58 protein-coding genes, 3 tRNA genes and 3 pseudogenes (2 of these 64 cut by a window edge) are annotated in these 56015 nt (G+C 57.6%); 21 read left to right on the forward strand and 43 right to left on the reverse strand.

Translation table 11 applies throughout. From position 1 onward, the window contains the following. The 16 genes from DW58_RS16415 to DW58_RS16485 form a co-directional block, all read right to left on the reverse strand. Window positions 1–497, reverse strand: partial view of a 4Fe-4S binding protein gene (locus tag DW58_RS16415; RefSeq protein WP_152525598.1) — the 5' portion only. It extends 331 nt beyond the left edge of the window; only the first 497 of its 828 coding nucleotides appear in the window; its start codon is at window positions 495–497; its stop codon lies beyond the left edge, outside the window. Window positions 498–538: 41 nt separating this feature from the next. Further along, complete coding sequence (locus DW58_RS16420) at window positions 539–1372, reverse strand: dimethyl sulfoxide reductase anchor subunit family protein (RefSeq protein WP_024550519.1); 834 nt, start codon at window positions 1370–1372, stop codon at window positions 539–541. Then, complete coding sequence (locus tag DW58_RS16425; protein ID WP_024550518.1) at window positions 1365–1994, reverse strand: DMSO/selenate family reductase complex B subunit; 630 nt, start codon at window positions 1992–1994, stop codon at window positions 1365–1367. The genes DW58_RS16420 and DW58_RS16425 overlap by 8 nt, the downstream gene beginning before the upstream one ends. After that, window positions 1981–4368, reverse strand: a complete 2388-nt coding sequence (locus DW58_RS16430; protein ID WP_024550517.1) for a DMSO/selenate family reductase complex A subunit — start codon at window positions 4366–4368, stop codon at window positions 1981–1983. Before DW58_RS16430 ends, DW58_RS16425 begins: the two co-directional genes overlap by 14 nt. Before the next feature lie 247 nt (window positions 4369–4615). After that, window positions 4616–5335 carry a purine-nucleoside phosphorylase gene (gene deoD / locus DW58_RS16435; RefSeq protein ID WP_024550516.1) on the reverse strand — a complete coding sequence of 240 codons (720 nt, stop codon included), beginning with the start codon at window positions 5333–5335 and terminating at the stop codon, window positions 4616–4618. 70 nt (window positions 5336–5405) lie between these two features. After that, the gene (gene deoB, locus DW58_RS16440) at window positions 5406–6629 is read right to left on the reverse strand and encodes a phosphopentomutase (RefSeq protein ID WP_024550515.1); all 1224 of its coding nucleotides are present in this window, start codon (window positions 6627–6629) and stop codon (window positions 5406–5408) included. A 121-nt stretch (window positions 6630–6750) separates the two neighbouring features. Next, the gene (gene deoA, locus DW58_RS16445) at window positions 6751–8073 is read right to left on the reverse strand and encodes a thymidine phosphorylase (RefSeq protein WP_024550514.1); all 1323 of its coding nucleotides are present in this window, start codon (window positions 8071–8073) and stop codon (window positions 6751–6753) included. A gap of 53 nt (window positions 8074–8126) precedes the next feature. Continuing rightward, window positions 8127–8906: a deoxyribose-phosphate aldolase gene (gene deoC, locus DW58_RS16450; RefSeq protein ID WP_024550513.1), complete on the reverse strand. Its 780-nt coding sequence runs from the start codon at window positions 8904–8906 to the stop codon at window positions 8127–8129. A 418-nt stretch (window positions 8907–9324) separates the two neighbouring features. Continuing rightward, the gene (locus DW58_RS16455; RefSeq protein WP_024550512.1) at window positions 9325–10104 is read right to left on the reverse strand and encodes a TatD family hydrolase; all 780 of its coding nucleotides are present in this window, start codon (window positions 10102–10104) and stop codon (window positions 9325–9327) included. Further along, window positions 10101–11168, reverse strand: coding sequence for a patatin-like phospholipase family protein (locus DW58_RS16460; protein WP_024550511.1), 1068 nt, complete (start codon window positions 11166–11168; stop codon window positions 10101–10103). The genes DW58_RS16455 and DW58_RS16460 overlap by 4 nt, the downstream gene beginning before the upstream one ends. Before the next feature lie 151 nt (window positions 11169–11319). Next, window positions 11320–11481, reverse strand: a complete 162-nt coding sequence (locus DW58_RS20375; protein WP_002437547.1) for a DUF1328 domain-containing protein — start codon at window positions 11479–11481, stop codon at window positions 11320–11322. Between the two features lie 131 nt (window positions 11482–11612). Then, the gene (gene osmY, locus DW58_RS16465; protein ID WP_024550510.1) at window positions 11613–12224 is read right to left on the reverse strand and encodes a molecular chaperone OsmY; all 612 of its coding nucleotides are present in this window, start codon (window positions 12222–12224) and stop codon (window positions 11613–11615) included. 405 nt (window positions 12225–12629) lie between these two features. Continuing rightward, window positions 12630–14219 (reverse strand): peptide chain release factor 3, encoded by a 1590-nt coding sequence (gene prfC, locus DW58_RS16470; RefSeq protein WP_024550509.1) that lies wholly within the window; start codon window positions 14217–14219, stop codon window positions 12630–12632. A gap of 93 nt (window positions 14220–14312) precedes the next feature. Next, complete coding sequence (yjjG, locus tag DW58_RS16475; protein ID WP_024562363.1) at window positions 14313–14990, reverse strand: pyrimidine 5'-nucleotidase; 678 nt, start codon at window positions 14988–14990, stop codon at window positions 14313–14315. A 21-nt stretch (window positions 14991–15011) separates the two neighbouring features. Beyond that, window positions 15012–15455 (reverse strand): ribosomal protein S18-alanine N-acetyltransferase, encoded by a 444-nt coding sequence (rimI, locus tag DW58_RS16480; RefSeq protein WP_024550795.1) that lies wholly within the window; start codon window positions 15453–15455, stop codon window positions 15012–15014. Continuing rightward, window positions 15424–15837, reverse strand: coding sequence for a DNA polymerase III subunit psi (locus DW58_RS16485; RefSeq protein WP_024550796.1), 414 nt, complete (start codon window positions 15835–15837; stop codon window positions 15424–15426). The genes rimI and DW58_RS16485 overlap by 32 nt, the downstream gene beginning before the upstream one ends. A gap of 153 nt (window positions 15838–15990) precedes the next feature. Between DW58_RS16485 and rsmC the strand changes: the two genes are divergently transcribed. The 4 genes from rsmC (at window position 15991) to DW58_RS16505 (ending at window position 17470) form a co-directional block, all read left to right on the forward strand. After that, complete coding sequence (rsmC, locus tag DW58_RS16490; RefSeq protein WP_024550797.1) at window positions 15991–17019, forward strand: 16S rRNA (guanine(1207)-N(2))-methyltransferase RsmC; 1029 nt, start codon at window positions 15991–15993, stop codon at window positions 17017–17019. 130 nt (window positions 17020–17149) lie between these two features. Then, window positions 17150–17236 (forward strand) — tRNA-Leu (locus DW58_RS16495). A 30-nt stretch (window positions 17237–17266) separates the two neighbouring features. Next, window positions 17267–17353: transfer RNA gene (locus DW58_RS16500), tRNA-Leu, on the forward strand. A 30-nt stretch (window positions 17354–17383) separates the two neighbouring features. Next, window positions 17384–17470 (forward strand) — tRNA-Leu (locus DW58_RS16505). 90 nt (window positions 17471–17560) lie between these two features. Here DW58_RS16505 and DW58_RS16510 read toward each other — a convergent pair. Next, entirely contained in the window at window positions 17561–17839 is a 279-nt protein-coding gene (locus DW58_RS16510) for a DUF1435 domain-containing protein (RefSeq protein ID WP_024548177.1), read from the reverse strand. 210 nt (window positions 17840–18049) lie between these two features. Here DW58_RS16510 and DW58_RS16515 point away from each other — a divergent pair, with 210 nt between their 5' ends. Then, a complete protein-coding gene (locus tag DW58_RS16515) occupies window positions 18050–19114 on the forward strand; it encodes a GGDEF domain-containing protein (protein ID WP_024548176.1) in 1065 nt (354 codons plus the stop codon). A 106-nt stretch (window positions 19115–19220) separates the two neighbouring features. Next, a complete protein-coding gene (gene fhuF / locus DW58_RS16520; RefSeq protein ID WP_024548175.1) occupies window positions 19221–20009 on the forward strand; it encodes a siderophore-iron reductase FhuF in 789 nt (262 codons plus the stop codon). A gap of 78 nt (window positions 20010–20087) precedes the next feature. Here fhuF and DW58_RS16525 read toward each other — a convergent pair whose 3' ends face one another. Together DW58_RS16525 and DW58_RS16530 are read right to left on the reverse strand one after the other, a co-directional pair. Further along, window positions 20088–21431 (reverse strand): PTS sugar transporter subunit IIC, encoded by a 1344-nt coding sequence (locus DW58_RS16525; protein ID WP_024548174.1) that lies wholly within the window; start codon window positions 21429–21431, stop codon window positions 20088–20090. Between the two features lie 13 nt (window positions 21432–21444). After that, complete coding sequence (locus DW58_RS16530; RefSeq protein WP_024548173.1) at window positions 21445–21750, reverse strand: PTS sugar transporter subunit IIB; 306 nt, start codon at window positions 21748–21750, stop codon at window positions 21445–21447. 206 nt (window positions 21751–21956) lie between these two features. On the opposite strand from DW58_RS16530, the gene DW58_RS16535 reads away from it, so the two are divergent. After that, a complete protein-coding gene (locus DW58_RS16535) occupies window positions 21957–22415 on the forward strand; it encodes a YbaK/EbsC family protein (protein WP_024548172.1) in 459 nt (152 codons plus the stop codon). Between the two features lie 66 nt (window positions 22416–22481). Here the strand turns inward: DW58_RS16535 and DW58_RS16540 are convergent, their stop codons facing one another. Beyond that, a complete protein-coding gene (locus tag DW58_RS16540; RefSeq protein WP_029696322.1) occupies window positions 22482–23177 on the reverse strand; it encodes a helix-turn-helix transcriptional regulator in 696 nt (231 codons plus the stop codon). Window positions 23178–23712: 535 nt separating this feature from the next. On the opposite strand from DW58_RS16540, the gene DW58_RS16545 reads away from it, so the two are divergent. From DW58_RS16545 to DW58_RS16590, 10 genes are all read left to right on the forward strand, one after another. Further along, complete coding sequence (locus tag DW58_RS16545; RefSeq protein ID WP_024548170.1) at window positions 23713–24486, forward strand: threonine/serine exporter family protein; 774 nt, start codon at window positions 23713–23715, stop codon at window positions 24484–24486. Then, window positions 24477–24950, forward strand: coding sequence for a threonine/serine exporter (locus DW58_RS16550; protein ID WP_024548169.1), 474 nt, complete (start codon window positions 24477–24479; stop codon window positions 24948–24950). Before DW58_RS16545 ends, DW58_RS16550 begins: the two co-directional genes overlap by 10 nt. A 50-nt stretch (window positions 24951–25000) precedes the next feature. After that, the gene (locus DW58_RS16555) at window positions 25001–25456 is read left to right on the forward strand and encodes a MarR family winged helix-turn-helix transcriptional regulator (RefSeq protein WP_024548168.1); all 456 of its coding nucleotides are present in this window, start codon (window positions 25001–25003) and stop codon (window positions 25454–25456) included. Window positions 25457–25540: 84 nt separating this feature from the next. Next, entirely contained in the window at window positions 25541–25969 is a 429-nt protein-coding gene (locus DW58_RS16560) for an organic hydroperoxide resistance protein (protein ID WP_024548167.1), read from the forward strand. Window positions 25970–26116: 147 nt separating this feature from the next. Beyond that, complete coding sequence (dnaT, locus tag DW58_RS16565) at window positions 26117–26656, forward strand: primosomal protein DnaT (protein WP_024548166.1); 540 nt, start codon at window positions 26117–26119, stop codon at window positions 26654–26656. Between the two features lie 2 nt (window positions 26657–26658). Then, window positions 26659–27390, forward strand: a complete 732-nt coding sequence (gene dnaC, locus DW58_RS16570) for a DNA replication protein DnaC (protein ID WP_024548165.1) — start codon at window positions 26659–26661, stop codon at window positions 27388–27390. A gap of 8 nt (window positions 27391–27398) precedes the next feature. Further along, complete coding sequence (locus DW58_RS16575) at window positions 27399–27875, forward strand: YjjA family protein (protein WP_024548164.1); 477 nt, start codon at window positions 27399–27401, stop codon at window positions 27873–27875. Window positions 27876–28485: 610 nt separating this feature from the next. After that, window positions 28486–30777, forward strand: a complete 2292-nt coding sequence (gene opgB, locus DW58_RS16580; RefSeq protein WP_024548163.1) for a phosphatidylglycerol--membrane-oligosaccharide glycerophosphotransferase — start codon at window positions 28486–28488, stop codon at window positions 30775–30777. A gap of 118 nt (window positions 30778–30895) precedes the next feature. Then, on the forward strand, window positions 30896–32212 hold the full coding sequence (locus DW58_RS16585) for a D-serine ammonia-lyase (protein WP_029696321.1): 1317 nt from the start codon (window positions 30896–30898) through the stop codon (window positions 32210–32212). Between the two features lie 95 nt (window positions 32213–32307). After that, window positions 32308–33849, forward strand: coding sequence for an HrpF/NolX family T3SS translocon protein (locus tag DW58_RS16590; protein ID WP_024548850.1), 1542 nt, complete (start codon window positions 32308–32310; stop codon window positions 33847–33849). Between the two features lie 71 nt (window positions 33850–33920). Here DW58_RS16590 and DW58_RS16595 read toward each other — a convergent pair whose 3' ends face one another. The 10 genes from DW58_RS16595 to DW58_RS16635 form a co-directional block, all read right to left on the reverse strand. Beyond that, the gene (locus DW58_RS16595) at window positions 33921–34259 is read right to left on the reverse strand and encodes a hypothetical protein (protein WP_024548851.1); all 339 of its coding nucleotides are present in this window, start codon (window positions 34257–34259) and stop codon (window positions 33921–33923) included. 142 nt (window positions 34260–34401) lie between these two features. After that, window positions 34402–36066, reverse strand: coding sequence for a methyl-accepting chemotaxis protein (tsr, locus tag DW58_RS16600; RefSeq protein ID WP_024548852.1), 1665 nt, complete (start codon window positions 36064–36066; stop codon window positions 34402–34404). A gap of 375 nt (window positions 36067–36441) precedes the next feature. Continuing rightward, on the reverse strand, window positions 36442–37560 hold the full coding sequence (locus tag DW58_RS16605) for a DUF2955 domain-containing protein (RefSeq protein ID WP_024548853.1): 1119 nt from the start codon (window positions 37558–37560) through the stop codon (window positions 36442–36444). Then, a complete protein-coding gene (locus DW58_RS16610; protein WP_024548854.1) occupies window positions 37550–38617 on the reverse strand; it encodes an HlyD family secretion protein in 1068 nt (355 codons plus the stop codon). Before DW58_RS16610 ends, DW58_RS16605 begins: the two co-directional genes overlap by 11 nt. Before the next feature lie 3 nt (window positions 38618–38620). After that, the gene (locus DW58_RS16615) at window positions 38621–39088 is read right to left on the reverse strand and encodes a MarR family winged helix-turn-helix transcriptional regulator (RefSeq protein WP_024548855.1); all 468 of its coding nucleotides are present in this window, start codon (window positions 39086–39088) and stop codon (window positions 38621–38623) included. Window positions 39089–39242: 154 nt separating this feature from the next. Then, the gene (locus DW58_RS16620) at window positions 39243–39650 is read right to left on the reverse strand and encodes a type II toxin-antitoxin system HicB family antitoxin (RefSeq protein WP_024548856.1); all 408 of its coding nucleotides are present in this window, start codon (window positions 39648–39650) and stop codon (window positions 39243–39245) included. A 73-nt stretch (window positions 39651–39723) separates the two neighbouring features. Next, window positions 39724–39918 carry a type II toxin-antitoxin system HicA family toxin gene (locus DW58_RS20380; protein ID WP_409371864.1) on the reverse strand — a complete coding sequence of 65 codons (195 nt, stop codon included), beginning with the start codon at window positions 39916–39918 and terminating at the stop codon, window positions 39724–39726. Window positions 39919–40059: 141 nt separating this feature from the next. Next, window positions 40060–41433, reverse strand: a complete 1374-nt coding sequence (locus DW58_RS16625) for an NAD-dependent succinate-semialdehyde dehydrogenase (protein ID WP_024548857.1) — start codon at window positions 41431–41433, stop codon at window positions 40060–40062. A 250-nt stretch (window positions 41434–41683) separates the two neighbouring features. Continuing rightward, a complete protein-coding gene (locus DW58_RS16630; RefSeq protein WP_235047736.1) occupies window positions 41684–42034 on the reverse strand; it encodes a hypothetical protein in 351 nt (116 codons plus the stop codon). 52 nt (window positions 42035–42086) lie between these two features. Then, window positions 42087–42479, reverse strand: coding sequence for a polymorphic toxin type 44 domain-containing protein (locus tag DW58_RS16635; protein ID WP_024548859.1), 393 nt, complete (start codon window positions 42477–42479; stop codon window positions 42087–42089). A gap of 375 nt (window positions 42480–42854) precedes the next feature. On the opposite strand from DW58_RS16635, the gene DW58_RS16640 reads away from it, so the two are divergent. Continuing rightward, window positions 42855–44138: a DUF445 domain-containing protein gene (locus tag DW58_RS16640; protein ID WP_024548860.1), complete on the forward strand. Its 1284-nt coding sequence runs from the start codon at window positions 42855–42857 to the stop codon at window positions 44136–44138. Window positions 44139–44209: 71 nt separating this feature from the next. On the opposite strand, the gene DW58_RS16645 is transcribed toward DW58_RS16640, so the two are convergent. Next, entirely contained in the window at window positions 44210–44689 is a 480-nt protein-coding gene (locus DW58_RS16645) for a carboxymuconolactone decarboxylase family protein (RefSeq protein ID WP_024548861.1), read from the reverse strand. A gap of 109 nt (window positions 44690–44798) precedes the next feature. On the opposite strand from DW58_RS16645, the gene pdxR reads away from it, so the two are divergent. Together pdxR and DW58_RS21605 are read left to right on the forward strand one after the other, a co-directional pair. Next, window positions 44799–46193 (forward strand): MocR-like pyridoxine biosynthesis transcription factor PdxR, encoded by a 1395-nt coding sequence (gene pdxR / locus DW58_RS16650; protein ID WP_024548862.1) that lies wholly within the window; start codon window positions 44799–44801, stop codon window positions 46191–46193. Then, window positions 46184–46330, forward strand: a pseudogene (locus DW58_RS21605) (hypothetical protein); the annotation flags it as partial. The gene pdxR and the pseudogene DW58_RS21605, both read left to right, overlap by 10 nt. Before the next feature lie 37 nt (window positions 46331–46367). Here DW58_RS21605 and DW58_RS16655 read toward each other — a convergent pair. The 5 genes and pseudogenes from DW58_RS16655 to DW58_RS21610 all read right to left on the reverse strand — a co-directional run. Beyond that, window positions 46368–47789 carry a hypothetical protein gene (locus DW58_RS16655; protein ID WP_024548863.1) on the reverse strand — a complete coding sequence of 474 codons (1422 nt, stop codon included), beginning with the start codon at window positions 47787–47789 and terminating at the stop codon, window positions 46368–46370. A gap of 41 nt (window positions 47790–47830) precedes the next feature. Next, window positions 47831–48325 carry a DUF2569 domain-containing protein gene (locus DW58_RS16660; protein WP_024548864.1) on the reverse strand — a complete coding sequence of 165 codons (495 nt, stop codon included), beginning with the start codon at window positions 48323–48325 and terminating at the stop codon, window positions 47831–47833. A 373-nt stretch (window positions 48326–48698) separates the two neighbouring features. Then, window positions 48699–49193: a DUF943 family protein gene (locus DW58_RS16665; RefSeq protein WP_152525619.1), complete on the reverse strand. Its 495-nt coding sequence runs from the start codon at window positions 49191–49193 to the stop codon at window positions 48699–48701. Beyond that, window positions 49190–49306, reverse strand: a pseudogene (locus DW58_RS21455) (DUF3289 family protein); the annotation flags it as partial. The pseudogene DW58_RS21455 and the gene DW58_RS16665, both read right to left, overlap by 4 nt. A 26-nt stretch (window positions 49307–49332) precedes the next feature. After that, a pseudogene (locus tag DW58_RS21610) lies at window positions 49333–49416 on the reverse strand (DUF3289 family protein); the annotation flags it as partial. 401 nt (window positions 49417–49817) lie between these two features. Between DW58_RS21610 and DW58_RS16675 the strand changes: the two are divergent. Further along, window positions 49818–50492: a YecA/YgfB family protein gene (locus DW58_RS16675; RefSeq protein WP_024548867.1), complete on the forward strand. Its 675-nt coding sequence runs from the start codon at window positions 49818–49820 to the stop codon at window positions 50490–50492. A 37-nt stretch (window positions 50493–50529) separates the two neighbouring features. Here the strand turns inward: DW58_RS16675 and DW58_RS16680 are convergent, their stop codons facing one another. The 7 genes from DW58_RS16680 to DW58_RS16710 form a co-directional block, all read right to left on the reverse strand. Then, a complete protein-coding gene (locus tag DW58_RS16680; protein ID WP_152525620.1) occupies window positions 50530–51258 on the reverse strand; it encodes a hypothetical protein in 729 nt (242 codons plus the stop codon). Window positions 51259–51533: 275 nt separating this feature from the next. Beyond that, on the reverse strand, window positions 51534–51803 hold the full coding sequence (locus tag DW58_RS21615) for a DUF202 domain-containing protein (protein ID WP_024548869.1): 270 nt from the start codon (window positions 51801–51803) through the stop codon (window positions 51534–51536). After that, the gene (locus DW58_RS16690; protein WP_024548870.1) at window positions 51803–52192 is read right to left on the reverse strand and encodes a YidH family protein; all 390 of its coding nucleotides are present in this window, start codon (window positions 52190–52192) and stop codon (window positions 51803–51805) included. The genes DW58_RS21615 and DW58_RS16690 overlap by 1 nt, the downstream gene beginning before the upstream one ends. Continuing rightward, window positions 52176–53057 (reverse strand): MurR/RpiR family transcriptional regulator, encoded by an 882-nt coding sequence (locus DW58_RS16695; protein ID WP_024548871.1) that lies wholly within the window; start codon window positions 53055–53057, stop codon window positions 52176–52178. The genes DW58_RS16690 and DW58_RS16695 overlap by 17 nt, the downstream gene beginning before the upstream one ends. A 43-nt stretch (window positions 53058–53100) precedes the next feature. Further along, complete coding sequence (locus DW58_RS16700; RefSeq protein ID WP_024548872.1) at window positions 53101–53979, reverse strand: aldose epimerase family protein; 879 nt, start codon at window positions 53977–53979, stop codon at window positions 53101–53103. Between the two features lie 2 nt (window positions 53980–53981). After that, entirely contained in the window at window positions 53982–55742 is a 1761-nt protein-coding gene (locus DW58_RS16705) for a sulfatase (RefSeq protein WP_024548873.1), read from the reverse strand. A 14-nt stretch (window positions 55743–55756) separates the two neighbouring features. Further along, window positions 55757–56015: the final stretch of a PTS transporter subunit EIIC gene (locus DW58_RS16710; RefSeq protein WP_024548874.1), read on the reverse strand. It continues 1283 nt past the right edge of the window; only the last 259 of its 1542 coding nucleotides appear in the window; the start codon falls outside the window, past its right edge — the gene reads right to left on this strand; the stop codon is at window positions 55757–55759.

Below are 56015 nucleotides of genomic sequence, written 5' to 3' on the forward strand. Positions count from 1 at the left end.
GCAAAACAGCGCCGTCTGGCGCGTCGGCCAGGGGACACGCTGGCCGTTGTGGTCGCGGCTGACGGGCCCCGCCTCCAGCGCCACCCGGAATGGGTAGCCGTATCCGGGGCGATACGCGTCCAGCACGGCTCCGCGAGGCGGCGTAGCCTGAGGTTAAGCGCCGCCATCGCCAGCGCCCATCCGGGATGGCGATCCATATCCATCTCCACCGCGCGCACCGCATACTCCCGATGCCACATCAGCAGCTCCTCTACCGAGGGCGCCACGACGGACAACGGCGCCACCAGCACGTTGTCACGAAGGTAGCGCGGCGGCGGCGCAAGGTTCTCCAGCGCTGCCACCGGGCAGCTAAACAGGCAGCGCCCGCAGCGAACGCAGCGTTCGCTATCGAGGCTTGCGCCGTCGGGCCGCAACGTAATGGCAGCGGTGGGGCACGCCTGCGCACAGGCATCGCAGGGATGCTGACGCAGGTGCCGACGCAGGCATAACTCCCCCACGCGCGGCGGCGGGGAGCGTGTCAGGGCGTTAACGCGCACCCTTATCCGAGCGAGAAAAAGACGTAGCGGAAAAGGATTTCGCTCAGCACCAGCGCCAGGCTGGCGCAGATCAATACGCCCCGTCCGCCGCGCTGGGCGCTTACCGACATCAGCGCCGCACCGGCCACGGCCAGCAGCCAGCCGACGGCGCGCACGTTCGCCAGGGCATACCAGGCGTCCAGCGAGCGATACGGGAAGGTCGCGGCGTCACGGTGAACCATCTGCGACAGATACTCTATATAGGCAGGCTGAAACAGCAGGCGCACCGCTACGACAGCCACCACCAGCATCGCGCCGGTCGACAGGATCCGGCGCCGCGTCTCCAGGGTCTGACGACGGGCAATGAGCCACGCCTGCGCGGTTGCGCCAAGCAGGATGGTTGAGCCGAAAAAGGTCAGCCAGGTGGTGTAGTGGGTCCAGGTTACCACGCTGGAGTGGGCATAAATCGCGCTCATGCAGTAGACGTCGACTATCCCCACGACCAGCGCCAGCGGCATCAGCGTGCGCCATATCGCCTGCTTAAACAGCGCCAGCAGCGTGGCGAGACCAAGCACCGCCAGATAGGCGGCCGCAAAAACAATCTCGCGGCTTAGCCATGAGCTGGAAACGTGACGCAGTGCATGCAGGGCATTAAGCGGGTAGCCCAGATGCAGCGTGGAGCAGAGCAGTCCCATGCCCGCGCTGGCGCACGCGATGAGCAGCGGCAGCCGCAGCGTACGCGTCGCCGCGGCCCGGTCGCCGAAGGGCTGGCGCGGCAGCGCAAGCGTGATAAACAGCGTCAGGCCTACCGAGAGTTGTACCAGCAAGGTGAAGATCAACAGCGGCAGTTCATGCATGGCGCGTCCCCTCTTGCTGCGCACCCTGATGCGGTTTGACGATCAGATTGGGCCGGGTCAGGGTCGAGTCCGGCAGGCCTTTGACATCGCACAGCGCCCCGAACCGCTCACGTAGCTCGCTAACCGGACCAAAATGTATGGCTCCCAGCGGACAGGTTGTCACGCAGACCGGCTTTTCGCCCTTCGCCTGCAAATCAATGCAGAAATCGCATTTCGACATCTGCCCGGTTTCCGGATTGCGCTGCGGGGCGCCGTAAGGGCAGGACCAGGCGCAGTAGCCGCACCCGACGCATTTGTCGGTGTTAACGCGGACAATACCGTCGCCGGGCCGCTTATGCATCGCGGTGGTCGGGCAGTTTTTAGTGCAGATCGGATCGTCGCAGTGGTTGCAGGAGATCGACAGGGTATAGGCGTAGACGTTATTCAACAGGCCGCCCTGCCCGGTAGGAATAAACCCGCCTCCGTTAACTTCATACACCCGGCGATAACGCTGGCCCGGCTCCAGATCGTTTTTGTCTTTGCAGGCCACCTGGCAGGCTTTGCACCCTGAACAGCGCGAACTGTCGATATAGAAACCCAGCTGCGTCGGGCTCACCGGGGCGTACTCCTTAAACTGACTCATGCTTTGTTACCTCCACCAGCATGGTTTGATGTGAATTCCCTTTCGCCAGGGCCGTGATGCGCGCGGAGCTAAGCACGTTGGCGCAGCCGCCGCGATCGATGCCCTGTTCATCTGGCTGCCACCACGCCCCGGCCTGCATCGCAACGACGCCCGGTATGATGCGCGGAGTCACCTCCACCTCGACCTGACACAGGCCGCGATCGTTATGAATCCGCACCGTATCGCCGGACGTCAGGCCACGCGGTTGTGCATCCAGCGGATTGATCCACAGCTTCTGGGTCTGCACCTCCTGAAGCCAGGGATTGGCATACTGCGTGGAGTTGGCGCGATTTTTCCCTTTCCAGGTAATCAGCTGTAAAGGGTATCTTTCGCTCAGCGGGTCCTGCGGGCCTTCGTGGGCCGGGACATAGTGCGACAGCGCCGGGATCTCCGGGTGGTGCATGTCGTACAGCCGCTTCGAGAAGATCTCAATCTTGCCCGAGGGCGTGGCAAACGGATGATTCTGCGGATCGCGGATATTCGCCTCGAAAGCCACGTACGGCTCGCTTTTGAATAGATGGTGCCGCTGAACGCGCAGCGTGGCGAAATCCGGCATGTTCTCCGCCGGCATCGCCTGCCGGGTTTGCTCCCAGATATGCGCAATCCACTGCTGTTCACTGCGCCCGGCGCTGAACGCCTGCTTCAGGCCAAGCTTGTCCGCCACGTCGCACAGCCAGTCGTAGTCGGAGCGCCGTTCAAACGCCGGCTCCACCAGCTTTTCTGACAGCATCACGTAGTTACCGGTGCCCCAGGTTTCACCGATATTCCAGCGCTCCATAAAGCTGGTTTCAGGCAGCAGCAGATCGGCATATTTCGCGCTGGGGGTCATATACAGGTCGCTGACCACGATAAATTCAATCTTCGTGTCGTCCTCAAGAACCTTTACCGCCTGGTGAAGATCCGGGTTTTGATTGGCAAGGTAGTTGCCCGCCAGCGAGAACAGCAGACGGATACCGGAAGGCAGCGTCTCCCCGCCGGTCAACCCGTTTTCAGGCGTCACCTGCGCCGGATCGTCCGCGGCCTGCACCCAGTTCATCACCGAGATTTTCTCTTTTACCGGGTTATCCGGCATCTCAGGCCCGGTGGTGAATTTGCGGTTGCCGATGCCGCCGTAGCCGGCCGCCCAGCCGCCTTTTACCCCGACGTTGCCGGTGAGGGTGGCGAGCAGCGTTGAGCCACGCGCCGTGCGCTCGCCGCAGTTATGCCGCTGCGGGCCCCAGCCCTGAATCAGCGCGGCGGGCTTCGTGGTGGCATACTCCCGCGCCAGCTGGCGGATGGTCTGCGCCGGAACGTGCGTGATCGCTTCCGCCCACTCCGGCGTCTTCGCGATGCCATCCTTTTTGCCGCTCAGCCAGGCGACCAGCGACTCATTTTCAGGCACGCCGTCGGGCATGCTCTCTTCGTCGAAACCGAGGGTATAGCGGTCGATAAAGGCCTTATCGTGCAGGTTCTCAGTGATGATGACGTACATCATCGCATCCATCAGCGCGTTGTCCGTCGAGGGCAACAGCGGGATCCACTGATCGGCCAGCGATGCGGCGGTATCAGAATAGCGGGGATCCACCACGATAAAGCGCGTGCCGTTGCGCTTCATCTGCTGAAAATAGTGGTTGGTGTGACCAAAGATGGTTTCGTTCGGGTTGTGGCCCCAGAGGATCACCAGCCGGGTATCGGCGAGGGTATCCAGCGAACTGCCGCTGGCGGCGGTGCCGTAGGTATAGGGCGTTGCCGCCGCGGTATTGCCCATGCTGACGGAGTGATAGCTGTCGAGATAGCCGCCGTGGAGATTCAACAGGCGACGCACCATTTTATCCCCTGAGAATGCGCCGCCGGACACCGCGGTGCCAACGTGCACGTAGCGCGACGCCGGACCGTACTGGTGGGTAATCCGCGTAAGGTTATCAGCAATCAGGGTGGTGGCTTCGTCCCAGCTGATACGCACGAATTTGCCTTCGCCGCGTTTTCCGACGCGCTTCATCGGGTACTTCAGCCGATCGGGATGGTAGACAAATTTGCGGTAGCCTCGCCCTCTGACGCACGCACGCATAATCGGCATCGCCGGATCGTGCGCCTCGTCGGGCAGCGTGGCAATACGCGTGACTACGCCATCGCGAACGTGCGCGCGAATGTCGCACTTGCCGCCGCAGTCAAAGGTGCTGCAGGTCGCGACGATCTGCTCGGGCGTGGCCGCCGTGGCGTCCGCTGCGTCAGGGGAGAGCGGCCGGGCGTGGGCCGCTGGCAGCGAGACAAAGGGAAGCGCCGCCAGCGCCGAGCTGGCCTGAAGGAAACGCCGACGGGTTAACGCCAGTGGAACAGGGGTTATTGATTCACTCATACGCACTCTTCTTCCGTGAAAAAGAAGGCAGTGTCCGGTATCGCCTGGCGCTGGCGATTGATTTTTATCAAGCAGAACGGGAGTGGTGAAAAACCAGGAATCGGGCGTAGGACCAAGCTTATTTAGCTGATAAATAGGAGAAAAACGTTACAGAAAGAAGGTGAATAGCAGAGTGGCGCAGGAAGAGGATGGCGCCGCAGAAAACGCCACTCTGCTACCCGTCGGTCGCAGAGTGGCAGCGTAACAATTACGCGTTATCGCCCAGCAGAACGGATTCCAGCGCGATTTTGATCATGTCGTTGAACGTGGTCTGACGTTCCGCGGCAGTGGTCTGCTCGTGGGTACGGATATGATCGGACACGGTGCAGATGGTCAGCGCTTTCGCACCGTACTCTGCGGCCACGCCGTAGATACCCGCCGCTTCCATTTCCACGCCCAGGATGCCGTATTTTTCCATCACGTCGAACATGCTCGGGTCCGGCGTATAGAACAGGTCGGCAGAGAAGATGTTGCCCACGCGAGCATCAACGCCCAGCGCTTTCGCCGCATCAACCGCGTTGCGTACCATGTCGAAATCGGCAATCGCCGCGAAGTCGTGATCTTTGAAGCGCAGACGGTTCACTTTGGAATCGGTGCAGGCACCCATGCCGATAACCACATCGCGCAGCTTCACGTCAGCGCGTACCGCGCCGCAGGAGCCTACGCGGATGATTTTCTTCACGCCAAAGTCGGTGATCAGCTCTTTGGTATAGATGGAGCAGGACGGGATACCCATGCCGTGGCCCATAACCGAAATTTTGCGGCCTTTATAGGTACCGGTATAGCCCAGCATGCCGCGCACGTTGTTCACTTCGCGCACGTCTTCCAGGAAAGTTTCCGCGATGTGTTTCGCGCGCAGCGGGTCGCCCGGCATCAGTACGACGTCAGCGAAATCACCCATTTCTGCATTAATGTGAGGAGTAGCCATTATGTCTTTTATTCCTTAAAGCGAGGTCAGGCCAGCAAAGTTGCCGGCCTGAACGGTAGATATTTTATAATCAGAACAGCGGTTTGCCGTATTCCATCTCACTCAGACCGAAGTACTTCGCCACGGTCTGGCCGATGTCGGCGAAGGTGTCGCGGTGGCCCAGCGAGCCCGGCTTCACTTTCGGGCCGTAGATCAGCACCGGGATATGCTCGCGAGTGTGATCGGTGCCTTTCCAGGTCGGGTCGCAGCCGTGGTCAGCGGTGAAGATAATAATGTCATCTTCGCCCACCAGCTCCAGCAGCTCCGGCATGCGACGGTCGAACAGCTCCAGCCCGCCTGCATAGCCCGCCACGTCGCGACGATGGCCCCAGGAGGAGTCAAAATCAACGAAGTTGGTAAAGACGATGGTCTTGTCACCCGCGGCCTTCATCTCCTGGATGGTCGCGTCAAACAGCGCGTCCAGCCCGGTTGCCTTCACTTTTTTGGTGATGCCGACGTTGGCGTAGATGTCCGCGATTTTTCCCACGGAAACCACCTGGCCGCCCTTTTCATCCACCAGTTTTTTCAGGATGGTCGGTGACGGCGGTTCAACCGCGAGATCGTGACGGTTGCCGGTACGCTCGAAGTGGCCCGCTTTGTCGCCCACGAACGGACGTGCGATAACGCGCCCGATGTTGTAGCCGCCTTCGGTCAACTCTTCGCGTGCGATTTCACACAGTTCGTACAGGCGATCCAGACCAAAGGTCTCTTCGTGGCAGGCAATCTGGAATACCGAGTCCGCAGAGGTATAGAAAATCGGCTTGCCGGTTTTCATGTGCTCTTCGCCCAGCTGATCCAGAATCACGGTACCGGAAGAGTGGCAGTTGCCGAGGTAGCCCGGCAGGTTGGCACGCTTAACCAGTTTATCCAGCAGCTCCTGCGGGAAGCTATTTTCGGTATCGGTGAAGTAGCCCCAGTCAAACAGCACCGGCACACCGGCGATTTCCCAGTGGCCTGACGGGGTGTCTTTCCCGGATGAGAGCTCGTGCGCCCAGGCGTAAGCACCGGTGATTTCCGCGTTAGCGTCCATCCCGGCCGGAATAAAGCCGGTCGCGCCTTCGTGCGCCTTCGCCAGACCCAGCTTCGTCAGGTTCGGCAGGTGTAATGGCCCGCTGCGGCCTTTGTCGGCCTCGCCTTTCGCGCAGGCTTCCGCAATGTGGCCCAGGGTGTCGGAACCGGCATCGCCAAAGCGTTCGGCGTCTTCAGACGCCCCAATTCCGAAAGAGTCCAGCACCATAATAAATGCACGTTTCATAGTTTCTCCGTACGTATTGCGCTGTGAAACTCGTCCCGGTTCACGTTGCGTGAGTGTCGCGTTGCCTGCAACGTGCGCTGGTCAGAGTTACCAAAAAAGAGTGATCAGATCAGTATGCCACTTATTGACTGATTCTGCGATAGACAACCGGCGTCTCCTGCGGCGCATTATCGGTTACCTGCACGGCGGCCTTAATGGCCTTCGCGGCTTCCTGCCAGCTGGCTTCGCTCTTCGCGTGAATCACCGCCAGCGGACGTTCGCCATCGACTTTCTCGCCCAGGCGCGCCATATCGGTAAAGCCAACGCTGTAATCGATGGTATCGGATGCCTGACGACGACCGCCGCCCATCGACACCACCGCCATGCCCAGCGCGCGCGTGTCCATCTCGCTGACAAACCCGCTGTGGTCGGCATAGACCGCTTTGGTGAGCATCGCGGTTGGCAGGTAACGATCGTAATGTTCGATAAAATCGACTGGCCCTTTCTGGGCGGCGACCATGCGTCCGAAAATTTCTGCCGCTTTACCGTTATCCAGCACGGCCTGGAGTTGCGCACGGGCATCTGCCTCGTCGCGCGCCAGCCTGCCGGAAATCAGCATCTCGACGCACAGGGCCATCGTGACCTCAAGCAGACGCGGATTGCGGTAGTCGCCGGTGAGGAAGCGCACGGCTTCCCGGACTTCCACCGCGTTACCGGCGCTGGAAGCCAGCACCTGATTCATGTCGGTCAACAGCGCCGTGGTGCGTACTCCTGCGCCGTTAGCCACGCCGACAATCGCCTGCGCCAGCTCTTCAGACAGCGCAAAGGTCGGCATAAATGCCCCGCTGCCCACTTTGACGTCCATCACCAGCGCATCCAGTCCTTCGGCGAGCTTTTTCGCGAGGATCGAGGCGGTGATAAGCGGAATGGAGTCCACGGTCGCGGTAATGTCGCGGGTTGCGTAGAAGCGCTTATCCGCCGGCGCCAGCGAGCTGGTCTGGCCGATGATAGCCACGCCGACGTCCTTGATGATGTCGCGGAAACGGCTGTCGTCCGGGAAAATATCAAAGCCCGGAATGGCTTCCAGCTTGTCGAGGGTGCCGCCGGTATGACCAAGGCCACGGCCGGAGATCATCGGGATATATCCGCCGCAGGCCGCTACCATTGGGCCAAGCATCAGCGAGGTCACGTCACCCACGCCGCCGGTGGAGTGCTTATCCACGATGGGGCCGTTCAGGTTCAGGCTTTTCCAGTCCAGCACGGTGCCGGAGTCGCGCATCGCCATGGTCAGCGCGACGCGTTCGGGCATGCTCATATCGTGAAAGAAGATGGTCATCGCCAGGGCGGCAATCTGGCCTTCTGAAACGGTGTTGTCGCGAATGCCGTTAATGAAGAAGCGAATTTCCTCTTCACTGAGCGCGTGGCCGTCACGTTTTTTACGAATAATTTCTTGAGCGAGGAACACAATAACCCCCGGATAACATCAGGTAAGGGCGGCGGTTGCCCGCCGCAAAGAGATCAGTAGCTGCTTGCGCTTTTACCGTCGCCGTGACCAAGCGCTTTAAGCAGGCTTGCCAGCAGGCTGGATGCGCCGAAGCGGTAGTGGCGCGCGTCGGCCCAGTCAGGACCAAACAGGTTGTCGGCAATCGCCAGGTACTCGGCCGCATCTTCCGCGGTGCGTACGCCGCCTGCCGGTTTAAAACCTACGGTTTTTTCAACGCCCATATCGCGGATCACTTCCAGCATGATGCGCGCGCTTTCAGGCGTGGCGTTAACCGGCACTTTACCGGTGGAGGTTTTGATGAAGTCCGCGCCGGCTTTAATGGCGATGGCGGACGCTTTGCGGATCAACGCTTCTTCTTTCAGCTCGCCGGTTTCGATGATGACTTTCAGCAGAACGTTCGCGTCGGCGCAGGCCGCTTTACAGGCTTTCACCAGGTCATAGCCAATCTGCTCGTTACCGGCAATCAGCGCGCGGTACGGGAATACCACGTCCACTTCATCGGCACCGTACGCGATCGCCGCGCGGGTTTCCGCCAGCGCGATGTCGATATCGTCATTGCCGTGCGGGAAGTTGGTGACGGTAGCGATGCGGATATCCGGCGTGCCCTGCTCGTTCAGGGTTTTACGCGCAATAGGGATAAAACGCGGGTAGATGCAGACGGCAGCGGTGTTACCTACCGCGGTTTTCGCCTGGTGGCAAAGTGCGATCACCTTTTCATTGGTGTCGTCGTCATTAAGGGTGGTGAGGTCCATCAGCTGCAGTGCACGCAGGCTGCTTTTGGTTAAATCGGTCATAGTCTTCTCCAACAATAAAAGATGTTTCAGGCGCGAAACGCAACACGTTGGAGCGGTCGTGGTTCCATGAAGAAGAGTGGCAAAACTGCCATCACGCTGAGATCCGTCTCACCGCAGTGCCTCGCAGGGAATGTTAAAATTCTAACACTTATCGCCCTGCCGGTTTTGTGTGTTGTTTCACATAATTTTAAAGCAATACTGCAACAAGAACCCCAGTATATGTGATTAAAATAACAAAACAACGCCATTCATGCGGTCAGTACAGGGTTCAGAGCGCGCAGACCGCATCAGTGCTGCACCCGGCGCCATGTTAGGAAAATAACATTTTCAGGTCGCGCCTCGCCGTTTACGCATGAGGCCTGATGTGAGTATGAAGCAGGTTTGTGATACGCGGAATTTTTGGGCCGTTGCGGGCCCGTCAGGAGAGCGTAAATACGCGGTGCGTGTTCGCCAGCAGCGCGGCGGCGATCTGGTCCGGGGGCTCAGGGCGCAGTTCACACAGCACGTCGAACACCTGCGCGGCACGCTCGGGGCGGTTAGGCTGCCCCTGATAGCCGTTAAGCGGCATGTCCGGGGCATCGGTTTCCAGCAGCAGTGCGCTGAGCGGAAGCTGTCTCATCACCTCGCGCGTCTTACTGGCCCGCGGATAGGTAATTGTCCCCCCCACCCCGATGTAATACCCCATCTCCACAAAGCGCTGCGCCTGTTGCAGGCTGCCGGCAAAGCCATGCACCACACCGGTACGGGGCAGCGCGTGGCGCTTCAGGTGCATCGCCAGTTTGTCGTGGGTACGGCGCGAGTGAAGGATAACCGGCAGCTGATACTGCTTTGCCAGCCGCAGCTGGGCATCAAGAATCGCTTCCTGTTTTTCAAACTGCGGATCCTCGCGGTAGAGATCGAGCCCGATCTCGCCGATGGCGACGATCTTGCTATGCCCCTGGCGAAGATAATCCTCCAGCTGCACCAGCGCGGCGTCATCGTGGCGTTCAATCACGATCGGGTGCAGGCCCAACGCGCCGTACAGCGCCTCAAAACGCTGGGTCAGGGCCACTACCCCGGCAAAACGTTCTGCCTCAATGGCCGGGACAATGATACGCGCCACGCCGGCATCGGCCGCGCGGCGTATGCTTTGCGCTTCGTCGTCGCTGAAGGGCGGAAAGTCGAAATGGCAGTGGGTGTCGACAAAGCGTCCGCTCATGCCAGATCCTCATTATTAAAGGCCGCGTCGTTCGCTTCCGGCGCCTCGACGATGGGCGTGACCGCAACGTCATTTGCCACGGTGGCCGGTGGCACCACCAGCGTCGGCGCAACCGGGGTGAGATGACGTGCCATCGGCGGGGTTGCCGCCAGCAGTTTACCCACCGTGGCGAGGAAGTAGCGCCCACACAGCCGGCCGATTTTATAATCTTCCAGCAGCGTCGGAATACGGCTGCCCAGCGCCATACTGGCCAGCGGTTTCGGCGGATAGATCTCAAAGATGCGCAGTTTACCCGGCGGCTTTTCAATAAACTGCTGGATAGCGCGATAGCTGGTCTCATGGTGCTGCACCAGATTCAGCAGCGGTTGCAGGCTGCTGTCGGTCATCCAGCGCTCCATACGTTTGAACCACTGCGGCGTGTAGTACATCTGCGACGGCACGGTGCGGATCACCACCAGCGTGGTAGCGCCCTGTCGCGCCGCTTCCTGCACCGGTATCGCGTCGCTCACCCCGCCATCGAGATAGTTAATGCCGTTCAGCGAGACACCGCTGCGGTAGAACCCCGGAATGGCGCTTGAGGCGCGGATAATATCCAGCCAGTCGGTGGTCTGAGGGGCGAAATAGCCGGGAGAGTAGTCATCGCTGCGGCAGGCGCACATATAGAAGGTTTTGCCCTTATCAAACAGGCGCGCGGCGTTATCCATCGCCAGCGGCATGGCGGCGTGGGTCGCTTCGGTCAGCCAGTCAAGATCGATAAGGTTACCGCCGCGCACAAAGCGCACCGGATTGAAAAACGCTTTGGAGGTGGTGTAGCGGGTGATGACGCGCCGCGCGTAGCCGGGCTGATTACAGACGTAGGCAGAGAGGTTTTGGGCGCCCGCCGAGGTGCCGTAGAAGGCGTCGAACGGGTTAAATTCGGCGCGCATAAACTCGTCCAGCACACCGGCTGTAAAGATGCCTCGTTGACCGCCGCCCTCGCAGACCAGCGCCATACGTCCGGGCCGAAACGGTTTTAACGCAAGCGGCGCGATATTGCCGAGCGTTACGGGAATTCGCTGACCCACCCTGCCATCCTGTTAGGTTGTTATGTTAAAAACGGAGCCTGTCTGGCTCATCAGAGAATGTTCAAAGGTACATCAATTTCCAGGCCACAGAAACCAGAAAAGCCAGTCACAAGGACCGGCTTTTCGGGCGGATAGTAATTACTCCGTCAGGTCAGGGGCGACGACGGCCCATGAACAGACTGACCAGGAACAGGATAATCCCGACCACGAAGACAATTTTAGCAGCGCCGGCTGCGGTACCAGCAAGGCCACCAAAGCCCAGTGCGGCCGCGATTAGTGCAATAACGAGGAAGATAATGCCCCAACGAAACATATGACTCTCCTTTACCATAGTGTTAAGCAAATTGCTCTGTAGTGAGCGCTCAGGTAGCTCACTGGCGATTTATTGGTGGTGATGCTTACCTTCTCGCCCGGGCAACGCCCGGGCTGAGGGGTTCGGATGTACTACTTAACTTTCAGATCGTTTTTCACGCTTTTCACGCCATCAATCGCTTTCGCAATTGATTCGGCCCGCTCAGACTGCGCCTGATTTTCTACGGTACCGGAGAGCTGAACCACACCATCGGTTGTTTCAACTTTGATCATACGGGACGGTACAATGTCGTCGGCCAGCAGTTTAGCTTTCAGCTCGCTGGTGGTCGCCGCGTCGCCTGCATAGCCTTTCACAGACTCGTCTTTGCTGTCGCGGACATGAAGCTTGTCGCTCACGGAGGAGACGCCCTCTACCTTTTTAGCCACGGCCACGGCTTTTTCAGCCTGCGCCTGGCTCTCAACAAAACCGCTCAGCGTCACCACTTTTTTGTCGGTTTTGACGGAAATATCGGTGCTCTTAATGGTTTCATCATCAACCAGAGCCGCTTTAACTTTTGCGGTGATACCGCTGTCATCCATGAAGTTACCGACTTTATCTACAGAGCTATCGATTTTTTGCCCTGCGCTGTCTGCCGTAGAGTGTGCTTTATCCGTAGTGGTGCTTTCAGCCCAGGCTGAAGAACCGGCCATTACAGAGCCCAACATTACTGCCAGCAGAGTTTTAGAAATCTTAGTCTTATTCATCGATTCATTCCTGTTTGTATGCTCAGAATTTGAGCTTTCCGCCACACCAAGGCGGCCTGGACACCACTGTGGTGACCCTTGACCCAGACTCGCTACCTGCAGCGTGCGGGTTACCGCTTCCCACCGGTGTGTCGAATTAAGTCAGTGTTAAATTTTGAGATGACGTTAAACTTTCAAATTAACATCGGTAATAAAGTTTTTTGCTGGTGTTTTTGACCACTCAACATGTCATCACAATGTTAAATATAGATCACAAAAATAAAAACGCCTGCTCTGGTGCGTGAAAAAGCAGCAACAAAACGGAAAAAGCGGGAAATTAAGAAGAATCCGCAAGGGACTAATATGACAGGAAAATCCGGGAAGATGAGGCAGGACGCGCCTGCTGGCGCATCCTGTAAGTGAGGATTAATGTTCGCGCGTTTTGCGGAAATGGACGTCAGGATAACGTTCCTGCGTGAGATTCAGGTTCACCATCGTTGGCGCGATGTAGGTCAGGTTGTCCCCACCATCAAGTGCCAGCTGCACTTCGTTCTTACGCTTGAACTCTTCAAACTTCTTCACGTCCGGGCAGTCAACCCAGCGCGCGGTCGACACGTTAACCGATTCGTAAATCGCTTCCACGTTGTATTCGCTCTTCAGGCGCGCCACGACCACGTCAAACTGCAGCACCCCCACCGCGCCCACGATCAGGTCGTTGTTGGCGATGGGACGGAACACCTGCACGGCGCCCTCTTCGGAGAGCTGTACCAGCCCTTTCAGCAGCTGTTTTTGCTTAAGCGGATCTTTCAGGCGAATGCGGCGGAACAGTTCCGGTGCGAAGTTCGGGATACCGGTGAACTTCATGGTTTCACCCTGGGTAAAGGTGTCGCCGATCTGAATGGTCCCGTGGTTGTGCAAACCGATGATGTCGCCCGGGAACGCCTCTTCCACATGGGAGCGGTCGCCCGCCATAAAGGTCAGCGCGTCGGAGATCACCACATCTTTACCGGTACGCACCTGGCGCAGCTTCATGCCTTTCTCATAGCGCCCGGACACTACGCGCATAAAGGCAACGCGGTCGCGGTGTTTAGGATCCATGTTGGCCTGAATCTTAAACACGAAGCCGGAGAATTTCTCTTCTTCAGCATGAACCTCGCGGGTATCGGTTTTGCGCGGCATCGGCGCAGGCGCCCAGTCCACCAGCCCGTCCAGCATATGATCGACGCCAAAGTTACCCAGCGCGGTACCGAAGAACACCGGGGTGATCTCGCCGCTCAGGAACAGCGCCTTGTCGAACTCGTGCGAGGCGCCCTGCACCAGCTCCAGCTCGTCGCGCAGCTGTGCGGCCAGATCTTCACCCACTGCCGCGTCCAGCTCCGGGTTATCCAGCCCCTTAACGATGCGGACGTCCTGGATAGTGTGGCCTTTACCGGTCTGGTAGAGATAGGTTTCATCTTTATAGAGGTGGTAGACGCCCTTAAACAGCTTGCCGCAGCCAATAGGCCAGGTGATAGGTGCGCAGGCGATCTTCAGTTCGCTCTCGACCTCATCCAGCAACTCCATGGGATCGCGGATATCACGGTCAAGTTTGTTCATAAAGGTCAGGATCGGCGTATCGCGCAGACGGGTAACTTCCATCAGCTTGCGGGTACGATCCTCAACCCCTTTCGCGGCGTCGATCACCATCAGGCAGCAGTCCACCGCGGTAAGCGTACGGTAGGTATCTTCCGAGAAGTCTTCGTGGCCCGGGGTGTCCAGCAGGTTGATCAGGCAGTCGTGGTAAGGAAACTGCATTACCGAGGTGGTAATAGAGATACCACGCTGCTTTTCCATTTCCATCCAGTCAGATTTGGCGTGCTGGCTGGAGCCGCGGCCTTTAACGGTACCGGCGGTCTGAATCGCCTGTCCGAACAGCAGCACCTTTTCAGTGATGGTGGTTTTACCGGCATCCGGGTGCGAGATAATGGCAAACGTGCGGCGTTTGGCCACCTCTTGTACATAAGGAGACAACGTCATGGTTTCAGTCTTCTGTGTCTGCGCGCGGGAAGCCCCGTGCGACGAGTGATTCGAAAAATGCGGCTATTGTACTCAAGAGCTTTAGGCAGACAATCAATGTTTACACAGGAGCTGCTCCAGTTCGCTTAACGAGGTGACTTGCCAGGTGGGCGCGATGCCCGGCGGCAGTTCGCGGCCGTGCGGGTTGAGCCAGCAGGTGGCGAACCCGGCGTTCATACCGCCCAGAATATCAGATTCCGCGGTGTCGCCTACCATCAGCACGCGATCGCGCGAGGGGCTTCCCATTTTATCAAGCGCGTAATCAAAGACCCTGCGATCCGGCTTGGCGGCGCCCACCTCTTCGGAGATCACCAGCAGATCGAAGTAGTCAAGGAAACCGGTACGCTCAAGGCGGATCTGCTGCAGGGCGGTAAAGCCGTTGGTAATGATGCCAAGCTTCACTTTCCCTTTCAGCATATCAAGCAGCGACTGGGCGCCGGGCAGCGGGGCGCAGATTTCCGCCATGGCGTTGAGGAACGCGCTGTTGAGATCCCCTGCCCCCACGTTGAGCCGCTCAGCCCAGCCCTGAAAACGCTGATGCTGAAGCTGCAAGGCGTTGATGGTCCCGTTCTGGTAATCCACCCACAGCGGCTTGTTAATCGCCTGATAATCCTGATAGTCCTGCGCGGTAAAGGTCACGCTGTAATCAAGAAACATCCGCTGTAAGCCGCCGAAAGCGTCAAAGGTAAACAGCGTTTCGTCAGCATCAAACAGTATCCAGTCCCAGTTCATTACATCACCTTGTTCATCGTTTTAGCCAAGCGGCAGCGCCATCACGATCGCGTCTTCGCGACCGTCTGCGGTGGGGTAGTAGTTGCGGCGTACCGTTGCCTCGTTAAAGCCCAGGCTCTCGTAGAGCGCGATGGCCGGTGCGTTCGAGGCGCGCACTTCCAGCCAGAGGGTGAACACGTCGCGCTGCTCCAGCTGGTTAATCAGGTGTTCCAGCAGTGCACGCCCGAGACCGCGGCGCTGGTACGCCGGATCGACGGCAATATTGAACAGCGTCGCTTCATCCAGCACGACCTGGGTAATGGCGAACGCCGCCAGCTGGCCGTCAACCTCCAGCCGTAAATTGAGATAGCGTTCGCCCTGGTTGCTGGCGAAGGTTTTCTCGCTCCACGGGAAAGCGTGACTGCGTTTTTCAATGGCGTAGGCGGCGGCCAGATCACTCGGGGTGAGTAAAGAAATCGTGTTCATGTTCGCAAATTTGTCGCCACAGCGCCGCGCGGGCGGCCGCACTGTGCTGAAGCTCGGTAAAGGCCGGTGAGGCCAACTGCGCGCCGCGAAGCGGTGGCGCCTCGTCAATGCCAAGACGCCAGCTGGCGCAGGCGCGCTCATCGGGCAGCATCGCCACCCGCTCGGGGGTGAGCTGTAAAACCTGATCGGGGCTTAACGTCATGGCGCGCAGGATATCCTGCAGCAGCGGCTCGTTCAGCGCGGGCAGCGTTTCCGCCACCATCACCAGACGAATATGGGCCGGTAGCGTAATCGCGATTTCGCCCTGCAGCACGGCCGGACGGCGCAGCGTCCACTGCGTAATACCGAGCTGTTGTAGCTGCCAGTCGCGTCGGGATGTCATCGCCACACCTCTCATTTAACAGGGGCGCAAATATAACAAAACTGCGCTTTGGGCGCCAATAAAGCCGCCCCGGTGTGATTGAGATGCGAAGAGCGCTGCAGGGTTCGGCTGAACAGGTTATAATCCGCGGCCTGATCGAGAAGGAGTGTTTTCATGTCTGCTTTTACCCCTGCGAGCGAAGTCCTGCTGCGCCACAGTGATGATTTTGAAGCGAGCCGCATTCTGTTTGCCGGCGATTTGCAGGATGACCTGCCCGCCCGGCTGGATACCGCCGCAAGCCGCGTCCATACGCAGCAGTACCATCACTGGCAGGTGCTGAGCCGCCTGATGGACGACCGCGCCAGCTACAGCCTGGTGGCCGACGCCGCCATGGTGGGTGATAGCAATACGCTGATTTACTACTGGCCGAAGAACAAGCCGGAAGCGCTATTCCAGCTGACCAACCTGCTCTCCCTGCTGCCGGTTGGCAGCGATATCTTCGTGGTCGGTGAGAACCGCAGCGGTGTGCGCAGCGCCGAGCAGATGCTCGAAAAATACGCCCCGCTGACCAAAATCGACAGCGCGCGCCGCTGTGGTCTGTACCACGGTCGTCTGGAAACTGTCCCGGTATTTGACCCTGAAAGCGGATGGGGCGAGTACCAGCACGAGGGGCTAACCATTAAAACCCTGCCAGGGGTATTCAGCCGCGACGGGTTGGACGTTGGCAGCCAGCTGCTGCTCTCGACGTTTACGCCGCATACCAAAGGTAAAGTGCTGGATGTCGGCTGTGGCACCGGCGTGCTCTCTGCGTCGCTTGCCAGCCACTCCCCGAAAGTGCGCCTGACGCTGTGCGATGTGAGCGCCCCGGCAGTGGAAGCCAGCCGCGCCACCCTCGCCGCTAACGGCCTGGAAGGTGAGGTTATCGCCAGCGACGTCTTCTCCGCCATCAGCGGACGCTTCGATATGATCATCTCCAACCCGCCGTTCCACGACGGAATGCAGACCAGCCTCGACGCGGCGCAAACCCTGATCCGCGGTGCGGTAAGCCACCTTAATATCGGCGGCGAGCTTCGCCTGGTGGCAAACGCCTTCCTGCCCTACCCCAGAATTCTGGACGAAGCCTTCGGCAATCATGAGGTCATCGCCCAGACCGGACGCTTCAAAGTGTACCGCGCGGTCCATACCCGCAAGGCGAAACGCTAAGCCCTGCGCACCTTAAACGCCGCTTTTTAAACCACTCAGGAAAGCGGCGTTAAATTAACTGTTGACGTGGTTCAGAAAACATCTAGAATGCGCCTCCGTGGTTGCAATACTTCATTAGTGTTGCTGGTATGCGAAGGTGGCGGAATTGGTAGACGCGCTAGCTTCAGGTGTTAGTGTCTTAACGGACGTGAGGGTTCAAGTCCCTCTCTTCGCACCAAAAAAATCACACAGATATCTCTCGCATCGGGCGACGGTGGCGGAATTGGTAGACGCGCTAGCTTCAGGTGTTAGTGTCTTAACGGACGTGAGGGTTCAAGTCCCTCCCCTCGCACCAACGCGAAGACGATATCGAAAAAAAAGAAATGCGACGGTGGCGGAATTGGTAGACGCGCTAGCTTCAGGTGTTAGTGTCCTAACGGACGTGAGGGTTCAAGTCCCTCCCCTCGCACCACTTTATGTGGTTTTCTTTTTCTCTCTCTTCCCTGCTTAATTCTTTGCTGTAACCTCCCTGTTGTTCTCTGATTGTTCCTGTTTTCGCTGATTATCCCTGTTGTCCCAGATTCATTGCCGCAAGCATCATTGCCCCTGCCAGCGCCGCACACGACGGTAACAGTACGAAGTGACGAAGCCGCTTGTGATAGAGCATAACGGCAGTCGCCAGTAGCCCCAGCACCACCACGATACGCCACTGCGCAAACGACAAATCACTCATCGCCATCGCAACAATCAGCGATGCCGGCAGCAGTACGCCCCAGCCACTCTCCAGACGTTTGTGCAACATGGTATGCCCTCTCACACCGATAATGATAACCAATATCATATGATAAGATTTCTCATTTGCAAGCGCTGGTTATCGATGTGTTGCTTATATTTTGCGCACGCCGGATGACAGCCCGTGGTTGAGATGGTAGATTGAGCCGCAGAATATATCCTCCGTTATTTTTTATGCCGCATCGCGCGCATTTTGCGACCTTACTTTCCCGTTGGCCCTTGCACGTTCTTTTTATCCTGCTGGTATGTAACGATATTTATGACATTAAGTAACTGGCACGCCCTTATTCAGGCGAAATATCGGCTCTCGCTGCGCCTGTTTCTGCTGCTTAACGTGATGTCGGCCATTTTTAGCATCCTGAGTCCTCTCTATCACATGCGCTATCTGGCGTTGCCGGTGCTGTTGATTGCGGCGTTAAGCACGGTAATGCTGATGCTGGATGCCGTAAACAGGCTGAAGAATGTCGATATCCGCGTTATCGCGCTGACGTTCGGCATGCTGTGGGCGTGGCAAATCTATATGAAAAGCGGCATCGTGCAGGACGAGCACGCCACCTATATTATGATTGCCCTGCTGAGCGTGCTCTTTATTAGCGCCATTGCCTTTACCCATAATATCAGCGCCTTCGCGCTGCACTGCCTGCCGGTATTTCTCACCGTAATGTGGATTGATGCGGGTGAACACTTTCTCCAGCTCGCCTATTCGCTGGCGGTTCCGGTCGCGGGCATCATCATTCAGCAGATTATCCAGAAGCGAAACGACGCGTTTGCGCAGGGGCTGATGTCCCAGTTGCTGGAAGAGAAAAAACGGTTACGCGATCTCAGCCTGCTCGATCCGCTGACCGGCATCTACAACCGCCGCGGTTTTCAGTCTCGTTTTGACAGCCTGCCGGCAACAGAGAATGAGCAGCGCTATGTCCTGCTGCTCGATATCGACTATTTCAAAGCCTACAACGATCACTACGGCCACATGATGGGCGACAAGGCGCTGATCCGCGTCTCCGCGGCGATTCGTGATGCGGTACGCTCGCGGGATATTGTGGCTCGCTACGGCGGTGAAGAGTTCCTGGTGCTGGTGACCTGCGCCACGCCCGCGCTGGCTAAGCAGGCGGCGGAGCGCATCCGGCAACGGGTCTACGATCTGCATATCCCTCATATGTTCAATGACAGCGTGGCAACACACGTGACAATCAGCATCGGCCTTGCGCCCCTGACCTCGGCCGGGCTGGACGAGGCGTTACAGGCCGCGGACCGGGCGCTGTACGGCGCGAAGCACCAGGGCCGAAACCACATCTTCACCAGCGCGGACGCCAGAGCCGCCTGAGTTTTGCGGCGAGCACCACACCCCGTGTGGAATTCGCTTGCCATTGGTGATCTCAATAGTTAGGATTGGCAATCATTATCATTTAGATTACCGCTAACGTTGCGCTATGGCTTATCGCATAACAGAGATCGTTGAGAACCTTGTCTGGCAGCCCGGGGGAATCACTCCCTCATCCGGTCTGGCGGCCGCGATCCGCGATCTGTTCACCACGCAGCGCCCTTACTTCAATGATATCGTCAGACTGGACGAACCGTCGCCGCACAGCACCCTGACGCTGGCGCAGTGGTCGCGCCCGGCCACCCTCACCAGCCTGATGGCCAGCTATTCGGATCACATCTACCGTAACCAGCCGGCCATGGATCGCGAGAATAAACCGCTTAAGTCGCTGTGGGCGCAATGGTATCTCGGCCTGATGGTTCCGCCCGTTCTGCTGGCGCTGCTGACGCAGTCCCGCGCGCTGGATATTGCGCCAGAACATTTCCACGTTGAATTTCATGAGACAGGCCGCGCGGCCTGTTTCTGGATTGATGTGCATGACGATCCCGCCGCAACCCGACTCACCCCCCGTGAGCGCGTCGAGCAATTCGTGGTCGACGGCATTGCGCCGGTGATTGCCGCGCTGGAGGCGTCCGGCGACATCAACGCAAGGCTTATCTGGAGCAATACCGGCTATCTGATCAACTGGTTTCTCGGTGAAGTGAAAGAGCTGATCGGCGAACCGGCGGCTGAGGCCCTGCGTCACACCTGCTTCATGGAAAAACAGCTGCTCAGCGGCGCAGACAATCCTCTCTACCGCACCGTGGTGATGCGCGACGGCATGCTGGTGCGTCGCACCTGCTGCCAGCGCTATCGTCTGCCGGACGTGGTGCAGTGCGGCGACTGTACCCTGAAATAGCCGTTGCGGCCCGGCATAAAAAAACCACCTTTGCAGGTGGTTTTTTCGTTTTGGAGGTAAGACGTTTACTGCGCTGGATTACGCGGCCTGCTGTTCATCCTCCGCCGCCTTCACCGCCTCTTCGGCTTCCTGGGCCAGTAGCTGCTTCTCATAGACCTTAAAGAACGGGAAGTAGATGATGGCCGACACCACCGCCAGCACAATCACCAGCAGCGCGGCGCGGAAATCCCACCCTAGCGCCCAGGCGGCGCCAATCGGCGCCGGTGCGGTCCAGGGCACCACGGAGATCACGCGGCCAATCAGATCCAGCTTCATGGCTGCCCAGGCGATAACGGCATTCACCATCGGCGCGAGCAGGAACGGGATAAAGAACACCGGGTTCATCACGATAGGCGTCCCGAAAATCACCGGCTCATTGATGTTAAAGATGCTGGGAACCACGCTCAGACGCCCGATGGAGCGCAGGTGAGCCGAGCGGCTACGCAGGTAGCACAGCACCAGCCCCATCGTCGCCCCGGAGCCGCCAATCACGATAAAGAAGGTCCAGAAGGCTTCCATAAAGATATGCGGCAGCGGTGCGCCCTGAGCCAGCGCGCTCTGGTTCATACCCAGGTTGGTCAGCCAGAACATCTGCAGCATCCCGGACACGATCGCCGCACCGTGGATCCCCGCGAACCACAGCAGGTGGCCGATCAGCACCGCCAGCAGAATGGCCGGCAGTGAATCGGCGGCGGAAACCAGCGGTTTAAAGATGGCCATGATGGCCTGCGGGATCAGCATGTCGAACTGCGACTGGATCAGCAGGCTCAGCGGGTAGAGCGTCAGCACCACCACCAGCACCGGGATCAGCAGATCGAAGGAGTTTTTGATCATCGGCGGAACCTGATCCGGCAGGCGGATACCGATATTATGCGCCTTCAGAAAACGCATCATCTCCACGCAGAAGATCGCCACCAGAATGGCAGTGAAGATCCCGGTGCCGCCGAGGCTATCCACCGGCATCGTCCCGCTGGTTTTAGGTGCGGCGACCAGCATAAACGCCATCAGCGACAGCATGGCGCACATAAAGGGATCGAGCGCATGGGATTTCACATAATGCTTGCCGAGGTTATAGGCGATGGCGGCGCAAATATAGATCGACATAATTCCCATCGTCATATCAAACGGGGTGAGAATTTGTCCTTCAAAGCGTTTTGCCATATCAAGCCAGGCGCGGGCGAATCCCCAGGTGGTATCCGGTGAAAAAGGCGGATAGGCAAAGACCAGTAAAAACGATCCGACAATCATAAAGGGCATGGCGGAAATAAAACCGTCGCGGATCGCCATCACGTGGCGCTGCGCGGAAATACGTCCGGCGACAGGACTGACATAATTTTCCACGAAGCGGAAAATGACATTAAATGCGGCATGGTTGGCAGACATCACGGCTCTCCTGTCAGGCGATTAATTTGAGTGCGTCAGCGAGAATTTTTCCGCCGCGCATCATTCCGTAATCCATTGAATTGATCACCATTACCGGGATCGCTTGTTCTGCCGCCTGCGCGCTGAAATCTTCCAGACGGTATTTACTCTGTGGCCCTGAGAGGCAACAGTCATAATGTGAAAACTGCTCCGTGAATGCCTCAATGCCTGTTGCCGCAATCTCAACATGAATATGTTGCTGTTCGGCAGCCTGCCTCATCTTATTCACGACCATGCTGGTAGACATACCAGCGGTACAGCACAACAGGATACGCTTCATAGACGACTCTTATTATTAGATGCAGAGGAAGGTTACGAATCCAGTATTATGCCCACGCCGAAACACTGCAACCGGTTACAGTAACCGGTTTCTGTGATTGTGAAGAAGATCCGAAAAACGCCGGTTGCACGGCGGTATGCATGAAGAAGTTTACAGCACGCCTCACGCTGTGCCAGATTTAGCGCAGTATTAGCATGGAGAACGAAATGAGTCTGGAATCGGTACGTCAGTTTTTTGCAGATAATGCCCCTGATATCGACATTATCGAACTCGGTCAAAGTACCGCCACCGTTGCACTGGCTGCCAGGGCGCACAATGTTGAACCCGGACAAATTGCCAAAACGCTGTCGCTAAAAGTGAAAAACGACGTGGTGTTAGTGGTCGCGAAGGGCGACGCCCGGCTCGATAACAAAAAGCTGAAGGCGGTATTTGGGGCGAAAGCGCGCATGCTGAGCTGCGATGAAGTGGTGACCTGGACCGGACACCCGGTAGGCGGCGTTTGCCCCTTCGGACTGGAAAACCCTCTGCACGTCTATTGCGATGTCTCGCTCAAACAGTATTCGGAAGTGCTCCCCGCCGCGGGCGCGATTCACAGTGCGGTGCGCATCTCCCCTGAACGGTTGGCTTCGCTCACCCAGGCGACGTGGGTCGACGTGTGCCAGTAAAAGGCCAGGCCGGGTTGCCTCGCACGGCAGCGTAATCTGGCAACGCGTGAACGCCCGGCGGCGAAACTATATGGTCGCCGCCATCACCCCGTCTTTCTGCACCGCCTGCAAATTAAGCTCCTTCATGCCCTGCGCGCTATTAATCCAGGCAAACATCTCGGCATTGCTGCGTAATGCCAGCCTGCGCATCGCGCTATTCTTCTGCGCGCTGATGGTTTTATTACTTTTCTTCAGCATCACCGCAATCTGATTAATACACCATCCTTTTCCCAGCAGCCGTAATACCTGGCGTTCGGCGAGCGTGAGCTTAATCGGGCCCTGCGCGTCGCGCTCTTTTTCCTGCCACAGCGGCGAGGCCAGGGTTTTGCTGATTAATTCTGGCTGATTATCACTGTTACGAATCGCATCAATAATCCCCTCGACGGATTCCACATGCGAAAGCAGCGTACACCCCGGCCGCATTAACAACTCTACCGCCATCGGATAGCACATTTTAGGCACCAGAAAAATACTGCGCGTGGCGTGGCTTGCCAGCAACGTATAGTAATGCTGACAGGCCTGACGGACGTTGCCCGGTTCGGTGCTGAGATCGGCGATCAGGTAATCGGCCTGATTAAACTGCTGGGTCGTTAATTCACCGCTCTGACACAGGAAGACGATATCGATATTTAAAAAATATTGATTAATGATATTGCCTAATCCGCACTGCACTAACGGCGCCTGACTGATGATGACGGCGACTTTTTTTCTTCCTTGTGGCATATCTTTCTCCATGACGATGTCAACGTAACGTCCGAAATATATCTGTGCATTTAGCGCAACGGCTATCATCCTGATGAATAAAACTCGATAATATTATGCGTGATAAAAGGTATTTAATGGTGCAGGCGTAGCGAAAAACGCGTCAGGAATTTTATTAATTGCCTCCCACCCTGTCAACAAGGGGTATGACCAGTCGCAACGCGGAATATTCCGTAATAGAAACTTCTGAAAAATTAACTGAATTGCGTTTTTTATAATTATTTCAGAATACGTTAGGCTTATTCTTACGGGCCCGCCTGTTTTTTGACGGTAAATAAACCGAAATACTCTACCTGGCTCACAGATTAATGCGTAATCCTGCTAACACGCTGCTGGCCGACCGGTGCCGTTACGTTTTATCCTCGCCGCGTTTCAGATATAGCCTGGGTTTAATCGCTCGCGGCTAACTGCATAAATATTGATCTGGCACTGCCCTGTCCTGGCGCCGCGCCATGCTAAATAGAGCGTCGTATTTGCTGCGAGCGGGACCGGTAATATGCAGGATCAACATTTACAGCGCGATGTCACCCGGCTGTGTATTCAGTGCGGAATATTGCTGCTCCAGCACGGTGCAGAAAGCGCGCTGGTAGAGGAGCTGTCGACCCGCCTTGGGCTGGCGTTAGGCATGGACAGCGTTGAAAGCGCCATTTCCGCCAACGCCATTGTGCTGACCACGATTCTCGACGCGCACTGCCTCACCACCACGCGTAAAAACAGCGATCGCGGTATCAACATGCACGTCGTCACCCAGGTGCAGCATATTGTGATCATGACTGAACACGCCCTGCTCGATCATCATGATGTGCAACGGCGACTCGCGCACATCCGGCCTTACCGCTACCCGCGCTGGCAGGTGGTGTTGATGGTTGGCCTCTCCTGCGCCTGCTTCTGCAAACTCAACAACGGCGGCTGGGATGGCGCAGCGGTGGCCTTTCTCTCAAGCAGCATCGCCATGTATGTGCGCCAGCTGCTGACCCAGCGGCAGATGCATCCGCAAATCAACTTTTGCCTTACCGCCTTTGTCGCGACCTCGATATCTGGCCTTCTGCTCACCCTGCCCCTCCTGCGTAACACCCCGACGGTTGCGATGGCCGCCAGTGTCCTGCTGCTGGTGCCGGGTTTCCCCCTGATTAACGCGGTGGCCGATATGTTCAAAGGCCATGTGAACACCGGCCTGGCTCGCTGGGCGATGGCGAGTCTGTTAACCCTCGCCACCTGTATCGGGGTGGTGATGGCGATGTCGGTATGGGGGCTGCGCGGATGGGCGTAATGCATGTGCTCATGGGCCTGCTGGAGGATATGCTGCTCTCCGCCATTCCCGCAGTAGGGTTTGCGATGGTGTTCAACGTTCCCTCCCGGGCGCTGGCGTGGTGTGGGCTGCTGGGCGCCGTCGGTCACGGCTGCCGCAGCGTGCTGCTGCTGATGGGCTTTACTATGGAGTGGGGGTCGTTCATCGCCGCGATACTGGTCGGTACCATTGGCATTCAGTGGTCACGCTGGTATCTGGCGCACCCGAAAGTGTTCACCGTCGCGGCGGTGATCCCTATGTTTCCGGGCATATCGGCCTACAGTGCCATGATCGCCGCCGTTAAACTGGCGCACGTCGGCTACAGCGAGGCGCTGATGGCCACGCTGGTGATCAATTTCCTCAAGGCGGCATTTATCGTTGCGGCGCTCTCCATCGGTCTGTCGCTGCCGGGGCTGTGGCTCTATCGAAAACGTCCGCGGGTGTAAGTTTAAAAAATAACTTGCAATTAAATTGCGCACTACCTATATTCATAACCATGAAAACGACACCGAAACATGACGCCGCGCAGACGCTACCGGTTGATGACCAGCTCTGCTTCGCGCTTTACTCCACCAGCCTGGCGCTGAATAAGCTCTACCGTCAGCTGCTGGCACCGCTTGAACTCACCTACCCGCAATATCTGGTGATGCTGGTGCTGTGGGAGAAAGATGACATCACGGTGTCGGAAATCGGCGAGCGGCTGTTTCTCGACTCCGCTACCCTGACGCCGCTGCTTAAGCGTCTGGAAGCGGCCGGGCTGCTTCGTCGCCTGCGCTCTCGCCAGGATGAACGCCAGGTGGCGGTTACCCTGACCGAGGCAGGTCAGGCGCTCAAAGCGAAGGCCGCCGGTATTCCTGAATCCATTCGTTGCGCGGCCTCCTGTGATATGGAAAGCCTGACAACGATGAAAACACAGCTCGAAGCGTTTCGTGATAAGTTAATTAAATCGTAATCCTTCACCCTGCGGGGTGAAAAAAAACCGCATATAAATAGCGCGCTATTGTATAGCGATATTACCAATATAGAGGAACCTGCCATGTCTTTAGAAAAAGTGATTTACCGTGCCAAAGCCAAAGCAACCGGTGGCCGTGACGGCCGTGCTACTTCATCTGACGGTGTGCTGGACGTCAAACTGGGCGTGCCAAAAGAGATGGGCGGCATGGGCGGTGACGTCACCAACCCGGAACAGCTGTTTGCCGCGGGCTACTCCGCCTGCTTCCTCGGCGCGATGAAGTTCGTCTCCGGCCGCGACAAAATTGATATGCCAAAAGACGCGTTTATCGAAGGCGAAGTGGGTATCGGCCCGCTGCCGACCGGTTTTGGCATCGAAGCTCAGCTGAACATCCACCTGCCGGGTATGGATGCAGAGCAGGCGAAAAAACTGGTTGATGCGGCGCACATCGTTTGCCCGTACTCCAATGCCACGCGCGGCAACATCGACGTGACCCTGAACATCATTAACTGATGCCTCTTCGGCCTCTCGCACTCTGCGAGGGGCCTTCAGCTTCTGCTCAATTCCCCTGCTCCACTGTGCTACTATGAAGCAATTATGCCCGGCCCACCGCTGGTGGCTCACTCGCCCGGCTACCGTATTGTTTTCAGAGATCGTGTTATGTCTTCCAAAATTCTCACTTCAGATATCATCGGTTTAGAGGCCTTTTGTCGCGAACCGCGCGAGGCGCTGGCGCGTACCGGCCAGGGCACCCTGGCGGTATTCGATCAGAACGCCCCGGCGTTTTATGCCATCACCGCTGAACGCCTGGCCTACCTGCTGTCGCTCGAAGCGCAGCTGGCGAAACCGGCATCTGACGTGACGCTGGAAGACCCCTTCTTTGAAGATGCGCCAGACGCGGCCCCGCTCCCGGCGCCGATGGGTAAATTCGCCATGTACCCAGGCTGGCAGCCCGATCCGGACTTCCAGCGCATGGCGGCGCTGTGGGGCATCACCCTGACGCAACCGGTCACGCCGGAGGAGCTCTCCTCGTTTGTGACCTACTGGCAGGCGGAAGGTAAAGTATTCCATCACGTACAGTGGCAGCAAAAACTGGCGCGCAGCCTGCAAATGGGGCGCGCGAAACCGGGCGGCCAGGCGCACGACATCAACGCGCTCGGCCAGCCGGATTACAAAGTGTTTAAAGGTTTCAGGGGGTAGCGATGAAACAGCCCGCAGATATCATGTCCCGTCTGAAAAGACTGGTTCCCGAAGGCATTGAGCCTGCTTTTACCTCCACCGAAGAGTGGATGGCCTGGCAGCAGGAAGAGGGACGCAAGCGTTCCGAGTCGCTGATGCGCGAGAATATTGCCAAAAAGATGGAGCGTCAGTTTGGCCGCTCCGGCATCCGCGAACTGCACCGCGACTGCTCGTTTGAGAACTATGTCGCCACCACCACGCAGCAAAAAATCGTGCGGGAGAAGGCACGCCACTACGCGGTCGACTTTGGCAAAACCATGGCCGGCTTTATCTTCTCCGGCAAGCCCGGCACCGGTAAAAATCACCTTGCCGCCGCCATCTGCAACGAGCTGCTGCGCCGCAACAAGACGGTGCTGATCATCTCGGTGGCGGACATCATGTCGGCGATGCGTGAAACCTTTAACAACAGCGACTCGGTGAAAACCGAAGAGCGTCTGCTCGACGATCTCAGCCGCGTCGATCTGCTGGTGATCGACGAGATCGGCGTACAGAACGAATCACGCTACGAGAAAGTGGTGATCAACCAGATCGTCGATCGTCGCACCTCTTCGCGCCGCCCTACGGGAATGCTGACCAACCTCGACGAGGCCGGCATGTATCGCCAGCTGGGAGAGCGCGTCATGGATCGCATGAAGCTTGGTAAAAGCCTCAATCTGATCTTTGACTGGGACAGCTACCGCGACAAAATTTACTGAGACTCGCTATGACCACGCTACGACACCTCATCGCCGCCGCGCTGGCGGTAATGCTGCTCTCCCCCGCCGCGCAGGCCGCTTCATGGCAGGAGCAGCTCAACGCCGCCGCCTCGCAGCTCGGCCAGGGAAACACCACTCAGGACGCCGGGTCGCTCTCGGGCCTGCTGGCCGGCGGCAGTCAGGCGCTGGCAGCCGGGTCGATGCCCAACGTGGCGGGCGTGTTTGAATACTGCGTGAAGCAGAAGCTGCTGACCGCTACCGACCCGCAGAACGTCAAAAACCAGCTGCTTGATAAGCTTGGGCTGAGTACGCCCCAGGAACAGAGCGAAAAACCGGGTTATCTGGAAGGGCTGTCCGGCCTGCTTAACACCCGCAACGGCCAGCAGATCAATCTCAACACCCTGAGTGATTCAGGGCTGGGCAAACGGCTCAAGCTGAAAGCCTGCGATGTAATCCTCAATCAGAGCCTGAGCTTCATCTCATAATAAAATGGCGGCCCTCTCAGGCCGCCATTACATCTGATACTGCCTGTCTGACATCCCTTTCAGACAGACTTTTTACCCAGACGATAACGCTGACGTGGGCTGCTGTGCAGGCGTCGCTTATTGCTCTCTTTGCGATGCATAAAGAAACAAAAAATAGCGAACGCAACGAGTACCACAAATGCTAACAAATATACGCTCATGATGGTTTCTTATGACGATATGTGGGGGGGTTAACGCATCGAATGTCAGTGGCGCCGCGGGTTACGCGTGAGCCACGGTGAATATATTATCCCTTTCCTCACCATAAGTTAAATCATAAAACGTAAACATTTTTCAGTGTAAATTCATCGGCATCGCGCAATTACCTCGCCAAAAACCAGCATTTATCACCGTTATCAGGATGAAGTAAGCGTTTTTGTAAGGTTTAGCATGCAGAACGGTGGCAGAGATGATGCGATACACTTCAAATAATCACATTATTAAACTAAATCCGAACCAAAACACACTTTAGTGACACTAGAATTGCAGCAATGTGGCACTCGCTTTACATTGTGCGGCATATAACACGCATTCCCGGCAGGCGCGGCCTGTTTACAGTGAGGATCGGGCGTTGTCAGAGCTGCTTTCTTTTACCCTTTTCATCGCCTCGGTGGCGATTTACGCCTTTAAAGCGGGCCGCAACACGTGGTGGTTTATTGCTACCCTGCTGGTGCTGGGGGTGTGCGTCATCCTGAATATCACCCTGCTGGCCAGTAACTACTTTACCGGGGAAGGCATCACCGATGCGGTGCTCTACACGCTGACCAACAGCCTGACCGGCGCAGGCGTCAGCAAATACATTCTGCCCGCCGTCGGGTTAACCCTGGCGCTGGTCGCGGTGTTTGGCGCACTGGGGTGGATCCTGCGCCGTCGCCGTCACCACCCCTGCCACTATGGTTACAGTCTGCTGGCGCTGCTGCTGGCGCTGGCCTCGGTGGACGCCAGCCCGGCCTTCCGGCAGATCACCGATCTGGTGAAGTCCCAGACCCGGGAAGGCGATTCCGACTTCACCGCCTGGTATAAAGAGCCGCGCAACACCATCGATAACCCCGCGCTCAACCTGGTCTATATCTACGCCGAGAGCCTGGAGCGCACCTATTTTGATAACGCCGCGTTTCCCGATCTCACCCCGGAACTTGGCGCGCTGCAACGCAGCGGCATCGACTTCAGCCATATCGCTCAGCTCCCCGGCACCGACTACACCATTGCCGGGATGGTGGCCTCGCAGTGTGGCATTCCGCTGTTTGCACCCTTTGAAGGCAACGCCTCGGCCTCGGTGTCCAGCTTCTTCCCGCAGAACGTCTGCCTCGGCGATATCCTGAAAAACGCCGGGTACGACAACTACTTTATTCAGGGCGCTAACCTGCGCTTCGCCGGCAAAGACGTATTCCTGAAATCCCACGGCTTTGATCACCTGTACGGGGCTGAAGAGCTGAAAAAGGACGTACCCGACCCGGCCTACCGCAACGACTGGGGTTTCTATGACGACACGGTGCTGGATGAGGTCTGGAAAACCTATCAGCGGCTCTCCGCCGAAGGGAAACGCTTCTCGCTGTTTACCCTCACCGTCGATACGCACCACCCGGACGGGTTTATCTCCCGCACCTGCACGCGTAAAAGCTACCGCATCGATGAGAAAGTGAACCAGTCGTTCAGCGCCGTGACCTGTAGCCAGCAGCACATTGCCGCGCTGATTGAGAAAATCAAAGCCTCGCCGTGGTTCAAGAACACGGTGATCGTGGTGTCGTCCGATCATCTGGCGATGAACAACACCGCGTGGAAGTACCTGAATCAGCAGGATCGCAGCAACTTGTTCTTCGTGCTGCGCGGCGACCAGCCGCAGCAGGATCTGGTGGCAGTAAAGCGCAACACCATGGATAACGGGGCGACCGTGCTGGATATTCTCGGCGGCGACAACTTTATCGGCCTCGGGCGCAGCAGCCTGTCGGGGCAGTCGCTTTCCGAAGTGTTCCTCAACATGAAAGAGAAAGTGCTGGCCTGGAAGCCGGATATCATCCGGCTGTGGAAATTCCCGACCCACATTGATGCGTTCACCGTCGATACCGATAAGAAAATGCTCGCGTTCTCCGGAGCGCGCTTCCACCTGCCGCTGCTGCTACGGGTCGGGGAGAAGCGCATCGAGCCGCTGCCCGAGAGCGAATATTCGGCCCCGCTCCGTTTCCAGCTTGCCGAGTTCACGCCGCGCGACCGGTTTATCTGGGTCGATCGGTGCTACAAGATGGCGCGCCTGTGGGAGCCGCAGCTGGCGCTCTCCACCGACTGGTGCGTCTCTCAGGGGCAGCTTGGCGGCAAACAGAGCGTGCAGCGGGTGGATAAGCCCCAGTGGCAGGGTAAAGGGAGCTTCCCGCAGACGGTCATCGACACCGCGCGCTATCAGCGTAACGTTGACGCGCTGAAGATCGTCGATAACGACATCCGCTACCGGGCTGACAGCTTTGTCTTCAACGTGGCGGGCGCGCCGGAAGAGGTGAAGCAGTTCAGCGGCATTTCGCGCCCGGAGAGCTGGGGACGCTGGTCCAACGCGCAGCTCGGCGACGAGGTGAAGATCGAGTATCGATCGCCCCTGCCGGCGAAGTTCGATCTGGTGATCGCCGCAAAAGCCTTTGGCCCGAACGCCAGCAAGCCGATTCCGGTGCGCATCGGGGAGAGCGAGCAGACGCTGGTGCTCTCTGATGAAGTGACCACCACCACGCTGCATTTCGAGAACCCGACGCGCAGCAATACGCTGATCATCACGCCGCCCGACCCGCAGGTCACTAACGAAGGGAATATTCTCGGCCACGCGCCGCGCAAGCTTGGCATTGGCATGGTGGAGATCCGGGTCGTTGCCCGCGACGGCTAGCCCCCTGTCGTCCTGACGCCTGCCCTCTCCCGCCGGAGAGGGCATCCCGCCCCCCAGGTGATCAATGCCGCCGCTGACGGTATGCTACCGGCTCCGCATTCTGCGCCACGAGGCACTCATGACCGTCGATACCCACGCCCTGCTCGCCCGCTATCCGCTGCTGCACGACCTGATCGCCCTGCGCGAAACCCAATGGTTCAATCCCGCCAGCACCACCCTGCACCAGGCGCTGCCCTGGGTCGGTCTTACCCGGCACGACGTGGACGAGGCCAGCGCCCGCCTGCAGCGCTTCGCACCGTGGATTGCCCAGGCCTTTCCGGAGACCGCAGAGAGCGGCGGCATTATCGAGTCTGAACTGGTGGCCATTCCGGCCATGCAGCGCGCGCTGGACGCGGCGGCGGGCCGTCCCCTTCCCGGTACGCTGTGGCTGAAAAAAGACAGCCATCTGCCGGTCTCCGGCTCGATTAAAGCGCGCGGCGGGGTGTATGAGGTGCTGGCGCATGCGGAAGCGCTGGCAACCGGGGCCGGGTTACTGACCCCGGACGCCGACTACCGCCAGCTCGACAGCGACGCGTTTCGCGCCTTCTTCGGCCAGTACAGCATTGCCGTTGGCTCAACCGGCAATCTCGGTTTGTCGATCGGCCTTATCAGCGCGCGGCTGGGCTTCAACGTCACCGTGCATATGTCAGCCGATGCCAGAGCGTGGAAAAAAGCGCGGCTGCGCGCCAGCGGCGTCAGGGTGGTGGAGTATGCCGAGGATTACAGCGTCGCCGTGGAGCAGGGCCGCCGCGAGGCGCAGCAGGACCCGCGCTGCTTCTTCATTGATGACGAGAACTCCCGCACCCTGTTCGTCGGCTACGCGGTTGCGGGCGAGCGCCTGAAAGCGCAGTTCGCCACGCAGCGCATTCCGGTAGACGCCGACCATCCGCTGTTTGTCTATCTGCCCTGCGGCGTCGGCGGTGGCCCCGGCGGCGTGGCGTTTGGGCTGAAGCTGGCGTTCGGCGACCACGTGCACTGCCTGTTTGCCGAGCCGACCCACTCCCCCTGCATGCTGCTCGGCGTGCATACCGGCCTGCACGACGGCATTTCGGTGCAGGAGATCGGCATCGACAACCAGACGCTGGCGGACGGGCTGGCGGTAGGCCGCGCGTCAGGCTTTGTGGGCCGCGCGATGGAGCGCCTGATCGACGGGTACTACACCGTGGACGATGCGCACCTGCTGGCGCTGCTGCGTCAGCTTCATCAGCAGGAAGGCATTGCGCTGGAGCCCTCGGCGCTGGCGGGGATGCCCGGCCCGCAGCGGGTGAGCGGCGACACCGGCTACGCGGCGCGGTTCAGCCCCGAGCAGTGGCAGAACGCAACACATCTGGTCTGGGCAACCGGCGGCGGTATGGTGCCTGCTGAGGAGATGGCGCACTATCTCGGCGTAGCATAATCACGCCGCCGCCAGCCGCCCCCTTACGCTCAGGGGGCGGAACCTTTTCGCACCACTATCCACTCAAGGATCTTCATCCATGAGGAGGGTAACCGATGCGTCTTTCTGGTTTTTCACCACCCCCGTTAACGACCCCTCGCGATGCCGGGCTTGCCGGTAAGGGGCTCCCCAGCGCGCAGCTGCCTGATGTAAAAGAGGCCAGCGCCAACGTGCTGTCGCTGATAACGCCGCTCACTCCCGAGTCGCCGCCGGGTACGCCCGGTTCCGGGCAAAGCATCCCGCCGCTCGATCAGCTTTTTGCCGGCCTTATCACCCGTCTGCTGAGCGGGCTGAACGACACGCCGACCTCGCCCCAGGCGCTGCCGCAGAGCGCCTCGCCTGAGGCCGCGTCAGACCAGATGTCCTTTGAAGAGGTCGTCTCTACGCTGGGCCGCAATGAAAACCTGCTGAAAAAACCGCTCGACCGGGAGGGTATCGCGAAGCTGCGTGACGATCCGGCTACCCCGAGCGACACCAAAAAAGCCCTCGATGCGCTGGTGAATAACCCGGAGATGTTTGACGCCATCGACCCGGCTAAAAACGGCAAGACCGACGGGAAAATCAGCGCCAAAGATATTCGCGCCTGGCAGGAACATCCGGCCATCAGGCAGTACGCGGATGCCAAAGCGGAAACCTACACCCATGACTATGTGCCGTCGGATGCGAAACCCGGCTCTCCGGCCCGGGAGATGTCGGGCAACGACGCCATGCGCGAGCTCTATCTCTACTCCGAAAGCCTGCCGAAAAAGGTCAACCTGCAGACCCTGCAAAACATTGCCGACGGCTCCCAGGATATGGGCAAGTGCCCGCCGCAGGTTGCCGCCGCTGCGAAGTACTTCACCAATAACCCCGGCGAGTGGCAAAAATTCACCGGCAAAGACGATCCCAACGCCTCGGTGTCGCGCGACCGCCTGTGCGACCTGGCCGCGCAAAACGTCAAGCTCTCGCCCCAGGAGAACAAGGCGCTGGAGACCCTGCAAAACAACAAGGATATCTTCTTTAAGGGCGGCGGCATCAAGCCCGATAAGCTGGCGGATATCGCCAACGATCCGAAGAACAGCCAGGAGGTGCGCGACGCGGCCAACCTGCTCAGCCAGCCGAACTCCATGCTGTTCTCGATGCTCGATAACGGCAAACACGGCGCAGGCGGCAACTTCTTTAACAAAGCCAACGACCGCAACATCGGCAAAGGCGATCTGGATGCCTTTATCCGTAAAGGCTCCGGCCAGGTTGCCCCGGCACCGCAGCTGGCGAATGCCCCGTCCACGCCGCTTGAGATGAGCGCCCAGGAAGATATGGCAGCAGGTCAGGAGACCCAGCCGGATCAGAAGAAAGAGAAAGGCGGCGGCATCTTTAAGCTGCTGGATATTCTCGGCTACGTGGCAACCGGCCTGACCATCCTGATCCCGGGCGTCGGTGCGGCGGGAGTGGCCGCGACGGCGGGTCGCGCCGCGGTTACCGCCGGGGTGCGCGAGGGGCTGAAGCAGGCCGCGAAGGAAGGTATCCAGGAGGGCGCCGCGCAGGCCGTCAATGCGGCGCTGACGAACAAAACAGGCAATCAGGAGATCAACGGCCCGCGCGTCTGGGCGCAGGGTTAATCACGCTGGCGGGTGCGCTGCGTTTACCTGTCCCACAGGGTGGGTAAGCGTAGCGTATCTGCCCTTCCCGCTTAGCGCGCGACCTGCTCGCCAACCCGAGTGCGGCACTGCGCCTCATCCTGACGCGCCCGATCGCGTTCGGTGGACGACAGCCCATCCCAGGCGGCGAGGGTCTGCTCTGCCAGCCCGCGGTTAAACTGCGTCTTCTTCAGCGCGTAACCCGAATTGCCCCCCTCAATCAGCGCCTGCATCGCAGGCAGCAGCTGTGCGTGCTGTTCATGGCTAACGCTGCAGAACACGGCAACGTAATACGCCTCCTCTTCCGCAGAGTGGTGTGGCATTAGCCACCAGGTCAGCAGTGCACCGCAGGCGATCAGCGGGAGAATAACGCGGGGTGTGAATAACGACATCGGAATGACCCGTACTGAAAGGTGAATGAACCCGCCATGCTACACGGCATCGGCTCACAAAACGCTAAACGAACGCGCGTCAGGTGAAGGCGGCCCATAAAAAAAGGGCGGCTTGCGCCACCCTTTTTCGTTCGCCAAAACCTTAGAAGGTTTCCCAGTTTTCACTGGTATCGGCCAGAGCCGGTTTACGGCTTACCGGCGCGGACGGCGCTTTCGGTGCGCTGAAGGTGCGCGCATCCTGACGGGCATCCTGCTTGATGCGGAAGACCGCAACCGACTGGGTCAGGCGGCTTGCCTGCTCTTCCAGCGCTGCCGCTGCCGCCGCGGACTCTTCCACCAGCGAGGCGTTCTGCTGGGTTACGCGGTCCATCTCGGATACCGCCAGGCCCACCTGGTCGATACCGCGGCTCTGCTCATCGGAGGCAGAGGCGATTTCGCCCATGATGTCGGTCACGCGGGTCACCGCGTTCACGATTTCGCCCATGGTTTCACCGGCGCTTTCAACCAGCGTGGAGCCAACGTCCACCTTGCTGACGGAGTCGTCGATCAGGCCTTTAATCTCTTTTGCTGCCTGGGCGCTACGCTGGGCGAGGTTGCGTACTTCACCCGCCACTACCGCAAAGCCACGACCCTGTTCACCGGCGCGTGCCGCTTCTACCGCGGCGTTCAGCGCCAGGATATTGGTCTGGAAAGCAATCCCGTCGATGACGCTGGTGATGTCGGCAATTTTCTGCGAGCTGCCGGCGATGTCACGCATGGTCTGCACCACGTTATCCACCACCTTGCCGCCTTTCTGCGCGGTTTCGGAGGCGCTCAGCGCCAGCTGGCTGGCCTGACGGGCGTTTTCGGCGTTCTGCTTCACGGTCGCGGTCAGCTCTTCCATGCTGGCAGCGGTCTCTTCCAGCGACGCCGCCTGCTGCTCGGTGCGGGAGGAGAGATCGTTGTTGCCGGCAGAGATTTCGCTCGCGCCGCTGTAGATGGCGTCTGCGCCGCTGCGCACGTCGCTTACGGTGCTGACCAGTTCGCCCTGCATGTGGCGCAGGCCGTCAGCCAGTTTACCCATTTCGTTGGTGCCGTGGACGTCGATACCACGAACCAGATCGCCGCTGGCGATGTGGCGAATGCTCTCCAGCAGACGGTTAAGCGGGGTGATAAGCGCGCTCTGAATACCAAACCACACGGCCACGATAACCGCCAGCACGACCGCCAGCACGCCAATCAGGATCCAGATAGCGAGGTTGTAGGAGCTGTTGCTGCCGTCCACGGCCACCTGATACAGGCTGTCGTTCTGGGAGAGATAGCTCACGTACGCTTTCTCAAAACCGTCCTGGTAGCTCTGGGTTGGCTGGTCGAAGAACTCGTTGATTTTACCCGCGCCCAGCAGCTGGATCAGCTCGGCCAGCGCGCCGTGGTAGATGTCGTAGTTGCGTTTGATTTCACGCGCCGCGTCTTCACTCTGACGCGCGTCGCGCGGCAGGGCTTCGTACGCCGCCCACTGGGTTTCGGCCTGCTTGAGCATACCGCTGGCGGTCTGCATCAGGTCCTGCACCGTGGCGCCGCTGCCGATACCGCTCTGATCCATCATGTAACGGATACCGGCGCGGTTCAGGGTGTTACGGGTCTGCAACAGGCCGACCCAGCTGCCGTTGAGCGTCGACTGCTGCTCGCGGATAGTTTGTAATACGGTGAAGTTTTCTTTGTCATTTTTAATAGCGTTGAAGAACAGACCTCCGGACGCCATTTGCAAAATGCCAAATACGGCCAGCACTATAAGAAGGCTGGTGACAATTTTTATACGATTTAACATGGTTTCCATTCTCTATACGACAGATAACCATGTTGTCGGCCTGCCATAAGAAAACTTTATACAGAAAGCATATTTATCTGCGGGGAAAGTAAGCGGTGAAAAAACACCCCTCGCCATTTTACCCATCGGGCGCGAACGCCAGGAGTGATGCGGGCTGGAGCGGTGTCAGCTGCGGCCGTCGCGGCAGGTAAAACGGTGATAAAACAGGCAAAGCCTCCCTTTTCCGCCCCATTTCTGTTAACCCTATGACGCATTTTAATAAACGCCGGTTATATATAAAAATAACAGCGGCGTAATATTCGCCCTAAATAATTACCAGGTTGATTTATTTCGCTCTGTAATTAACTGTTGGCATCACGGAGAATATATTCTCCCTTAACCTGGTCCCCCGACAATGTAGCGCGTGGCGGCAAAGCGGTTAAGGATGATATGCATCAGAAATACCATGGTCAGGGTGAGCAGCAGCGAGGCAGAAACCGACACGATGCGGTAGAGATCGCTGAACACCAGGTCCTGCTCCGGATGCAGGTTCTGCCCGAACATAATGCCGATAGTCGTCACGCTGGCGAAGCCGACCCCGGCCCCCACCTTCTCCATCACGTGCAGCCGCGCGCCAAAGCCCAACCCTAAGCCGATAAGCGGCATCATCAGCAGCATATGGCTGCTGTGGTTATAGAGCAGCATCTGCACCACCAGGATGTAGAGACAGCCGATGGTCACCCCGACCACGCGCCACAGCGAGCTCAGCACCGCGCCGCGGTAGTGCATCGGGAACAGCGTGAGGATTGCCGCCATCAGCGCCGACAGCGAGTCGCTCAGGTTGCACACCTGGAACACCACGAATACCAGGGTGGCGACGGTGCCGGAAAGCAGCGACTCGTGCCGCACCCGGGCGGCGTCTTTCTGAATAGCCGGCGGCCGCACGCGCGGTTCAACGTCCGGCAGCAGGTAGTTCATCAGCGCGCTCAGGCAGACCGCCATCACGCTGGCTTCGATGTTTGAAAACAGCAGCGTGTGCCAGTCATTGCCGGGATAGCTCATGAAGTTCAGCATTGTGCTCTGGCACACCACGCCCATGGAGCCAAACAGAAACAGCGGCCCCTGGCTCATAAAGCGGAACCGCATCACGTACAGCGCGAACACCACCAGCGTCATGATCACCGGCCATTGCGACAGGAAGCCGACGATCAGCACCATTTCCACGCAGTTGATCGCAGCGCTACAGATAAACTGCGTCGCCACCTGGCGGTTAAACACCGGTACCAGCGACAGCAGCATCAGCGGATAGACCACGAAAAACACGCCGTACTGGGTGTTGTAGAAGCTCGAGACGCTCAGCGCGATCATCCCGGCAAACACGATCCGCAGCGTCTGACGGAAATCGTTCGCGGTATACACCACGTTGTCGTGCGGGGTGAATACCTGCGCCAGCGTCGTGATGGTGCGCGTGGAGGCGCCCGGCGTCGGGCGATCCGGCGTGCTGTCAGTAGACATAGTGCAGCAGGCTGACGAGGTGAATTTGCAGCCCGGAGAAGAAGCTGGCGAACAGACCTTCGCTGTTATAGAGCTGCACCGTGGCGCGTGCGCCGGTCGGGAGATGCTTCGGCAGCGGCTCGTCGAGGGCAACGTGAATACGCATACGCTGCGCATCGCGCACCCAGCGGTTCGACTCCTCCGGCTGGGAGAGCTGCCCGTTCACCGCCTCCTGGCCGGCCAGAATACCGGCATCGCTGCTGGTCACGTGCGCATGGAACACCTGGCCCGGCAGGGCATCGAACACCACCGCCGCGTCGGTGCCTGCCACCGTGTGGCGCAGGCTCTTCTCACGAAAATCGGCCACGATGTCGGTTTTGTCATTCACCATCGCCAGCGCGGCGCTTCCGGCAGCGGCGTACCAGCCGGGGCTGAGCTGCAGATTGCTGACCGTCCCGTCGGCCCCGGCGCGGATCTGCGTCCAGCCGAGGTTCAACTGCGCCTCTTCCAGCGCGTTGCGGGCCTGTTGCAGCGTGACGTTGCGCCCGTCATCGCGGTCGCCGCGGGCAATAGTCAGCTCGTGCAACGTGGCGTTGAGGTTGTTTATCGTCTGCTCGCTGGTCTGCCAGGCGGTGCGCACCTTGTCCAGATCCTGCTGTGAGACGTTCTGCATGGCGCTCAGGCGCTGATAGCGATCGAAAGTCACTTTGTCATTACGGGCGGTAAGCTGAGCGGTGGTCAGGCTGGCGCGCGCCGCGGCGATTTGCGCGTCGAGCTTCTCGTTTGAGAGCTGCGCCTGATGCAGCGCAATGCGCGCCGCCTCCACTTTGTTGATAAACGGCGTCGCATCCAGCTCAAACAGCAGATCGCCTTTCTTCACCTGGCTGTTGTTGTGGACGTAGACGTGCTCCACGTAGCCGGAGACGCGCGCCGATACCGGGGTCACCACGCGCAGTACCGTGGCGTCGGGGGTGAGCGGGATCCAGATATCCGCGATCACGAAATAGACGAACATCAGCAGAAACGAGCCAATGCTCACCCTTACCCAACGGGCAAACTTTTGTTCAGGGGTCATCATTTTTTATTCAGTCTTATTATCTTGTTCGCGGAAGCTCCGCAGATTGCAGGCAAGTTGATTCAAAGTGTCGTTAAACGCTGCCAGCCGATCGGCCGGAATGTTCTCCGTCAGGCGCTGCTGCCAGGTTTCAATGAGTTGTGTCAGCGTCGCCAGCACGTTTTTCCCGGCGGGAGTGAGCGCCAGCAGGCGGATACGCTTGTCGTAGGGCGATACCGAGCGCACCAGATAACCGTGCTCCTCAAGGCAGGCGAGCGTGCGCATTAGCGGCGGCAGCTCGATACCCTGCATCTCCGCCAGCTCGCTCACCGAGACGTTATCGCCCAGCTGATGAAGCTGCATCAGCACCGTCCAGCTCGACTGCGTCAGGCCGGTATCGGTAATCGCACCGTCGATGACCGCGCGCCATTGTCGCACCACCATCGCCATACGCATTCCCAGCGGCCGGCGGGCAAACAGTTCTTCTTCAGTCATCGCGTCCCCCAGTTAACAGGTCGGCTACGCTAATACTTATCAGGGTAAGTATCAAGAAACGAGCGGCTAAAGCGCAGGTAATGCGAAAAAGAGCGGGAAGCGGACACAAAAAAGCCTGCGGATCGCAGGCCTGAGTCGATGACAAGGGAAGGTGTTATGCGGTTTTACGCAGCTCGCGACGCGCCAGTTCGGCAATAAAACCGCTGCGCGAGCCAAATTCACGGTGCTCGCCTACGTAGCGATCGATCTTATTCAGCAGGTTTTGCGGCAGCGTAATGTTGAGCTTTACCGCCTTACCGTCATATTTCGCGATATCAATATCAGCAAAAGCCCAGATCCCCCCCTGGCACGCCTCGTCCTTCAGGTGGGCGGTAATGCTTTGTGCTTCGGGTATCGGTAGCCCCTGCTCTGCCGTGTACTCAAGATGTGCATCAATAGCGCTGTGCGCTTCGCTAATTGCCTCATCAATGGTGTCGCCCGCGAAGAGGCAGCCGATAATGTCCGGGACGAAACCGGAGAAACTGCCGCTGTCAGTCTGATGCAGATAGAGCGGAAATTTCATAGATCCCCTTACAGCCTTGCGGCCTGTCGCAATAATCAACCACAAAGGGGCGTCATGATAACGCCGCCCCGAATTACATGAGTTTGAGAATAGTGTGTAGCGTTCCCTGCGCCAGGTCTTTCTCAGGGTGAGGCACCGTAATGACATAGGGTACCCCTTCTTTCACGAACGTATGGTGACTTCCTTTCACCCGGGCCAGCAACCAACCCCGTTCTACGAGCTGTTTCATCAGTTCCCTGCTGCTCAATCCATAGCATCTCCTTGTCATCAACTCACCGCAATAATATACCCACCATAACCACCAGTACAACAGTCCGGGGTCAGGATGGGTATAGCGAGTGTCGAATATGGAAGGTGCTTCGCAGACCCCCCCCCTCAGCGAGGGGGCGGACAGGCAGGTATAACCTACTCAGGCATTGTTGATAACCACCAGCTTGTGGTTAACAAACTCTTTGATACCGAGGTCTGACAGCTCGCGGCCAAAGCCGGAGCGCTTCACGCCGCCGAACGGCAGTTCAGGCGCGGTGTCGGTGAGGGAGTTGATATAGACCATCCCGGTTTCGATACGCGACGCCAGGCGCTTTGCCCGCTCGATATTCTGGCTGAAGATTGCCCCGCCGAGGCCGTAGTGAGAGTCGTTGGCCAGCTTCACCACTTCTTCGTCGTCTTTCACCACGTAGACCTGCGCCACCGGGCCGAAGAACTCTTCGAACCAGGCCGGGTTATCGCGGGTGATGCCGGTGAGAATGGTCGGTTCGAAGAAGTTGCCTTTATGGTCAACGGGTTTACCGCCGGTAAGCACCTTCGCGCCTTTTTTCACCGCGGCGTTCACCTGTTCGGTGAGGGTTTTCAGGGCATCGGCGGAAGAGAGCGGGCCAAGCGTGGTGCTTTCATCCAGCGGATCGCCGAGCTTCACCGCCTCGAACGCGGCACGGAATTTTTCAAGGAAAGTATCGGCCACCGCCTCGTGAACGATAAAGCGCTTGGCGGCCGTACAGACCTGCCCGGCGTTCTGCAGACGCGCCTGCACGCCGACCTTCACCGCTTTTTCCATATCGCAGTCGTCGAGCACCACAAACACGTCGTTCCCGCCCAGTTCGAGGGTCGATTTTTTCAGGTTTTTCGCCGCCTGAGCCGCAACCGCCGCACCGGCTTTTTCTGAACCGGTCAGCGCCACGCCCTGCACGCGATCGTCTTCAATAATCGCCGACACCTGATCGGAGGAGATAAACAGGTTGGTGTATGCCCCGTCCGGCGCACCGGCTTCACGCACCAGATGCTCAAAGGCTTCGGCGCAGTGCGGCACAATGCTGGCGTGCTTGACCAGCACCGGATTACCGGCCGCCAGGTTTGGTGCCAGCACGCGGATCAGCTGGTAGTACGGGAAGTTCCAGGGTTCGACCGCCATCAGTACGCCGATGGGGTGGTGCTCAACCCAGGCCTCGCCGAGGTCAGACGGGTACTTCACCGGGGCGAGGAACTGCTTCGCGTTGTCGGCATAGTAGCGGGCAATCTGCGCGCAGAGCTGCACTTCGCCGCGGCTTTGCGCAATCAGTTTCCCAATCTCTTCGGAGGCGATTTTCGCCAGCTCTTCGGTCCGCTGGTCGAGCAGATCCGCCAGTTTATGCAGCACCGGCAGGCGCTGGTCGATATCCCCTTTCGCCCAGTCGGACTGGTAAAGCGCGTGCGCTTTTTCGAGCGCCGCGTCGATGTCCGCCTGCGTATTGGAGGGATATTCTTTGATGAGCTGGTTGGTGAATGGATTGATTGTCTGGTAAGCCATGTCAATTTCCTCCTGGATAGCCCCGCTAGCTAAGGCATAAATGCTACAAGGACTATAAAGGGTAGTTGAGATGACTGAGTTTGCGCCCGCCAGACAGCAGATACGGAAGGTTCCTGGAGATGCGGCAACGCGTTTTGATCGGCCAGATTGGTTGCGCTGATATCGTTGGCCTTCTGCAGCCAACGATATCAGTCAGGCGTGATGTGATTAGAGAAGGCGCTTCTCTTTCAACATTTCCAGATTATGAGCGTCAGGGTACGCCGGTGGCATGAAACGTGATTAGCGGCATCACGGCTTTACCTTCGCGATAAAACACCACGCTATTGCTGAAAGAATAAACGCGCCCCGTCAAAACCACGTTAACACTATCATCGTGCCCGCTCACGCTGGCGTTCCCGGTATCAGAAATGAGGAAAGGTTGACTTTCGCCGAGCTGCTGAAGGGTTTGAGTATCATCTGCAAGATAATAACGATATACGTCTGATACCGTTGCGCCCCCGCCATTGTAGCGGGTGATGTAAAGCGTGGTGTCTTGCGACAGTGATTTTTTAAGCCACAGGCTGTCATCTGGCGGGCTATTCATAGAGTAGCGGTAAGCCAAGTATCCTCCCACCAGTATAATAAGGAGCAGCGTTATTATTCGGTGTAACCACTTAATAGCCGTGCTGACATGCATAATCGATTCCCTGCTGTATCCAGAATTGATCGTGGGGATCGTCTCCATAAGGCGGCTTGTCATACCAGGCGCCCCACTTTTCTTTCGTCGTCTTTGCACGAGACTGTGCAAAACCCGCGGCAATGAGTAGCGTATTCTCTGGAATGCCTAAGGCTAAGCCCGTAGCACCATAATTAAAGTTTCCAAAGTTTGCCAGTGAGCGGTCTCGTTGCTTGTAATCCCATGGACCATGATTTCTTACTTGTTGATAAAACCAGTAATAGTGCTGAGCTAGCGCCATATTTCTGGACATCCCATGAAAACGCGCCTCGCGCATATTTTTATTTACCAGGGAAATACCTTCCTCCGGCAATATCGGAAGCACAGCCATATATTCATTCCCTCGATATATTTAATAAAATTTATCATTTATTGAAAACTACGTTTCAAGCCCCCAGCGTCAGGGATCGCAACGTTAGCTAAATAGTCGGTGCAATCGTAAAAAAATTGCATTTATGGTTGTACCATCAAATAACAAAACATCACACTGAAATAATCAGAAGAGCACCCATTAATTACTTAATGGTCATAATACAATCAAGCCATAGCTATTAATAATATATTAATTATTTACAGCATCAGACTAATATGCGCACCGGATAAATGGCGTGTCGTTGTTTTAAGACGTTGCGCCTTCCTTTCACCATTACCCCGTTCTGCATCATTGGTCCGTGCAAACCTCGACCTGTCACTCTATCCTTACCCCATGGAAAAAATAAACGAACTCAAACGCGCAAAGCGTATTGCGCTGTCGCTGCTGCTGCTGGCCGCCGCGACGTTTATCACCACCCTGTTCCTGCCGCCAAGCCTGTGGGTAAGCGGCGTTAAGGCGATTGCCGAGGCGGCGATGGTTGGCGCGCTGGCCGACTGGTTTGCGGTGGTGGCGCTGTTCCGCCGGGTGCCGATCCCGTTTATTGCCCGCCATACGGCGATCATCCCGCGTAATAAAGACCGTATCGGCGACAATCTGGGTCGTTTCGTGCAGGAGAAGTTCCTTGATACGCCGTCGCTTATCGCGCTGATCCGCCGCCACGAACCGGCGCAGATGATTGGCGTCTGGTTCAGCCAGCCGGAGAACGCCCGGCGCGTCGGGCAGCATCTGCTGCAGGTGATTGGCGGCTTTCTCGATCTTACCGATGACAGCCGCATCCAGCAGCTACTCAAGCGCGCCGTCCACAAGGCCATCGACAAGGTGGATTTAACCGGCACCAGCGCGCTGATGCTGGAGAGCATGACCAAAAACAACCGCCATCAGGTGCTGCTGGACGCGCTAATCGCCAACCTGACGGGGCTGCTGCAGCGGGAAAGCACCCGCGACTTTATCGCCCGTCAGATTGTTCACTGGCTGCACACCGAGCATCCGCGCAAATCCATGGTGTTGCCGACCGAGTGGCTGGGCGAGCACAGCGCCGAGATGGTGGCGAACGCAGTCAACTCGCTGCTGGAGGATATCACCCACGACCAGCGCCACCAGCTGCGCCAGGCGTTCGACAGCGCAACGCTGAGCTTTATCGAGCGGCTGAAAACCGATCCGCAGATGGCCCGCAAGGCGGATGACATCAAGGCGTATATCAAGGAAGACGAGGCGTTTAACCGCTATCTGAGCGAGCTGTGGGGCGACCTGCGTAGCTGGGTGAAAGCCGATATGCAGTCGGAGACGTCGCGCATTCAGCAGCGTATCGCGGAGGCGGGCCAGTGGTTTGGCGAAACCCTGGTGGCGGATGCCGCGCTGCGCGCCTCGTTCAACGAACATCTGGAGCAGGCGGCCCGCAACGTTGCGCCGGAGTTTGCCGCGTTCCTGACGCGCCACATCAGCGATACGGTCAAGAGCTGGGATGCCAAAGACATGTCGCAGCAGATCGAGCTGAACATCGGTAAGGATCTCCAGTTTATCCGCATCAACGGCACGCTGGTGGGTGGAACCATCGGGCTGGTGCTGTTCCTGCTGTCGCAGCTGCCGGGCTGGGTCGCATCCCTGTCGCTGCCGTAACGCCAGCTGCCCGCACATAAAAAAACAGGCTCACCCTGGGGTGCGCCTGTTTTCGTTTCAGCCTCTCACGCTTATTTCAGGTCGGCGCGATCCAGACCGTAGGCGGCATCGAGTGACCCCGGCGCCATGCGCGAGACAATCTGCAGCCGGTTCCAGGCATTGATGGTCGCGACGGCGAAGGAGACTTCCGCTATCTCCACCTCGCTGAAATGCGCCTGCACCTCACGATACAGCGCATCGCTGACCCCGTGCTCATCAATACGCGTCATCGCCTCGGCCAGCGCCAGCGCGGCTTTCTCACGGGCGCTGAACAGCGGCGATTCACGCCATACCGGTACGTGGTGGATACGCAGCTCGCGCTCACCGTCCAGCCTGGCCTGCTTCACATGCATATCGAGGCAGAACGCGCAGCCGTTAAGCTGCGAAACGCGAATGTCGATCAGGTGCTTAATGGCGGCCTCAATGGACGTCTGGTGCGAGGCGGTGCTGACGTCTACCAGCGCTTTGGTCAGGGCCGGCGTGGCTTTGAAGTGGTTTACGCGACTGCTCATAGTCATTTCCTCTGTCATATCGGGTGTGAAACGCTCGGTTAGCGATGGGCAAATCCTACGCCTTCATGACATAGTAGAAAGGGTCAAAAGGTTACAATCGAGGTAGGACATGAAACCGGGGTATCAGCAGATTTACGCCCGCTATCGGGACAACATCATCAGCGGCGTGCTGAAGCCGGGGGATCGCGTGCCGTCGATTCGCGTACTGGCGGAGGAGCTGAAGGTGGCGCGTAAAACCGTCGAGACCGCCTACGCGGTGCTGATTGGCGAAGGCTACCTCACCAGCCACGGTGCGCAGGGCACGCGGGTGAATCGCGATCTGGTGCTCAACGCCGCTCCCCGCCCTGCACCGCCGGTGGCGGATGACCCCTTGCCGTCGCTCACCGGCATCCGCGACAGCCTCGGGTATCTGGAGCTTGGCATCCCCTCGCTCGACAGCTTCCCCTATAAAAAATGGCTGCTGCTTGCCGGGAAGGCGGTGCGCGCCATGCGTCCTGAAGACATGACCATCCCCCCGGTGATGGGCTACTACCCGCTGCGCCAGGCCATTGCCGCCTATCTCACCGTCTCCCGGGGCGTGGCCTGTACCGCAGAGCAGGTGGTCATCACCGGCGGCTACCGCAGCAACCTGCTGTGGATACTGCAGGCGCTGGCGGCGACGCGCGACAAGGTGGTCTTCGAAGACCCCGGCTACTTCTTCGGGCAGAAGCTGCTGAAGCGCACCGTCTCCCGGCTGCATTACGCGCCGGTGGACGAGAACGGCATCAACGTGGATTACCTGCTGCAACACCATGCCGATGCGCGCGTCGTGATCACCACCCCGTCGCACCAGAGCCCGCTGGCGGTAACGCTGTCGCTGCCGCGTAAGCAGCAGCTGCTCGACTGGGCGTCGCAAAACGACGCGTGGATCGTGGAGGATGACTACGACGGCGAGTTTCACTACACCCGCAAAGTGCTGCCCTCGCTGAAAAGCATCGACACCCACGACCGGGTGATATACGTCGGCACCTTCAGCAAAACGGTGATGCCCTCGCTGCGTATTGGCTATATGGTGCTGCCCGTCACGACCCTGAACGCCTTCCGTGAGAGCGGTGAGATCATGGCAGGCGGGCAGCCGCTGCTGGCGCAGAAAATCCTGACCGCTTTTCTTGCCGAAGGCCATTTCTACAAGCACCTGCGCAAGATGCGCACCCTCTACCAGCAGCGGCGCACCCTGGTGCAGACCGCGCTCCTGGCGCTCTACCCGGACATTTTCACCCTTGAGCAAACCGACGGCGGCATGCATATCGTAGCGTACCTGCGCACCGGCAGCTGCGACGTTGAGCTGGCGGCGCTGTGGCAGCAGCACCAGCTCAACGTCAGTCCGCTCTCGAGCTGGTACAGCCAGCATAACCGCCGCTTCGGGTTGATTATGGGGTACACCAACGTGCGCTCGGAAGCGGAAGCGCGGGCGCTGCTCTCAAGGCCGCGTGCCGCGACGCTCGCTTTGCTGGGAAAGGTGTGATTGAAGGCAGGGTCAGCCGCCGCCGGGTTAAAAAGCACCATCCGCGCGGGTATGAGGACGTGGAAGCCGCAGAGCACGCGGCCAGGAATGAGAAACAGGCCCGATCGCGCCTCGTCGTTTTAACGCCCCCGTCATGACGCTGCCGGGGGCGTTTTTGTTTCCATCCTCTACGCGTTAGCGGGTGATGGTGACATCCTGATAGTGCACCGGCGTGGTTTTGCCTTTGCTGTCGGTGCGCGCCAGCGGCAGGAAGATGTTCAGGTCGGTGAGAAACGCGTTTCTGCTCTTCTCAACGCCGTCCTCGTCTTTCTCTTCGCAGTCCACGTGCCAGTATTTACCGCTGAACGCCGGGTTGATTTCCGTCGCCTCACCGCTGCCGGTCACGTCACACTGGCGCGTAAAGGTCGTCACGGTGCCGGTCTGCTCGTTTTTCTGCGTCATGCCGAGGCTGAAGCGCTGGCCCTGGGTGAGCGGGAAACGCAGATCCGTATCGATACGCTGGGTGATGGAAGGCAAACGGCTCATGCTGATCGCGCCTTCAAGCTGCGCCAGGTTCGCCATCATGATGCGCTGCCCGGTGAAGATTTTATAATTCTCAAGACGACGCACCAGCCGATCCGGCTGCGCATCCAGCACCACCGGAATTTTATCGTCTTCGCGGGTATATTCCGTCCAACCTATCCGGGTGAACTTCGGCTCGGCCCAGCGCTGAACCACGCGGGTTGCCGTCTTCTGCACCGCCTCGGGAATCGGGAACTGCTTCAGCCAGTCCGGCTTATTGTCGGTGAAATCCGGTAGCTCCGGCCCGGAGAGCGACGATACGGTTTTATTCTGCACCGGATGGTATTTACCCAGCCCTTTATAACGGGATACGTCGTCCAGGGTGCAGAGCGTTTTAAACAGCTTTTCGACGCCCGGCGTATTCGAGAAATCGGCCTGCCGATCCTGAATCGCCTTATTAATAATGCCGTCGGTAATATAGCCCTTGCCGTCCACGTCCAGCCCGGCAATAACCACATCCTTCCCTTTGGCGCAGTCGTAGACATGGTTTTCGAGCTTAAGGTCGTAAGGGGCGTCATAGGGCGGATCGTAATTTATCTCGTCATAGCTATATCCGATGCGCAGCAGCAGGATGTCGTTTATTTTCTGGATATTGGCGACATCCAGCAGCGTCGCGTTGTCGTATTTATTGCGTTTCTCAACGTAGACCCAGTCGCTGTTGTTAATTTTTGCCCCGCAGAGGCTGTCGATATTCTCGCGTTGCTCTTGCGGGTCCGGTTGCGCAGGGGCATAGCGGCCGTAGCGATCCCCGTAATAGCGCAGCTTCTTATTGCCGTCGCTGTCAAACAGATCCCAGTAGAGGCGCTCTGAGGTCTTATTTTTACAGTCCAGGGCGACCCAACGCTCCACCTGGTTGCCGTCGCTGAACTTCACTTCGGAAACCATATTCAGCCGATCGTTAAAGCGATAAAGCTGCAGCGGGTTGATCGCCTGGCTGACGATATGCGGTTTTGCCGCCGGGGCATCCGCGGCCTGCGCGCCGAGGCCCGCGAGCAGCAGCACTGCGCCTGTTACCTTGCCGGTATAACATTTCATAAGGTTTACCTGATTATTATGATCGCCGCCCGCGGCAGCATTTAGAAAACAAACACCCTGTTAATGCGTTTAGAAATAAAGAAGTACGGTAGCCACAGCACTACGCCCACCGCGGCGGAGAGCAGCGTGCGAATATCATTCTGATCGAAAGCCGCGCCGAACAGGGTCGCTGGCAGCACGGTGAAATAGAGCGCGCTGATAAGCCCGAACAGGTAATACCCCGCCATGGCGCGCGGCGTTTTTTTACGACGGCGAAAGAACTGAAGCGCGGCGAACACCGTTATCGCCATATAAAGCACGATGAGCAGGATCGCCCCGATGGCGTACCAGGAGATAATCCCGGCCATGTGGAAATAACTCAGCACCGCCTGGCAAAACTCCCACAGCTCCCAGGGGGTATACATCAGCGCGATAATCAGACCGGCGGCGGGCAAATAAAGCAGACCGTTTATTTTTCCCTGTTCCACCTGCTCGCAGTCATTACATAATCCCGATGCCTTATTAGGCTCCTGCTCATTGCAGTTAATACACTTCATTCCATCCCCTGAATTTGCCTTAAGTATTCAATGACGCATCTGAACGCTATTTATTCATTATGCGGCGCGCAGAATAGCATTCCCCGCCCTGCCGCCGGCCCGCTTACGAAACGTTGTTGAGGCTTTATTTATCTGCGGGCGATATTACGCCCCGTCGCCGCGGACGGTCTGCCGATAACACACAAAAAAGAAGGGCTTTTTGAACGGTAGGGTTGTTGGGTTGTGATACCTGACTGGCGCACTACCCGCTACACCGGGACAGGTTTCCGGCGGGTAGCGGGTGAAACTTCTGCGGAGCGTTTGGTACGGAGTGAACAGAGCCTGCTACAACGGCAAGGTACTAATAGTTCCCTTACCGTAACGTAATGAGGGCTTACTTATGCAACGGAGTACGTTCACCAGCACGATCGATATGATGATGGCCCCTTGCCGTGGTAATAAAAACCGCCCCATTTGTAGACTGAGATACCATCATAGCGATGTCTTTATCAATGCAGTTTCTGTCACTTTTTATACTGTCAAAGCAATACGTCTCTTTATAAAAAGGATTCAAAAAAGGGCTTTCATGCTCGTTACTGGCTTTAAACCCGTCGCCATAATTCCAGAACACGATCGTCCAGGAGCCATCCGCGCTATCGGGGCGTGGGATGTTGAAATTTTTCCTGAGCATATCCCTGTTATTTTTCCACCATGCCAACAGACTGGCGTCAGTATCAGGTAAGTTTACCGCAACCACATCGCTTATATTCTGCTCGCTACTGACATAGACGACTCGTGCGGGCCGTGTGTGTCTGACACCATAAAATACAGCCGCCGCACAGATCCCGATAATTATCAGCATGCTGACCAGGCGCCGTGAAATCTTCAAGGTCGGCCTCCTGATATGACAATCTCAGCCGCCATGTTTGTCATGAAAGGCCTGATTGCTGTCTTTTCATAGCGCTGTAAGACAAACCAAATTCGAAAGAATCGGAACTGATCCCCTGGCGAGGCACGTCACTTACATCCCCGCAGAGCATATCTGCGGCGCTATAATCATCCATCCACTTCTGCGTTTCGAAGAGCGTACAGGGTAGTTGTATTCCCGCCATGGCTTACTGCTCCGTGTAATATTTCCTTTTTACAGGCGGTGAATTTTACGCCTTAGGTTATTAATAACAACATTTTCATTTTTCATTCATAAAATGAATAGCCAGCAAACATACACAGCTCGCCAGATATATATTTATTTACTGTTTGCCACTTAATACATCAATGAGCGCACAATACAGCATCCATTATTTACGTGGTTTTCCGCTACTACTGCTGCACATCGCCACACCGATAACCGGAATCCTGCCGCCCGGATATGGTAAGCTTGCGGCATCCACCCGGCACAGGACAGCGCCCATACCCACGTGCCGCTTCCCGATAAGCCAGGAACATATCCGCTTTACGATACCGCTTACCGGCTCGCGTCGGCTAAGGGTCACCACGCCTGAGGAGGCTGCCCATGAATCAGGGACCCCTGAACGAAAAAGAACTCGAATGGCTCGACGAGCTGCTCGCGAAGTACGGCAACGACGCGTCGGTGCTGGATGTCTCTGAGCTGGACGGCATGCTGACGGCCATTCTCTCTGGCCCGCGTGAGCTGGAGCCGGCGGTGTGGCTCACCGCGCTGTGGGGCGGCGAGAAGCACATCCCACGCTGGACCAACGAGCGCGAGATGACGCGCTTTATGAACCTGACCTTCCAGCATATGAACGATATCGCCGATCGCCTGAGCGATGCCCCGGACCAGTTTGAACCGCTGTTTGGCTATCGCGAAGAGGATGGCGAAGAGTACACCGTGGTTGAGGACTGGTGCTTCGGGTATATGCGCGGCGTGGCGCTGGACGACTGGTCCTCCCTGCCGGAGAGCATGAAGCCGGCGCTGGCGGCCATCTCACTGCACGGCCGCGAGGATAACGTCGCCCAGCTGGAACAGATGACGCCGGAAGCGTACCAGCAGAGCCAGGCCGCCATCGGCCCGGCGGCGCTCCAGCTGTACCTCTACTGGCAGGAGCTGCTGGAGAACGAACCCGACGCGCTGCGCCAGAAGCCGGTCAGCGTCGGCACTAAAGCGGGCCGCAACGACCCGTGCCCGTGCGGTAGCGGGAAAAAATACAAGAATTGCTGTTTGCATTGATGGACAGAATAACGGCGTGGAAACACGCCGTTATTATTTACAGCCACAGGTACTGCACCAGGCCCAACAGGACAAAGAGCACCAGCATCAGCCCGGAAAATGCCTTTTTAGGGGCGATGACATTTACCATTTTGGCAAAGTGAATCACGCCCACCACCGTAAGGACAGAGAGCACCATCACCGGTATCGCCATTATCCAGGTCAGAATGTACTGAACAAACAGCGCGAATATCAAAAAGGCGCAGAGAATAAACGCCATCGCCCAGGTTCCGGGCAATGAATCAATGGGAAAACCCAGTTTTGCGCACAGGTAGAACAGGGGCTCAAGGAAAGGTGCTAACACGGGTACGCCCGTTTGCTTTTCAAGCAGCGCCATCGCGAACGGCGAGACGATAGTCAGAAAAATCATCCACCCGGCCCCGCCCAGCGTTTTGGTATGCTGCATGCACCATGCCAGCCCGCCCCACACCGCAATGGCCCCGAACAAACAGAAGATGAGTAACGAACTGTAGCGTTCGGGATCGGCGCTCAAACGTGGCACGGTAATCAGCAGCCCGAAAAAGATAACCGCGCAGACCCCGGCGAGCTTCCGCAGAAGGCCCATGCCCTCTTGTATATGGGCGTCTCTGATCCTGTTATTCAGATTGTGATAGCCATTTTCGACCAGCGATAAAAACGCGTCGAACTTCGGGTTTTGCCTGGCGATATCACCCGCCAGATAGATCCCAACGGCTACCTGTAAAAATATTACCGTTCCCTTTAACATCCCTGCCTCATAAATTTACTGGTTATATTAGTTTATTGTTAATAATTACGTGATGGTAGCGTTTCGCTTTGATTCGGTATCTGCGTGAAAGTCAACGGTTATATAAATAAAGTACAACGTAAAACGCTAAAAGATAAGTACAGTTGGCAGGTAAATAAGTAATAAGGTAAATGACACGCGTCGGATGGACATAACAGACACACCCGTTTTTCAGCGCCAGAACAGGATAACGCTCGCATCGTGCATTTTAAATGCAGGGAAAGCGGTCAGCGTCTTCAGATAGTTATCTGGGATAGCAGCATGAATATGAGCAACGCCCCGGTAACCACGATAATAAGTGATACAACGTTATGCCGTTGTTTAGCGATACCACAAAACATCGCAATGGAACCACTCAGCAACAATATCCCCACCAGCGCGTATAACGCATTTCCGCTATGACTCCAGCCCCGTAGACACAGCAAACCTGGTGCAAGCATCGACCAGCCAGTTCTGTGCCAGGACAGGTGCGTACGCTCCGGTTGCAGGCCCGGATCTCTTCTCATTATGGTCTTCCCTGCCACAGCAACACGCCCAGTAATATTGCGAGAAGAACCATCAGCGTCGCCAGAATGACCAGCGCCCGGGTGTAGGGTAAATTGCTTTCAAGACGCATGGCATATTCATTCCGGCGCCAGCGTCGCCATGCCATAAACCCCATGGCTGATGCCGCTACCAGCAGTAGCGTTGAGATGCCGATACGCAGTTCAGCAGAAGATAATTGGGGAGCGAACTGCTCAATGCCAACAGCACCCGCCATCAGCGCCAGAGCAGTACGGATCCAGGCAAGAAATGTACGTTCATTGGCGAGCGTAAAACGGTAATCGGGGGTTTTGCCGACAAGCCACCACTTACCCTTTGGGCGTGTTGACTGATTGTTATCCTGTAGACTCACGTTTAACCCTTTCTTTTATCAGTAATTCTCGAATCGACAATCCGGTCGATGCGCTGTCGCGCAGGTTGTGGCGGGTGATTTCTGTGCACAAAAACTCAATCATGAACAGCTGTGACATACGAGTGGCGATCGAGTCACCCTGGTAAGGTCCAGCGCTGCCGCTGGTCAGTAACCAGGTGTCCGCAAGCTCAGTCAGCGGTGACTGTGGGCTGTGCGTTATGGCCAGACACTGTGCCCCTGCTTTTTTGGCCAGTCGGAAAGCATTCACCACCTCCGGTGTTTCGCCAGAGTGAGAAAACGCGACCACAAGATCTTCGGGTTTGAGGTTGGCGAGTTTCAGCGTCATGGTGAAACGGTCGGTGTAGGCTTCCGAATCGATGCCCTGACGGTTCATTTTGTCGCGAGCTTCCATTGCAGAAAGACCTGAGGCTCCAAAACCGACGAACAGAACACGGTTGGCTGTCAGAAACCTTTCGACCACCGGGTTGACCACTTTCATGTCCAACAGGCCGATGGTCTCTTTCAGGGTGGTTTCCACCGTCATGGCAATCTTTTGCGCCACATCGTTGCGGGTATCATCCAGGAAAATATCTGGGGAAGATGGCAGCAGTTGTTCGCGGTCGTCCAGCAACTCACGTTTAAGGGCCGCTTTTAGTTCGAGCAGCCCGGTATAACCAATTTTTTTGCAAAAGCGCACGATAGTCGCTTCGCTGACCGATATGGCTCCGGCCAGTTTACGTACCGGCATCTGCGCCACTGCCGCAGGCTGCTCCAGAATAAACCGGGCAATATGCTGGTCCGTTTCACCGAGTCCGCCCAGGACATTACTTATATACACCCGCACATTTTCGCGATTCACGCTCATTCCAGCACCTGACCTTTTTGCATGAAAAATTCCAGGTATTCTGTCAATCCCCTGCGCATGCGTCCACCGCAAAGCGCAGTCTTACGCGGAATGCCTGGCTCTGGCCCGGAGCAAGCTGTCGTATTCCACGCTTATTCTCTGCATTTCCGTCAAAATCAGGGGCATCGGTCGTCCCGGCGAGCGGCTCGATACAGAGCAGGTCAGCTCCGGGAACGCCCCAGAGTGCCAGCCAGTCATGTTCTGCCATTTCAAGCGTCATGACGGTCGTTCCGTCAGGTGAGCAGACTCTGACCTGCTGCTGCTGGCAGTCGCCGAAGTAAATGGCACCATCACGGAATGATGTCTCTGTGAGCGGAAAGGACGTCGTTGTCTGCGTCTGCCCTTCCGTTACCAGCGTTCTGTTACGGGTGGTAAAAGGACCCCTGACGGCCTTTTCACCAAACATCACATGCCAGCCCGTTTTGCTGGCTACTGGCATCGCAAAACCCGGGTGCCAGCCAATGGAATACCAGAACGGCTGGCGGTCATCATTAAAGACATGCTGTGCCACACTGAGCCCATCTTCATGCAGCGCCAGTTGTAACTGAACCCGCCAGCACCATGGCCACAGGCCCAGCGTTTCAGGTGTGGCCCGGGCTTCCAGCACCAGGTGCTTAATACTTTGCTCAATGCAGGTAAACGCCTGACCACGCAAAAAGCCGTGTGCCGATAGCGGCAGAAACTGCCCGTCAACACGGACTCCGTCATGGACAAGCGCCCCGACCACCGGAAACAGCTGGGTGGCCGAGTTGTTCCAGACGCCTGGCTGCGGTTGCCACAGCCATTCACGGCCAGAAAATTTATCGCGGATACTGGATAGTTCAGCGCCTGTCGCGTTCACGGCGACCAGATAGCGATCGTTTTCAAGCTGCCAGGCGCTCATGGTCACGCTGTCCTCAGTAATAATCGGGTCTGATAAACCAGCGCCTTATGCCTGTCTCCGGTAAAGCAGGCGTCAATCAGGGCGAAGATATCCCTTTCTGTCAGTAAATGTCCGATCGGGAAATGCTTCAGAAGCGCTTCCTGAGATAAGCCCTGTTCCCTGGCTGCACTGATGACAAAGCGTAACGCCTCGTCCACGCCATGATGCTCACAGCGATACGCTTTCTCTGTCCACAGGGTCTGTCTGGCCCAGCGCTCAGCAAAGGCTTGCTCCCGCTCTGGTGACAGGGAGTCCAGTTCGAAACGGGCGTAGAGTTCCGGCGGTGCATCATGCAACTGCATCATCGCGGTCATCGCCTGGGCATACTGAAATACCCGTTCGCTGTCGTGGAGAGGACGCATCTGTTGCGGATCGACTTTCAGGTCGAAGAGTTTATCTCCGAACCGCCACGGATTCAGATACCCGAAGGTGGCAGGGATTTGCATGACCTGCGCGCCCTGTGTGAAATCAAAGCCGGGATGGATGCGGATGTTTTGCAGTTCACTCACGTTGAACATACTGTCGATCCGGGTCGGCATCAGGGTGTACTCATACAGATTCCCCTTACTTTCCTCCCGTGGACAACGCATATAGACATAGTCACCGTCGGTGATATTAATGTGGCCGCCAAAGTAGCCAAACATCGCATAATCACGTACCGGGGTGTCATTTTCCACCGCCGGTCGCAGCGGTTTACCGGTCATGGATGGCGGACGTGGTACATCGAAATACTCCAGCAGCGTCGCCGGTATATCGACAGTCTGTGCCAGCGCGCTGCGGCGAACCCCTTCGGCTTTACAACGTGGATCGCGAATAAAGAACGGGGTGTTAGCGATTTCGTTGTACACCGGCATGATGTTCTTGCCCCACCACTGATGCTCGCCGAGTAAAAAACCGTGGTCGGTACAGACGATAAACAGGGTGTCTTCCCACAGATCCAGCGCTTTCAGCTTGTCCATCACCAGACCCAGGTAGTCATCACACATGGTGATAAGCGCCTGGTAGAATTTGCGGACTTTATCATCATCCTTGCCGCCGGGTGCGCTGCAGTAATAAGGCACCCACCCGTCAAATTCATCAGGCGTGCAGCCATACTGCGCAAGGTATTTTTCCGGGACAAAGAAAGGCTCATGGGGATCGAAACATTCGATCTGCAGGAACCAGTTATCTTGATCTTTGTTGGTCTCCAGAAAATCCATACCCGCACTGATGGTTCGGTGAGTAAAGTGCTCTTCCTGGGTGGGCATTGCCGTACGGTTGATCAGATCCTGAATCATGCGTCCGCTGCGACGACGCAGGGTTTCTTCGTCTTCCATTCCCTGCCAGTTGATGGACGGCTTCTCTACCTGCCCTTTCCAGCAATCCCCTTCCTGGCCGCGGATAAAATCAAAGGTGGAATAACGGGTATGGTAGGTTGCACCGCCATCACGCCAGTAGTGTTTATGGTCGGTCACCATATGGGTATGGACGCCAGCCTGCTTCAGCGTCTGGAACGTGGAGAAATCGAAGGGCTCGAGTGGCCCCCAGCTGCGGTGCAGAAAATTGTAACGCCCGGTATGCAGTTCGCGCCGGGCCGGCATGCAGGGCATGCTGCCGACATAAAAGTTATCAAACTGCACAGACTCACGGGCCAGCCGGGTAAAGTTAGGGGTGATAGCATCGCCCCCATAAGGGGCGAGATGATTACGTGTCAGCGTATCAAACATCAACATTACAGCTTTCATAAGACGTCTCTTCTTTATGAACCGATAAACTCTTCGACTTCGTTTTTAATCAGGGTCACATGCGGCCCGTAAACCACCTGTACTCCCTCTCCACGGATAAATGCCCCACGACTGCCAAGTTGTTTAAAAGCGTCCACAACCACGCTTTGCGGGTTTTTGACCGTGATACGAAGACGGGTGGCGCAGCAGTCCACATCAATAATATTGTCCCGGCCACCCAGCGCCTGCACGATGCCCGCTGCACGCTCGTTACCACCGACAGATGCAACCGGG

The sequence above is a fragment of the Siccibacter turicensis LMG 23730 genome, from assembly GCF_000463155.2.
GTDB lineage: Bacteria > Pseudomonadota > Gammaproteobacteria > Enterobacterales > Enterobacteriaceae > Siccibacter > Siccibacter turicensis.

Coding starts and splice junctions, on each gene's coding strand:
- DW58_RS16530 (WP_024548173.1), bottom strand. CDS start 21,750: ATGAAGCGTATCCTGTTGTGCTGTACCGCTGGTATGTCTACCAGCATG.
- dnaC (WP_024548165.1), top strand. CDS start 26,659: ATGAAACAGCCCGCAGATATCATGTCCCGTCTGAAAAGACTGGTTCCC.
- DW58_RS16590 (WP_024548850.1), top strand. CDS start 32,308: ATGCGTCTTTCTGGTTTTTCACCACCCCCGTTAACGACCCCTCGCGAT.
- DW58_RS16430 (WP_024550517.1), bottom strand. CDS start 4,368: ATGAGTGAATCAATAACCCCTGTTCCACTGGCGTTAACCCGTCGGCGT.
- tsr (WP_024548852.1), bottom strand. CDS start 36,066: ATGTTAAATCGTATAAAAATTGTCACCAGCCTTCTTATAGTGCTGGCC.
- prfC (WP_024550509.1), bottom strand. CDS start 14,219: ATGACGTTGTCTCCTTATGTACAAGAGGTGGCCAAACGCCGCACGTTT.
- DW58_RS16550 (WP_024548169.1), top strand. CDS start 24,477: ATGGGCGTAATGCATGTGCTCATGGGCCTGCTGGAGGATATGCTGCTC.
- DW58_RS16645 (WP_024548861.1), bottom strand. CDS start 44,689: ATGAGCAGTCGCGTAAACCACTTCAAAGCCACGCCGGCCCTGACCAAA.
- DW58_RS16595 (WP_024548851.1), bottom strand. CDS start 34,259: ATGTCGTTATTCACACCCCGCGTTATTCTCCCGCTGATCGCCTGCGGT.
- DW58_RS16555 (WP_024548168.1), top strand. CDS start 25,001: ATGAAAACGACACCGAAACATGACGCCGCGCAGACGCTACCGGTTGAT.
- DW58_RS16655 (WP_024548863.1), bottom strand. CDS start 47,789: ATGAAATGTTATACCGGCAAGGTAACAGGCGCAGTGCTGCTGCTCGCG.
- DW58_RS16545 (WP_024548170.1), top strand. CDS start 23,713: ATGCAGGATCAACATTTACAGCGCGATGTCACCCGGCTGTGTATTCAG.
- DW58_RS16695 (WP_024548871.1), bottom strand. CDS start 53,057: ATGAGCGTGAATCGCGAAAATGTGCGGGTGTATATAAGTAATGTCCTG.
- DW58_RS16455 (WP_024550512.1), bottom strand. CDS start 10,104: ATGAGCGGACGCTTTGTCGACACCCACTGCCATTTCGACTTTCCGCCC.
- DW58_RS16525 (WP_024548174.1), bottom strand. CDS start 21,431: ATGTCTGCCAACCATGCCGCATTTAATGTCATTTTCCGCTTCGTGGAA.
- DW58_RS16575 (WP_024548164.1), top strand. CDS start 27,399: ATGACCACGCTACGACACCTCATCGCCGCCGCGCTGGCGGTAATGCTG.
- pdxR (WP_024548862.1), top strand. CDS start 44,799: ATGAAACCGGGGTATCAGCAGATTTACGCCCGCTATCGGGACAACATC.
- yjjG (WP_024562363.1), bottom strand. CDS start 14,990: ATGAACTGGGACTGGATACTGTTTGATGCTGACGAAACGCTGTTTACC.
- DW58_RS16560 (WP_024548167.1), top strand. CDS start 25,541: ATGTCTTTAGAAAAAGTGATTTACCGTGCCAAAGCCAAAGCAACCGGT.
- DW58_RS16680 (WP_152525620.1), bottom strand. CDS start 51,258: ATGTTAAAGGGAACGGTAATATTTTTACAGGTAGCCGTTGGGATCTAT.
- osmY (WP_024550510.1), bottom strand. CDS start 12,224: ATGAATAAGACTAAGATTTCTAAAACTCTGCTGGCAGTAATGTTGGGC.
- fhuF (WP_024548175.1), top strand. CDS start 19,221: ATGGCTTATCGCATAACAGAGATCGTTGAGAACCTTGTCTGGCAGCCC.
- DW58_RS16640 (WP_024548860.1), top strand. CDS start 42,855: ATGGAAAAAATAAACGAACTCAAACGCGCAAAGCGTATTGCGCTGTCG.
- DW58_RS16585 (WP_029696321.1), top strand. CDS start 30,896: ATGACCGTCGATACCCACGCCCTGCTCGCCCGCTATCCGCTGCTGCAC.
- DW58_RS16485 (WP_024550796.1), bottom strand. CDS start 15,837: ATGACATCCCGACGCGACTGGCAGCTACAACAGCTCGGTATTACGCAG.
- deoC (WP_024550513.1), bottom strand. CDS start 8,906: ATGACCGATTTAACCAAAAGCAGCCTGCGTGCACTGCAGCTGATGGAC.
- dnaT (WP_024548166.1), top strand. CDS start 26,117: ATGTCTTCCAAAATTCTCACTTCAGATATCATCGGTTTAGAGGCCTTT.
- DW58_RS16615 (WP_024548855.1), bottom strand. CDS start 39,088: ATGACTGAAGAAGAACTGTTTGCCCGCCGGCCGCTGGGAATGCGTATG.
- DW58_RS16700 (WP_024548872.1), bottom strand. CDS start 53,979: ATGAGCGCCTGGCAGCTTGAAAACGATCGCTATCTGGTCGCCGTGAAC.
- DW58_RS16425 (WP_024550518.1), bottom strand. CDS start 1,994: ATGAGTCAGTTTAAGGAGTACGCCCCGGTGAGCCCGACGCAGCTGGGT.
- DW58_RS16535 (WP_024548172.1), top strand. CDS start 21,957: ATGAGTCTGGAATCGGTACGTCAGTTTTTTGCAGATAATGCCCCTGAT.
- DW58_RS16620 (WP_024548856.1), bottom strand. CDS start 39,650: ATGAAATTTCCGCTCTATCTGCATCAGACTGACAGCGGCAGTTTCTCC.
- DW58_RS16605 (WP_024548853.1), bottom strand. CDS start 37,560: ATGTCTACTGACAGCACGCCGGATCGCCCGACGCCGGGCGCCTCCACG.
- deoD (WP_024550516.1), bottom strand. CDS start 5,335: ATGGCTACTCCTCACATTAATGCAGAAATGGGTGATTTCGCTGACGTC.
- deoB (WP_024550515.1), bottom strand. CDS start 6,629: ATGAAACGTGCATTTATTATGGTGCTGGACTCTTTCGGAATTGGGGCG.
- DW58_RS21615 (WP_024548869.1), bottom strand. CDS start 51,803: ATGAGAAGAGATCCGGGCCTGCAACCGGAGCGTACGCACCTGTCCTGG.
- DW58_RS16625 (WP_024548857.1), bottom strand. CDS start 41,433: ATGGCTTACCAGACAATCAATCCATTCACCAACCAGCTCATCAAAGAA.
- DW58_RS16675 (WP_024548867.1), top strand. CDS start 49,818: ATGAATCAGGGACCCCTGAACGAAAAAGAACTCGAATGGCTCGACGAG.
- DW58_RS16660 (WP_024548864.1), bottom strand. CDS start 48,325: ATGAAGTGTATTAACTGCAATGAGCAGGAGCCTAATAAGGCATCGGGA.
- DW58_RS16420 (WP_024550519.1), bottom strand. CDS start 1,372: ATGCATGAACTGCCGCTGTTGATCTTCACCTTGCTGGTACAACTCTCG.
- DW58_RS16510 (WP_024548177.1), bottom strand. CDS start 17,839: ATGATATTGGTTATCATTATCGGTGTGAGAGGGCATACCATGTTGCAC.
- rimI (WP_024550795.1), bottom strand. CDS start 15,455: ATGAACACGATTTCTTTACTCACCCCGAGTGATCTGGCCGCCGCCTAC.
- DW58_RS20375 (WP_002437547.1), bottom strand. CDS start 11,481: ATGTTTCGTTGGGGCATTATCTTCCTCGTTATTGCACTAATCGCGGCC.
- DW58_RS16635 (WP_024548859.1), bottom strand. CDS start 42,479: ATGGCTGTGCTTCCGATATTGCCGGAGGAAGGTATTTCCCTGGTAAAT.
- DW58_RS16515 (WP_024548176.1), top strand. CDS start 18,050: ATGACATTAAGTAACTGGCACGCCCTTATTCAGGCGAAATATCGGCTC.
- rsmC (WP_024550797.1), top strand. CDS start 15,991: ATGTCTGCTTTTACCCCTGCGAGCGAAGTCCTGCTGCGCCACAGTGAT.
- DW58_RS16705 (WP_024548873.1), bottom strand. CDS start 55,742: ATGAAAGCTGTAATGTTGATGTTTGATACGCTGACACGTAATCATCTC.
- DW58_RS20380 (WP_409371864.1), bottom strand. CDS start 39,918: ATGACAAGGAGATGCTATGGATTGAGCAGCAGGGAACTGATGAAACAG.
- DW58_RS16610 (WP_024548854.1), bottom strand. CDS start 38,617: ATGATGACCCCTGAACAAAAGTTTGCCCGTTGGGTAAGGGTGAGCATT.
- DW58_RS16540 (WP_029696322.1), bottom strand. CDS start 23,177: ATGCCACAAGGAAGAAAAAAAGTCGCCGTCATCATCAGTCAGGCGCCG.